This is a genomic window from Pseudorhizobium sp. NPDC055634 (assembly GCF_053618655.1).
Genome location: NZ_JBSHHW010000007.1, coordinates 227,616 through 283,373 on the forward strand (window position 1 = coordinate 227,616; position 55,758 = coordinate 283,373).

The 55,758-nt window shown below is 62.9% G+C and carries 54 protein-coding genes (2 of these 54 running past the window's edge); 17 read left to right on the top strand and 37 right to left on the bottom strand.

Translation table 11 applies throughout. The features are described 5' to 3' along the window. The 14 genes from ACWGPT_RS13700 to ACWGPT_RS13765 form a co-directional block, all read right to left on the bottom strand. Positions 1-37, bottom strand: partial view of an amino acid ABC transporter ATP-binding protein gene (locus tag ACWGPT_RS13700; RefSeq protein ID WP_452606159.1) — the start only. Its footprint begins 740 nt before the window's first position; only the first 37 of its 777 coding nucleotides appear in the window; it begins with the start codon at positions 35-37; the stop codon falls past the left edge of the window. Continuing rightward, entirely contained in the window at positions 37-933 is an 897-nt protein-coding gene (locus tag ACWGPT_RS13705) for a creatininase family protein (RefSeq protein WP_452606160.1), read from the bottom strand. Before ACWGPT_RS13705 ends, ACWGPT_RS13700 begins: the two co-directional genes overlap by 1 nt. Before the next feature lie 64 nt (positions 934-997). Then, a complete protein-coding gene (locus ACWGPT_RS13710; RefSeq protein WP_452606161.1) occupies positions 998-1,378 on the bottom strand; it encodes a hypothetical protein in 381 nt (126 codons plus the stop codon). Between the two features lie 27 nt (positions 1,379-1,405). Continuing rightward, a complete protein-coding gene (locus ACWGPT_RS13715) occupies positions 1,406-2,695 on the bottom strand; it encodes an NAD(P)/FAD-dependent oxidoreductase (protein ID WP_452606162.1) in 1,290 nt (429 codons plus the stop codon). Positions 2,696-2,784: 89 nt separating this feature from the next. Next, positions 2,785-3,492, bottom strand: coding sequence for a GntR family transcriptional regulator (locus ACWGPT_RS13720; protein ID WP_452606163.1), 708 nt, complete (start codon positions 3,490-3,492; stop codon positions 2,785-2,787). Between the two features lie 99 nt (positions 3,493-3,591). Then, complete coding sequence (locus ACWGPT_RS13725) at positions 3,592-5,097, bottom strand: amino acid ABC transporter permease/ATP-binding protein (protein WP_452606164.1); 1,506 nt, start codon at positions 5,095-5,097, stop codon at positions 3,592-3,594. 3 nt (positions 5,098-5,100) lie between these two features. Beyond that, entirely contained in the window at positions 5,101-6,198 is a 1,098-nt protein-coding gene (locus ACWGPT_RS13730; protein WP_452606165.1) for an NAD(P)H-dependent amine dehydrogenase family protein, read from the bottom strand. Positions 6,199-6,222: 24 nt separating this feature from the next. Then, a complete protein-coding gene (locus tag ACWGPT_RS13735; RefSeq protein WP_452606166.1) occupies positions 6,223-6,930 on the bottom strand; it encodes an amino acid ABC transporter permease in 708 nt (235 codons plus the stop codon). A 16-nt stretch (positions 6,931-6,946) separates the two neighbouring features. Further along, a complete protein-coding gene (locus ACWGPT_RS13740; RefSeq protein WP_452606167.1) occupies positions 6,947-7,780 on the bottom strand; it encodes an ABC transporter substrate-binding protein in 834 nt (277 codons plus the stop codon). Between the two features lie 64 nt (positions 7,781-7,844). Next, complete coding sequence (locus ACWGPT_RS13745) at positions 7,845-8,609, bottom strand: SDR family oxidoreductase (RefSeq protein WP_452606168.1); 765 nt, start codon at positions 8,607-8,609, stop codon at positions 7,845-7,847. Beyond that, complete coding sequence (locus tag ACWGPT_RS13750) at positions 8,609-9,535, bottom strand: dihydrodipicolinate synthase family protein (protein ID WP_452606169.1); 927 nt, start codon at positions 9,533-9,535, stop codon at positions 8,609-8,611. The genes ACWGPT_RS13745 and ACWGPT_RS13750 overlap by 1 nt, the downstream gene beginning before the upstream one ends. Before the next feature lie 12 nt (positions 9,536-9,547). Next, positions 9,548-10,924 carry a dihydroorotase gene (locus tag ACWGPT_RS13755; protein WP_452606170.1) on the bottom strand — a complete coding sequence of 459 codons (1,377 nt, stop codon included), beginning with the start codon at positions 10,922-10,924 and terminating at the stop codon, positions 9,548-9,550. Continuing rightward, the gene (locus ACWGPT_RS13760; RefSeq protein WP_452606171.1) at positions 10,911-11,570 is read right to left on the bottom strand and encodes an aspartate/glutamate racemase family protein; all 660 of its coding nucleotides are present in this window, start codon (positions 11,568-11,570) and stop codon (positions 10,911-10,913) included. Before ACWGPT_RS13760 ends, ACWGPT_RS13755 begins: the two co-directional genes overlap by 14 nt. A 292-nt stretch (positions 11,571-11,862) precedes the next feature. Then, entirely contained in the window at positions 11,863-13,101 is a 1,239-nt protein-coding gene (locus ACWGPT_RS13765; RefSeq protein ID WP_452606172.1) for an ROK family transcriptional regulator, read from the bottom strand. A gap of 196 nt (positions 13,102-13,297) precedes the next feature. On the opposite strand from ACWGPT_RS13765, the gene ACWGPT_RS13770 reads away from it, so the two are divergent. The 4 genes from ACWGPT_RS13770 (at position 13,298) to ACWGPT_RS13785 (ending at position 16,963) form a co-directional block, all read left to right on the top strand. Next, entirely contained in the window at positions 13,298-14,323 is a 1,026-nt protein-coding gene (locus tag ACWGPT_RS13770) for a substrate-binding domain-containing protein (protein WP_452606173.1), read from the top strand. Between the two features lie 155 nt (positions 14,324-14,478). Further along, on the top strand, positions 14,479-15,561 hold the full coding sequence (locus tag ACWGPT_RS13775; RefSeq protein ID WP_452606174.1) for an ABC transporter permease: 1,083 nt from the start codon (positions 14,479-14,481) through the stop codon (positions 15,559-15,561). Further along, a complete protein-coding gene (locus ACWGPT_RS13780) occupies positions 15,561-16,343 on the top strand; it encodes an ATP-binding cassette domain-containing protein (protein WP_452606175.1) in 783 nt (260 codons plus the stop codon). The genes ACWGPT_RS13775 and ACWGPT_RS13780 overlap by 1 nt, the downstream gene beginning before the upstream one ends. Continuing rightward, the gene (locus ACWGPT_RS13785) at positions 16,340-16,963 is read left to right on the top strand and encodes a nucleoside triphosphate hydrolase (protein WP_452606176.1); all 624 of its coding nucleotides are present in this window, start codon (positions 16,340-16,342) and stop codon (positions 16,961-16,963) included. Before ACWGPT_RS13780 ends, ACWGPT_RS13785 begins: the two co-directional genes overlap by 4 nt. Positions 16,964-17,022: 59 nt before the next feature. Here the strand turns inward: ACWGPT_RS13785 and hydA are convergent, their stop codons facing one another. Both hydA and ACWGPT_RS13795 read right to left on the bottom strand, forming a co-directional pair. Next, positions 17,023-18,426, bottom strand: a complete 1,404-nt coding sequence (gene hydA, locus ACWGPT_RS13790) for a dihydropyrimidinase (protein WP_452606177.1) — start codon at positions 18,424-18,426, stop codon at positions 17,023-17,025. A gap of 101 nt (positions 18,427-18,527) precedes the next feature. Continuing rightward, positions 18,528-19,220 (bottom strand): FadR/GntR family transcriptional regulator, encoded by a 693-nt coding sequence (locus tag ACWGPT_RS13795; protein ID WP_452606178.1) that lies wholly within the window; start codon positions 19,218-19,220, stop codon positions 18,528-18,530. 160 nt (positions 19,221-19,380) lie between these two features. On the opposite strand from ACWGPT_RS13795, the gene ACWGPT_RS13800 reads away from it, so the two are divergent. From ACWGPT_RS13800 to ACWGPT_RS13820, 5 genes are all read left to right on the top strand, one after another. Then, complete coding sequence (locus tag ACWGPT_RS13800; protein WP_452606179.1) at positions 19,381-20,166, top strand: ABC transporter substrate-binding protein; 786 nt, start codon at positions 19,381-19,383, stop codon at positions 20,164-20,166. Positions 20,167-20,228: 62 nt separating this feature from the next. After that, positions 20,229-20,900 (top strand): amino acid ABC transporter permease, encoded by a 672-nt coding sequence (locus tag ACWGPT_RS13805; protein ID WP_452606180.1) that lies wholly within the window; start codon positions 20,229-20,231, stop codon positions 20,898-20,900. Beyond that, positions 20,900-21,649 (top strand): amino acid ABC transporter ATP-binding protein, encoded by a 750-nt coding sequence (locus ACWGPT_RS13810; RefSeq protein ID WP_452606181.1) that lies wholly within the window; start codon positions 20,900-20,902, stop codon positions 21,647-21,649. Before ACWGPT_RS13805 ends, ACWGPT_RS13810 begins: the two co-directional genes overlap by 1 nt. 32 nt (positions 21,650-21,681) lie before the next feature. Continuing rightward, positions 21,682-22,947: a cysteine desulfurase-like protein gene (locus tag ACWGPT_RS13815; protein WP_452606182.1), complete on the top strand. Its 1,266-nt coding sequence runs from the start codon at positions 21,682-21,684 to the stop codon at positions 22,945-22,947. Between the two features lie 150 nt (positions 22,948-23,097). Then, on the top strand, positions 23,098-23,556 hold the full coding sequence (locus ACWGPT_RS13820) for a GNAT family N-acetyltransferase (RefSeq protein ID WP_452606183.1): 459 nt from the start codon (positions 23,098-23,100) through the stop codon (positions 23,554-23,556). 145 nt (positions 23,557-23,701) lie between these two features. Here ACWGPT_RS13820 and ACWGPT_RS13825 read toward each other — a convergent pair whose 3' ends face one another. The 6 genes from ACWGPT_RS13825 to ACWGPT_RS13850 all read right to left on the bottom strand — a co-directional run bounded on the left by ACWGPT_RS13825 (position 23,702) and on the right by ACWGPT_RS13850 (position 30,546). Next, positions 23,702-24,589 (bottom strand): dihydrodipicolinate synthase family protein, encoded by an 888-nt coding sequence (locus ACWGPT_RS13825; protein ID WP_452606184.1) that lies wholly within the window; start codon positions 24,587-24,589, stop codon positions 23,702-23,704. A 25-nt stretch (positions 24,590-24,614) separates the two neighbouring features. Then, the gene (locus ACWGPT_RS13830) at positions 24,615-26,234 is read right to left on the bottom strand and encodes an ABC transporter ATP-binding protein (RefSeq protein ID WP_452606185.1); all 1,620 of its coding nucleotides are present in this window, start codon (positions 26,232-26,234) and stop codon (positions 24,615-24,617) included. Next, positions 26,227-27,144: an ABC transporter permease gene (locus ACWGPT_RS13835; protein WP_452606186.1), complete on the bottom strand. Its 918-nt coding sequence runs from the start codon at positions 27,142-27,144 to the stop codon at positions 26,227-26,229. The genes ACWGPT_RS13830 and ACWGPT_RS13835 overlap by 8 nt, the downstream gene beginning before the upstream one ends. 10 nt (positions 27,145-27,154) lie before the next feature. Beyond that, positions 27,155-28,069 (bottom strand): ABC transporter permease, encoded by a 915-nt coding sequence (locus ACWGPT_RS13840; RefSeq protein WP_452606187.1) that lies wholly within the window; start codon positions 28,067-28,069, stop codon positions 27,155-27,157. A gap of 79 nt (positions 28,070-28,148) precedes the next feature. Beyond that, positions 28,149-29,648, bottom strand: coding sequence for an ABC transporter substrate-binding protein (locus ACWGPT_RS13845; protein ID WP_452606188.1), 1,500 nt, complete (start codon positions 29,646-29,648; stop codon positions 28,149-28,151). A gap of 22 nt (positions 29,649-29,670) precedes the next feature. Beyond that, positions 29,671-30,546 (bottom strand): DMT family transporter, encoded by an 876-nt coding sequence (locus tag ACWGPT_RS13850; RefSeq protein ID WP_452606189.1) that lies wholly within the window; start codon positions 30,544-30,546, stop codon positions 29,671-29,673. Positions 30,547-30,778: 232 nt separating this feature from the next. Between ACWGPT_RS13850 and ACWGPT_RS13855 the strand changes: the two genes are divergently transcribed. From ACWGPT_RS13855 to ACWGPT_RS13865, 3 genes are read left to right on the top strand one after another with little or no spacing between them, the layout of a single operon-like run. Beyond that, positions 30,779-31,960: a sialidase family protein gene (locus tag ACWGPT_RS13855; protein WP_452606190.1), complete on the top strand. Its 1,182-nt coding sequence runs from the start codon at positions 30,779-30,781 to the stop codon at positions 31,958-31,960. Between the two features lies 1 nt (position 31,961). Beyond that, positions 31,962-32,918, top strand: coding sequence for a 4-hydroxythreonine-4-phosphate dehydrogenase PdxA (gene pdxA / locus ACWGPT_RS13860; protein WP_452606191.1), 957 nt, complete (start codon positions 31,962-31,964; stop codon positions 32,916-32,918). Beyond that, positions 32,915-34,036, top strand: coding sequence for an iron-containing alcohol dehydrogenase (locus ACWGPT_RS13865; protein WP_452606192.1), 1,122 nt, complete (start codon positions 32,915-32,917; stop codon positions 34,034-34,036). The genes pdxA and ACWGPT_RS13865 overlap by 4 nt, the downstream gene beginning before the upstream one ends. A gap of 75 nt (positions 34,037-34,111) precedes the next feature. Here the strand turns inward: ACWGPT_RS13865 and ACWGPT_RS13870 are convergent, their stop codons facing one another. From ACWGPT_RS13870 to ACWGPT_RS13900, 7 genes are all read right to left on the bottom strand, one after another. Beyond that, a complete protein-coding gene (locus ACWGPT_RS13870; RefSeq protein WP_452606193.1) occupies positions 34,112-34,837 on the bottom strand; it encodes a FadR/GntR family transcriptional regulator in 726 nt (241 codons plus the stop codon). A 2-nt stretch (positions 34,838-34,839) separates the two neighbouring features. Next, positions 34,840-35,868 (bottom strand): four-carbon acid sugar kinase family protein, encoded by a 1,029-nt coding sequence (locus ACWGPT_RS13875; protein WP_452606194.1) that lies wholly within the window; start codon positions 35,866-35,868, stop codon positions 34,840-34,842. Between the two features lie 189 nt (positions 35,869-36,057). Beyond that, on the bottom strand, positions 36,058-36,759 hold the full coding sequence (locus ACWGPT_RS13880) for a haloacid dehalogenase type II (protein WP_452606195.1): 702 nt from the start codon (positions 36,757-36,759) through the stop codon (positions 36,058-36,060). 24 nt (positions 36,760-36,783) lie between these two features. Continuing rightward, positions 36,784-37,038 (bottom strand): ester cyclase, encoded by a 255-nt coding sequence (locus ACWGPT_RS13885; protein ID WP_452606196.1) that lies wholly within the window; start codon positions 37,036-37,038, stop codon positions 36,784-36,786. 85 nt (positions 37,039-37,123) lie between these two features. After that, complete coding sequence (locus ACWGPT_RS13890; protein WP_452606197.1) at positions 37,124-37,981, bottom strand: alpha/beta fold hydrolase; 858 nt, start codon at positions 37,979-37,981, stop codon at positions 37,124-37,126. Positions 37,982-38,017: 36 nt separating this feature from the next. Next, positions 38,018-38,926, bottom strand: a complete 909-nt coding sequence (locus tag ACWGPT_RS13895; protein ID WP_452606198.1) for an NAD(P)-dependent oxidoreductase — start codon at positions 38,924-38,926, stop codon at positions 38,018-38,020. A 119-nt stretch (positions 38,927-39,045) separates the two neighbouring features. Next, positions 39,046-39,819 carry an alpha/beta fold hydrolase gene (locus ACWGPT_RS13900; RefSeq protein WP_452606199.1) on the bottom strand — a complete coding sequence of 258 codons (774 nt, stop codon included), beginning with the start codon at positions 39,817-39,819 and terminating at the stop codon, positions 39,046-39,048. A gap of 147 nt (positions 39,820-39,966) precedes the next feature. Here ACWGPT_RS13900 and ACWGPT_RS13905 point away from each other — a divergent pair, with 147 nt between their 5' ends. The 5 genes from ACWGPT_RS13905 (at position 39,967) to ACWGPT_RS13925 (ending at position 46,233) form a co-directional block, all read left to right on the top strand. After that, positions 39,967-40,908 (top strand): LysR substrate-binding domain-containing protein, encoded by a 942-nt coding sequence (locus ACWGPT_RS13905; RefSeq protein ID WP_452606200.1) that lies wholly within the window; start codon positions 39,967-39,969, stop codon positions 40,906-40,908. A gap of 289 nt (positions 40,909-41,197) precedes the next feature. After that, a complete protein-coding gene (locus tag ACWGPT_RS13910) occupies positions 41,198-41,755 on the top strand; it encodes a 2Fe-2S iron-sulfur cluster-binding protein (protein WP_452606227.1) in 558 nt (185 codons plus the stop codon). After that, positions 41,752-42,732, top strand: coding sequence for an FAD binding domain-containing protein (locus ACWGPT_RS13915; RefSeq protein WP_452606201.1), 981 nt, complete (start codon positions 41,752-41,754; stop codon positions 42,730-42,732). The genes ACWGPT_RS13910 and ACWGPT_RS13915 overlap by 4 nt, the downstream gene beginning before the upstream one ends. Continuing rightward, entirely contained in the window at positions 42,729-44,900 is a 2,172-nt protein-coding gene (locus ACWGPT_RS13920) for a molybdopterin cofactor-binding domain-containing protein (protein ID WP_452606202.1), read from the top strand. The genes ACWGPT_RS13915 and ACWGPT_RS13920 overlap by 4 nt, the downstream gene beginning before the upstream one ends. Before the next feature lie 358 nt (positions 44,901-45,258). Continuing rightward, the gene (locus ACWGPT_RS13925; RefSeq protein WP_452606204.1) at positions 45,259-46,233 is read left to right on the top strand and encodes an AraC family transcriptional regulator N-terminal domain-containing protein; all 975 of its coding nucleotides are present in this window, start codon (positions 45,259-45,261) and stop codon (positions 46,231-46,233) included. Positions 46,234-46,338: 105 nt separating this feature from the next. Here the strand turns inward: ACWGPT_RS13925 and ACWGPT_RS13930 are convergent, their stop codons facing one another. The 8 genes from ACWGPT_RS13930 to ACWGPT_RS13965 form a co-directional block, all read right to left on the bottom strand. Further along, a complete protein-coding gene (locus ACWGPT_RS13930; RefSeq protein ID WP_452606205.1) occupies positions 46,339-47,025 on the bottom strand; it encodes a class I SAM-dependent methyltransferase in 687 nt (228 codons plus the stop codon). Between the two features lie 129 nt (positions 47,026-47,154). Then, the gene (locus ACWGPT_RS13935; RefSeq protein WP_452606206.1) at positions 47,155-48,105 is read right to left on the bottom strand and encodes a DUF535 family protein; all 951 of its coding nucleotides are present in this window, start codon (positions 48,103-48,105) and stop codon (positions 47,155-47,157) included. Between the two features lie 463 nt (positions 48,106-48,568). Further along, the gene (locus ACWGPT_RS13940) at positions 48,569-50,503 is read right to left on the bottom strand and encodes a serine hydrolase domain-containing protein (RefSeq protein ID WP_452606207.1); all 1,935 of its coding nucleotides are present in this window, start codon (positions 50,501-50,503) and stop codon (positions 48,569-48,571) included. A gap of 395 nt (positions 50,504-50,898) precedes the next feature. Next, on the bottom strand, positions 50,899-51,669 hold the full coding sequence (locus ACWGPT_RS13945) for an enoyl-CoA hydratase/isomerase family protein (RefSeq protein ID WP_452606208.1): 771 nt from the start codon (positions 51,667-51,669) through the stop codon (positions 50,899-50,901). After that, complete coding sequence (locus ACWGPT_RS13950) at positions 51,670-52,440, bottom strand: enoyl-CoA hydratase-related protein (RefSeq protein ID WP_452606209.1); 771 nt, start codon at positions 52,438-52,440, stop codon at positions 51,670-51,672. Continuing rightward, positions 52,437-53,651, bottom strand: coding sequence for a 3-oxoadipyl-CoA thiolase (gene pcaF, locus ACWGPT_RS13955; protein ID WP_452606228.1), 1,215 nt, complete (start codon positions 53,649-53,651; stop codon positions 52,437-52,439). The genes ACWGPT_RS13950 and pcaF overlap by 4 nt, the downstream gene beginning before the upstream one ends. A 13-nt stretch (positions 53,652-53,664) precedes the next feature. Further along, positions 53,665-54,474, bottom strand: coding sequence for an enoyl-CoA hydratase/isomerase family protein (locus tag ACWGPT_RS13960; RefSeq protein WP_452606210.1), 810 nt, complete (start codon positions 54,472-54,474; stop codon positions 53,665-53,667). Then, a protein-coding gene (locus ACWGPT_RS13965) for a class I adenylate-forming enzyme family protein (protein ID WP_452606211.1) crosses the window boundary here: on the bottom strand, positions 54,471-55,758 show its 3' portion. Its footprint extends 245 nt past the window's final position; 1,288 of the gene's 1,533 nt are visible here — the last part of the coding sequence; the start codon falls outside the window, past its right edge; its stop codon occupies positions 54,471-54,473. Before ACWGPT_RS13965 ends, ACWGPT_RS13960 begins: the two co-directional genes overlap by 4 nt.

Below are 55,758 nucleotides of genomic sequence, written 5' to 3' on the forward strand. Positions count from 1 at the left end.
CCCGGACGGCCAGGGGTTCATGGTTGGCTGCGGTCATCAAGCGTGTCCTTGCAATCGTTTCGCCGGCAATGGCGCGGCATAGTTGGGCCTCGACTTGTCGCGAGCAACGCCGAGACGAAGAGGCGTCATCGCAAAGGCATCGAGATAGGTCGCTAGGCCTTGAACCGTCGCTTCCAGAATGAGCGCCCCGTTTTCCTTCGTCGCCGCCTGCGGCGCACCGAAGTATCCGCAGTCATCAGCCTGGAAGATTGCAGCCCATCCACCGCCGAACTGGGTAACAGGGTCCTCGTTATGGCCGGGTGGCATCCAGGGCTGGATCATCCGCGGCGCGAGGTCCTTGATTTTCTCGGCGATGGCGGCCGCCTGCTCGTCACCGGCAAGTGCCAGCGTCAACGCCACTTCCTGTTCGCAGGCATGGCCGGTTCTCGCCATCCCGCCCTTCAGGAGCGGCAGCCATTGTCGTTCGCCGGGTGTGAAATAGTCGACCATGCTGACCGCATGACCATCGGTCAGCATCTGGCCGCAAAGCGAGCGCAGCGGCGCGGAATTGCCCCCGTGGCCGTTCACGAAGACCACGCGCTGGAACCCGGCGTCGAGGATCGACCGCGCCGTGTCTTCCAGCACCGCGAGATAGGTTTTGAGGCGATAGCTGATCGTGCCCGGAAAGCTCAGGTGATGCGGAGAAAACCCGACGGATACGGCGGGCGCCACCACGACATCCACTTTCTCCATCCGCGCTGCCGCCATCTCCGCGACGGCCGTTGCAAGAAAAGTATCGGTCTCGACCGGAAGGAAATCGCCATGCTGCTCGATCGCCCCCGTCGGAACGACGACCAGCGCCCCGGCGTCGCGTTTGCGGGTCAGTTCGGCCCGCGTCAGCTGCGACCAAACGAGGCTCGGAGGAGCAAAATGTCGGGGTGCGGCCTGCGCCATGTGGACCTACCTTGTGAGTTCAAGGGGAGAGGATCGGCAGGCGCACGCGGCCTGCCGAAGGCGATTACATGTCGCCGGCTTCCTTGGAGGGATTCGCGCAGACTGCAATCACCAGTCCGGCCTCGCCAATGATATGGCGGTAGCGGTAGTTCTTCGGCAGGTACATCGCGTCGCCGGGCTTGAAGATGTGCTCTTCGCCGGTTTCCTCCACGATCTGCTTCGACCAGCCGTGCATGCAGTACAGGATCACTTCGTGTACGCCGTCGCCTTCGACGATCGTGTCGAAATGCGGCATATAGGTCGTGATGTGGAAGGACATGGAAGACCCATGCAGCTTCTTGGTGATCAGGCGGTGGCTGAATTCCAGATCCTGGTGAACCCAGGTGAGGGCCACGTCCTCCTGACGCGACCACTTGATCTTACCGCCTACGGTTTCTTCGCTCATGGTGATCTCCTGCTTGTCGAATGCTGATTATTTGAAGCGCGCTTCGTATGCGTCGCGGATTTCCCAGATCGGGAGGATGAGTTGCGGGGCTGCGCCCGAAATGCCGCTGAAGGGAATGGGGCGAGGCGGCGTGACCTGAAGCGTCATGTCGCCTTCGTCCACCTGCCCGGCGCTCCACTGCGCGACCTCGCGTCCGAGCGCGGTCGTCAGCGCCACGCCCCGGCCATTGCAGCCGATCACGGCATCGATCCCCGGCCTGATGCGCATGAGGCGTGGCAGGAAATCCAGCGTTCCGGCAATGACGCCCGTCCAGGAATATTCGATCCTTACCTCGGGCAGGCCCGGGACGAAGCGTTTCAGGCGGTTGGCGAAAAGCTTGTGGGCAAGCGCCATGCGGCCCGGCACCGGTGGCACCATGCCGCCGGTCACCAGGCGCCCGTCAGGCGACCAGCGCAGCGCGAAAGTGTGACGGCGGGTATCGGCTACAGGCGCCATGTCCGGCAGCAGTCGGTCTTGGATCTCCCGCGGCATGACCTGGGTCGCGATCTGGAATACCTTGGCCGGAATGATCGAGGCGCGAAGCTCGGGAAGCAGGTTTCCGATCAGGGCATTGGTCGTCATGATCACGCGCTTCGTGCGAACCGATCCCCGCACCGTCCGCACGATCCATCCCACACCCCGGTTTTCGAACGCCGTCGCCGGACTGTCACCGAAGATGCGCACGCCCCCGGCAGTCGCGGCTTGCGCCAGTCCCAGTGCATAGGCGAGCGGCGTGATCTGACCGCCGGTTGCGACGCGAATGCCGCCGTGAAGGGCCTCGAGGCCGGTCCGTTCGAACATCACCTTTCGGTCCAGCCACTCGGCGGCGACGCCGGCATCGAGCAGACGCGGCATGCGCGAATGAAGCATCTCTTCGGCTGCATTCGAATGGGCCGGCTGGAGCCAGCCGTTGCGCACAGCACCGCATTCGATCCCGTGCCTGTCGATCAGGTTGAAAACCAGGTCTCCGGAGCCGGCAACCAGCTTCAGCAAACGCTGCGCATGCGTCTCGCCCAACGCCCTGATGACTTCCTGGGGGCCAAGCGAGGACTTCAGGCTTGGAACCACGAAGCCCGTATTACGCCCCGAGGCACCGTACCCCGGCTGTCTGCTTTCCAGAAGGACAACATCCAGACCCAGCTCGGCAGCGTGAAGCGCCGTAGAAAGGCCCAGGAAGCCGGCGCCTACGATGACGAGGTCCGCATCTACTTCGCTCGTGAGAGGATCGTAGGCCGCTTCCGGCGGCACCAGGCTCTCCCACAAGGACCCTACATTCATTGCTATTTCTGGCATTTCGAATTTCAACTATTGGCAGTTCGAAGACAGGGCGACGCACCGACGGGACAGGCCCGCTCCGGCCCTTTCGATCACAGGTTGATGAGGTCGTAGCCGCGTCCTGTCGCAAGCGAGCGGAACAGACCTTGGCGTGTCTGTTCGTTATGCCGCGCCACGATCTCGCGTGCTGCGACCGGGTCGCGGCGCACGAGTGTCTCGACGATCTCCCGGTGCGAAATGCTCGTCTCGCTATTCACGTCGCGCAACTGCGCGCCGAGGATGAAAAACCGCTCCAGCGCGTCGAGCTGGCGGGTCATCAGATCGACAAGGCGGCTGTTGCCCGTCGCTTCGACGATCGCCATGTGGAACTCGCGGTTGCGACGGACGAAGGCGGTCAGGCTTTGCTCTTCGCTGGTGTCGTATTCGCCGTCCGCCATGGATCTGAGCTTTGCGATCTGCTCCTCCGTCAGGCGAATGCAGGCAAGTTCCGCAGCACCCGCTTCCAGGACGATGCGCACGTCGAAGAGTTCGTCCATGTCCGCGAAGGTGATCGGCGTCACCTGATAGCCGCGGCGCGGATACGCAATCACGAGACCTTCCTGTCGCAGCACTGCGAGTGCTTCGCGCACGGGGGTCTTGGAGATTTCGAACTGCTCGGCAATTTCGGCTTCATTGAGGGGCTGACCCGGACGAAGCTTGCATGTCAGGATGTCGGCGCGCAGCGAACCGTAAACTTGCTCCATCAGCGATACAGACTTCTCAGTACCCTGTTTCTTCAAAGCCAACTCCTGCCTGTTCATGTTGCAACTCCTCCAATTCCATTCGCACGGTAGCAGAAGCCGCCGGCTTTTCCTGATGGGGAACTGTTCTTTATTATGAAATTCATCGGACGTCGGTACTCATAGAGGGCGTTCGTCTTGAGAAACAAATGCCTTGAAATAGTCCGGCGCCTCCGGTCCGAAAGCCGTGTCGCCCGGCAAATCCATCAGCAGGCGTCCGCGCTCCATATACACGACACGATCCGCGATACGCTTGGCGAAACCGATCTCGTGCGTGACGATCACCATCGTCAAGCCCTGGGCAGCAAGGTCTGCCATGGTATTGAGCACCCCGCCGATGGATTCGGGATCGAGGGCCGAAGTCGGCTCGTCGAAGAGGATCGCCTCCGGCCGCATTGCCAAGGCTCGCGCAATGGCGACCCGCTGGCGCTGCCCGCCCGACAACTCGACCGGATAGGCATCTGCCTTGTCGCCGAGTCCGACTTTCGCCAGCAACTCGTCGGCCCAGGCAAAGGCGGTCGATGCCGGCACCTTCAGGAGCTTGCGCGGGCCGAAGGCGACGTTCTTTCGGGCCGTCATCGTCGGGAACAGGGCAAAGCTCTGGAACACCATGCCCAGCCGGCGGCGATGCCGGTCAAGCTGGCCCTGCGAGCGCGGCTTGCGCCGTTCGAAGTTCGCCCAGGGCAGACTGACGCCATTGAGAAGGACATCGCCCTCATCAGCCGGCTCGATCCAGTTCATCGCGCGCAACAGCGTACTCTTGCCGGAACCGGACGGGCCGAGGATGACGACCACCTCGCCTTTTCCGATCGTCAGCGAGCAGTTGTCCAGACCCTTGACCGGCCCGAAGGTGCGGGTGAGGTTCTTCGCCTCGATGACCGGCGCCCGGACCGATGGGGCATCGGGACCAGGCGACGCAATCACCGGCGTCCGAGCGACGATCGGCGGAGGCGTCGTGACCACGCTCGATGTCTTGAGCGCGAGGCTCTTTTCGATACGTTTCTGGATGAGCGTCCAGACCGTCAGAATGACGAGATACCACAGAGCGACGGCGAGATAGACCTCGAGCGCGCGTGTCGAGGCTTGCGCCATCTGCTGGGCCACGCGAAGCAGTTCCGCAAACGAGATGGCGGCCAGCAGGGAGGTCGCCTTGATCATGTAGCTGAAGTTGTTGCCGAGCGGCGGCACGATGGCGCGCATCGCCTGCGGCAGGACGATCTTCAGGAATATCTGAGATGGATAAAGCCCGAGTGCGGCACCTGCCTCGCGCTGGTCGCGCGAAACGGACATCAGCCCGCCACGGACGATATCCGCCATCCGCGCCCCTTCGTTTAGCGCCAGGGCTAGGAGTCCGGTCCAGACGAGGCTGAGCGAGACGCCCATCTGCGGCAGGGCGGAATAGAAAAAAAGGATCTGGGCAAGCAGGGGCGTACCCTTGAATATCCAGATGAAGGCAAGCGCCGGCCATCTCAGGACGTTCGGCGCCGCCATCATGCCGGCCAGCACGAAGCCCAGGATCGTGCCACCCGTCTGGGCGACGATTGCGACCCAGATAGTCACCCACGCAGCCTGCAGCAGAAGCGGCGACTGAATGATGTCCAGGAATATGCCGGCGTCGAAACCCACGGTTTAGGCCTTTCGCTTGACCGGGATGAAGCCAGGCTTCACGCCGCGCACCGTATCGATCTCGTATTCGTTGACGCTGCGGACGGTACCGCCGGTCGGAAGGTCGAGCGGGGAGAGGAGCCCCGGAACGGCATCGGCCAGGGGAACGATTGTGTTTGCCATGATGTTGGCCGCGCCGAAGAGCGACTGCATCGCCGGCTGGATCGACATCTTGACCGGCATCGCGCCTTCGATCTCGATGCGGTCTTCCTCGACGAGATCGAATTTCTCCGGCTGATAGTACATGGCGAGCGATGTGCGCATGACTTCCCTGTCGCCGTTCATCGCGCGGGCGTGCTGCGTGATACCGATGACGCGGCCGGGAGGCAGGATGCCGAGGGTCGGGTCGCCGCTGTCGACGTCGAACTCCGCCGTCTCGAGGTCCCAGGACTCCGTGATCGTGTCGATCTCGAGGTTTATTGCATTCGCCAGGCGAACCAGCGATTCCGGAGCACCCATGTGGCCTTCGACGCGGCCGTCGGCGATGCGCTTGTTGAATTCCTCCGGCGTCAGACCGTAGCCGACATGCTCGATATCGCCCGGACCCGTTCCGGTGACGTCGATGCATCGATGGATGCGAACGTTTTCCACCGCGCTCGTGCCGCGCGCCAGGACCAGCGGCAGCACGTCGTACGAAAAGCCGGGGTTGATACCGGTGCCGGTAATCGACACGCCGTTGGCAAGGGCGGCCTCGTTGAGTTCGGCTGCGAACGCCGCATAGCGGAGACCGGGCGAGAACATCGATTCCGCCGCGGAAACGACGTTCAGGCCGGCGTTAAGCGCTGCCAGCAGCTGTTCCTTGATCAGATGCGGCTTGGATTCGGTCATGTGGACCAGCACGTCCGGCCTCTTGGCAAGACCGGCAAGTGCGGTCGGCAGGTCCGCGACGATGACGATATCGCCAAACCGCTTTTGCCCGGTCACATCAGCCAGCGTGCGTCCGGTCTTTGCCGGGTCGTGATCGATCGCGGCGACGATTTCGATCGTCGGATAGTCGGCTTCCAGCACGCGAAGCAAGCGGCCGCCCATGGCGCCGACGCCGAACAGAACTACAGTCTTCATTTCAATTCTCCGGGAAAAAAGGCGTCAGCCCTTGGAAGCGATCGCGTCATCGACGGTCAGGTTGCGTTTGACGCTGCCGGTGGCGGCATAGATTTCGAGTTTTCGCTGAATGATGATCCAGAGCGAGTACATCAGCAGGTACCAGATGGCAGCCACGGTATAGAGCTCGATCACCGCGTAGGTTTCGTTGATGGCGAGGCGGGTCGCCCGCAGGAGCTCGGTGAAGGAGATTACCGACAGAAGCGATGTCGTGCGCATCATCGACGAGAATTCGTTGCCGAATGCCGGCAGGATGAGACGGATCGACTGCGGCAGGATGACGTGCAGCATCGCCCCCAGCCAGCTCATTCCCATGGCGCGGGCGGCCTGCATCTGGTCCGCGGGAACGCTCTGCAGGGCGGTACGAATGATCTCGGCCATGTAGGCGCCGGAATAGCATCCGAGGCCGATGAGACCCGCCTCGAGAACCCCGAGGCGAATACCCAGCTGCGGCAATCCGAAATAGAGCAGGAAGAGCTGGATGAGTGGCGGCGTTCCCCGCCACAACCAGACCCATGTCCCGGAAAAGACCCGAAGAGTTCTGAAGCGTGACAGAGCGCACAGCGCCAGTATCAAGCCGATGATCGTCCCGATCCCTTGCGCCGCGACGGCGACGAGAAGGGTTATACCCGCAACCTTCGCAAAATAGGGCTGCGTCAAATACTCTAGAAAGGTCTCAACCGAGAAATACATGCTGCGCTACGTCAGATTATTGCGGGTTGAGAACGAACTTCTCGACGGCGGAAACACCCCACTTGTCGACAATCTTCTGGTAGGAGCCGTCAGCGCGCATCTCCTCCAGCGCCTTGACGATCAACTCGGCCAACTCCGTGTTGTCCTTCAGCGTCGCGATCGCGAGGCTGTTTGCGGCATTACCGGTAAACGCCAGCTCGAACGGCGCCTTGCTGGTGGAGATGTAGTAGGCGGCGTGTGGGTCGTTGAGGTAGGCCGCGTCGGCCTGTCCGGTGACCGCTGCCTGGATCGCATCGGCGCTCGCGTCGAACGCCAGGATCTCGATTGCATCCTTGCCTTCGGCGACAAGGCGATCGCTGTGTGCCTGCAGGTTCTTGTTCGTCGTCCCGCCGGCGGCGACCGAAACCTTCTTGCCTGCAAGTCCGTCGAAGCATGCGTTGAAGCTTTCCGGGGCGCCAAGCGTGGCTTCGCAGGAAATCTTCTGGGGGTTGCCCGCCGGCACCATCAGGCCTTCGCCCCACTGGACGTAGGAGATCATGTTCATGACCTTGAGGCGCTCGGGATTGACGAAGATTGCGGTGCAGAGAGCGTCGAAGCGCTTAGCCTGGAGACCGGGAACGAGGCCCGGGAACGCAAGGTTCGTCCACTCGATCTCGAGCCCCATGCGCTTGGCGACTTCGCCGCACATGTCGACGTTGAGGCCATCCATCTGGCCGTCCGTGCGGATGAACTGGTTCGGCGCGGCCGCGAAGTCGGCTGCGAAGTTGACCTTGCCGGCGGTGAGTGTCGGTTCGGCGACGGCGGTCGTTGCCATCAGCGCCAGAAATGCACCGGTGAGGAATTTTCTCATTGTTCGTTCCCTTTCATTTTATTGTCGAAAAAAGTCCGCCGCCGAAACGGCGGCGGACAGGATGTCAAAGGTTGCGCAGCATGCCTCCGTCGACGCGGATCATCGATCCGGTCACGAAGCTCGCCTGCCGGGAGGCAAGGAAGGCGATGACCGAGGCGAATTCCTCCGGCTTACCGTACCGGCCCGCCGGAATGGTTGCGCGGCTCTCCGCTTCCACCGTGGCCAGTTCGGCACCCAAACGCTTGGCCTTGCCTTCGTCGAGTTCACGAACACGGTCGGTCGCGATACGGCCGGGCAGGACCATGTTCACGGTCACCCCGGAAGCTGCGGTTTCAGCCGCCAGCGTCTTGGACCAGCCGGCGATGGCAGCCCTGACCCCGTTGGAAAGCGCAAGGCCCGGAATGGGCGAGATCACACCGGACGAGCCGATCGTGATGATGCGGCCGAATCCTCGCTCTAGCATTCCGGGCAGAAGCGCATCGGTGATCGCAAAAAGCGATGTCGCCATCGACGAGAAGGCGCCTTCCCAGGCCGCCGTGCTCTGTCCACGCGCCGGTCCTGCCGCCGGGCCCCCGCTGTTGTTGACGAGAATGTCGATGCCTTCCGCGGCCATTCGTTCGCCCAGCGCCTTAACCGAGGCGGCATCTGCGAGATCGAGGCTCACGGGAATGACGTCTCGACCTTCAGCCCATTCGTCGACGGCCGCCGTATTTCGCGCGGCCGCATAGACGGTCGCGCCTTCTTCCGCGAGCAGCCTCGCGGTTGCCGCACCAAGGCCACGGCTTGCGCCCAGTACCAGCGCTTTGCGCCCTGTGAATCCGAAATCCATTATCCAAGCTCCGCGAGACGTTTTTCCTGACGGGCAAGCAGGCGCTCGACTTCGGCCTGCGCTGCATGATCGAGTTGGGCACCCGGCTGCCGCTGGGCCGCCGATGCGATGACGCTGCGCTTTGCCAGGACATATTTGCGCACTGCGAGGCCGACGCCCGGCTGCTGCTCGTAGCGGACCAGCGGCAGATATGCGTCGAAGAGATCCTGAGCGCGGTCCATCTCGCCGCGGCTTGCCAGATCGGTGACCTGGACCAGCATTTCCGGAAAGCCGAAGCCTGTCATGGCGCCGTCGGCGCCGCGAGCCACCTCTTCCGGCAAAAATACGCCGCCGTTGCCGCAGAGAACCGAGATCCGTCGCCGGCCCTTGGCCTCGGCCGCGCGCAGCCTGGATATCTTCGACAGACCCGGCCAGTCTTCATGCTTGAGCATGACGATCTGCGGCAGTTCGTCGATCAGGCGGCCGAGCAGCTCATCGCTGATCTGCACCGTCGTCGCGAGCGGGAAGTCCTGCAGCACGACGGGCACGTCGGCACCGATGAAGGAGCAGGCCTGGCGGTAGTAGGTGAGGATTTGCGCATCGGTGCGCAGCGTCATCGGCGGGGCAATCATCACGCCGGCCGCGCCGGAATCCATCGCTTCCTTTGCGGTTGCCGCAAGGCCGGCAAGGCCGGGTGCCGACACGCCGACGACAACCGGCTTTCCTTGCGACCGCGCGGTCACGCGCTGTATTACCAGCTTGGATTCATCCGGGGTCAGCTTCGGGGCCTCCCCCATCATGCCGAGGATGGTCAGCCCGGTCGCGCCCGCTTCTAGATAGAAATCCGTCACCCGGTCCAGGCTGTTGAGGTCAAGCGTTCCGTCATCATTGAAGGGGGTGACGGAGATCACGAATACACCGCGATCCTTTTCGGTCAGAAGTGCCATGATTAACTCTCTTTACGCATACCAGCCGCTGGTGGAACGCGGCACGAACTGGCCCGTCCCTTCGCTGCTCAGAACATCGTTGCCATCCCAGACCATCGCGCCCCGAAGCCAGCTTGCGGCCACGCGCACGGTGAAGGCTTCGCCGGTGAAAGGGCTCCAGTTCAGGCCGTCATGGGCGTTCTTTTCATCCCAGACGAACTCTCCGTCCTCGAGCACCATCATGTCCGCATCGCGCCCGACCTCGATGGCGCCCTTGCGGTCATCGATGCCGAAGAAACGCGCCGGGCGCTCGCAGAGGAAGTCGGCGGTGAGGCGAGGCGCATCGAGCCCGCGCTTCTGCGCCGCAGTGAAGAAGGACGGAACCAGGGTTTCGAGACCCGGCACCCCGGCACCGGCGTCGAAGATGGAGTGGACCAGCTTGTTATCGATCGGCCAGCTGGAGTGATCGGACGAAACGAAGGCGACCAGGCCTTCCTCCACCGATTTCCAGAGCCCCTCGATCGCGCCCTGGCGAATAGGCGGGTTCACCTTCATGCGAGCGCCCAGCCGCTCGCCGTCCCGCTCCGCATCGAACCAGAGGTAATGGACGCAAAGTTCGCCGGTCGACCGGGCACCGAGATCCGCGATTGCCTTCGTCAGGCGAAAGCCGTTCTCGGTCGTCAGGTGAACGGGATGAACGTGGGCCTCGCCCGCAAGACCGAGCGCCAGGAACTGTCCAGTTGCTGCAAGCTCGGCCGCTTCCGGACGCGCCTGCGCATGGGCAACGATGCCGTTCTCGCCCCTTGCACGTGCCGCAGCAATGCCGGCCAGCACGATCTCCTGGTCCTCGTTGTGAAGACCGAGGGGAACGGCGGTTGGCGCCAGCACCGTCATCAGGTCGAGCGTCAGATCCTGCCCGATGCGTGGGAAGCGAACCGGATTGCTTTCGAACGACGAGATCTTGAAGGCGACGACGCCTCCGTCGATCAGCGCCCGGACATGGGCGGTCCCCGTTTCACGCGACACGGTGCCGTAGAGCGCCATGTCGGCATGTGAATAAGTCGAGATCGCCGCCTTCTTGGCGTCAAGCCGCTCGAGACGATCCAGCGGTTCCGGATTGTCATAGGGCATATCGACCAGCGTCGTCACGCCGCCCGCGACGGCCGAACACGTCGTGTCAGCAATGCCCGGCAATCCCTTGTAGCTCGTGGCATGGGTCTGGCCATCGACGGCACCCGGCAGGACGAGCGCATCCCCGCGGTCATCGACCACGTCGGCGGCCGGGGCTTCGCCCGTCCCGATTGCGGCGATTTTGCCGCCCCGGACAGCAACCCACCCATTTTCGAGAACTTCGGTCGGGGTGACGACCCGCCCCCTGACGACGAGAGACATGAGATTACTTTTCGACATTGTACTTCAGATCAAGGAAGGTGATTGCCGACGCCACCGCCGCCTGGACCGGATCGATCACCGGAATGCCCAGGACGTCCTGCAGGGCATGACGCGAACCGCCCATGCCCGCGCAGCCGAGGATCACCGATCCGGCGCCATGCGCTTCCTTCAGCGTGGTCGCCGTCCTGGCGATGGAAGCGCTTGCCGAATGCGGATCATTGGCCTCGGCCACGCTCATGTTGACCGCGATGTCGCCGGCCAGTCGCGACGTGAGCCCGAGGCGCTCGATGTGGGCGGCGTGACGGAGGATGGACGCGGGGCCGAGCGACACGACGCCAAATCGTTCCGACAGCTGCAGCGCCGCATAATAGGCCGCCTCGGCGATGCCGATGACCGGCCTGCGGGAAACCGATCTCGCCAGTTGGACGCCGGGGTCGGAAAAGCAGGCAACGACGACGACATCCGCATCGGTCGACCTCACGACGTCGGCGACCATCGGGGCAACGTTGGCGACATCCGCGTCGGTTTCGATCCCCAGCGGCGCCTCTTGCAGATACGAGCACTCGATTTGCCAGGCGGATCGCTCGCGGAGCGGCTCAATGCTGCGTGAGATCGTGTGGGTGACCTCCGCGGAGCCGTTTGGATTGAGTACCAGAATGTTCATGCACGCCCCTTTTCGGAGGCAAGACAAATCATGAAAGCATTGGTATTTCAAGTGACATTTTATGTGATATTTTTAATGATATAACACTAGGCAGCCTGCTCATTTGATGGGCTGCGAAAGTCTCCCGCCCGCCCACCAGGTGCGCATCGATTGTCCCGGAGAGTCCACGATCGGGCAGCATTCCGCCGTCCGGCCAGTAAGAAGGCTTGCTCTGAAAAACGGAATCAAACCGGAAGGATGAAGCGGTCAGCCAGGTGCCGGGACCGCGCCCACGGAGACACCTCAGAACCCCTCATATCTCCGAAATATCCTTGAACAGGACGTTCTGGTCCACAAGGTACCGATCGAAGATCGGCAGGCTCGCTCCACCGATCGCCCGGGCGTGGGCCCCGACCTTGCCTTCGATGATATCGGGGATGATGACACCCTGGAGGTCGAGGCGCGCGACCGCCTCGATGGTCGCCGTCACCAGCCGCCGCCGCACCCAGTGGGGAAAGCCTCCGTCGATGACCGCCGCACCGAAGTCGATGACGGAAGCGGCGGCGACGATGGCCTGCGCAAGCGCGGCCGCGCTGTCCTGTATCCAGACTTCCAGCGGCTCGCCGAAATCGATCCAGTCGTCCGCCGAATACCAGAGAGGCTTCGGGTCGATGCCGTTGGCGCGGAGAAGGTTCTCCAACACGAATATTGATGCAATATCCAGCAATTGCCGGGTCTCTCCATCCTTTCCCCTTACCGGCAGCGGACCAATGGCCCCTGCCGTTCCCGTTCGCCCCGAATAGACGGAGGAGTTCAGGACGACCCCGCCACCGATGAAGGAACCGACGAACAGGTAGATGAAGTCGGCATAGGAGGGGCCCGCGCCGAACACCAGCTCGGCGCCGCAGGCACTGGTCGCGTCGTTCTGCAGGAAGACCGGATAGCCGACCTTCGCGGCCACTTCGGCATGGAGGTCGAAGGCACGCCATGCGTCCATGGCGCGCGGCGGCGCGCCAACCTCCTCGGCCCAGTTCCACAGTTCGAAGGGCGCCGCGATCCCGATCCCGGCAATTCGCGCGCGCTGGTCCGCGGCGAGTTCCGCCTCCAGCTGGGAAATTCCCGAGATGATGATTTCCATGATCTCGCCGGGTTGCGGATAGGCATATGTCTGGTGATGCTGGAGACGGATCCGCCCGACGAAATCGATGAGCACGAGGTCCGCGCTGCGCCGGCCGATCTTCACGCCGAAGGAATAGACCGCGTCCGGGTTGAGCCGCATGGGAACGGAGGGCTGCCCCACCTTGCCGCGAACGGGATCCCCGCGCAGGAGCAATCCCTCGCTTTCGAGTGACCGCATGATCACCGAGACAGTCTGCGCCGAGAGCCCGCTCCGCCTCGTGATATCCGCCTTCGACAACGATCCGTGCAGCCGCAGAAGGGAGAGGACGAGGCGTTCGTTATAGGCCCGGACGCGAACCTGGTTCGCCCCGCCCGTCAGGGAGCCCTGGTAAGGCGGAGCGGAATGATGAGCGGCCCCTACCAAAACAGACATGCATTTTCCCCGTATCGCACTTCGCATCGCGCGAAGTTTGCCACACCCAATAAATAAATCAATCAGACTTATTTATTGACAAGATGCAGGCGCCGGTCCTTAATATTTCCCGGGCTGGAGGGAACAAGGCAGGCCACACGGATGGCCTGGAGGTTTTGCACGTGCCCCAAAGGGGTCGCTCTGGGAGGAGAGACACATGAGAAAATCGCTTATCGCAGCAGCCGCCGCAGCGCTTGCCATGGGGGTGGCCTTGTCCGCCCCGGCCAGGGCACAGGCAGTTTCCGCCTGCCTCATCACCAAGACGGACACCAATCCCTTCTTCGTGAAGATGAAGGAAGGCGCCACCGCCAAGGCCCAGGAGCTTGGCGTCAACCTGAAATCCTACGCCGGCAAGATCGACGGCGACAGCGAAAGCCAGGTAGCGGCCATAGAGACCTGCATCGCCGATGGCGCGAAGGGCATTCTCATCACGGCGTCCGATACCAAGGGCATCGTTCCCGCGGTCCAGAAGGCGCGGGACGCGGGAATGCTGGTCATCGCGCTCGACACGCCGCTTGAGCCGATCGAATCCGCCGACATGACATTTGCGACGGACAACCTTCTTGCGGGCGAACTGATCGGCAAGTGGGCCGCCGCGACGCTCGGCGATGCCGCCAAGGAAGCCAGGATCGCCTTCCTCAACCTTACGCCATCCCAGCCGTCGGTCGATGTCCTGCGCAACCAGGGCTTCATGAAGGGCTTCGGGATCGACGTGGCCGATATCAACAAGATCGGCGACGAAACCGACCCGCGGATCGTCGGCCATGACGTCACGAACGGCAACGAGGAGGGCGGGCGAACCGCCATGGAGAACCTTCTCCAGAAGGATCCGACCATCAACGTCGTCCACACCATCAACGAACCTGCCGCCGCCGGCGCCTACGAAGCGCTGAAATCCGTCGGACGCGAAGCCGACGTCCTCGTCGTGTCCGTCGATGGCGGCTGCCCGGGGGTCAGGAACGTGGCAGAGGGGGTCATCGGCGCCACCTCCCAGCAGTATCCGCTGCTGATGGCGTCCATGGGCATCGAGGCGATCAAGGCGTTTGCCGATACCGGCAAGAAGCCGGAAGCGACCGAAGGCAAGAACTTCTTCGACACCGGTGTCGCGCTCGTCACGGACAAGCCGGTGGACGGTCTGGAATCGATCGACACGGAGGAAGGCATGGAAAAATGCTGGGGCTAGGAACGGCCTGACACGCGAAAGGAAGGGCGCCCAGGTCGCCCTTCATCGCCGGCAGGGTATGCGGGAAGCGGTTCGCGCCCTGCACAAGGCCTGCCGAAGCGGTCGCGAGCCGAAACCCTGCCTGTTCCGCCAACGCCTCAGACGGGAGGTACACGATGAGCGAGCCACAGTCTGCGGCCCATCCGCATCACGACTACGAGAAGGTCCTCCCGGAGGGTTCTGGCCAGGTCGCGTCGTTTGACCTGCATGAGAAAACGCTTCTCCAGAAGTGCCAGCACTACCTGCATTCCAATCCCGCCGCCGTCCCCCTGATCGTGCTTGTGTTCTCGGTCGCGGTCTTCGGCGTCCTCCTGGGCAGCAAGTTCTTCTCGGCCTTCACGTTGACGCTGATCCTGCAGCAGGTCGCGATCGTCGGCATCGTCGGCGCAGCCCAGACGCTCGTCATCCTCACCGCCGGGATCGACCTTTCGGTCGGCGCAATCATGGTGCTCTCCTCGGTGGTGATGGGGCAGTTCACCTTCCGCTACGGTCTCCCGCCGACGCTTTCGATCCTCTGCGGACTGGCGGTCGGCGCCTTCTGCGGCTGGATCAACGGACAGCTCGTCGCGCGGATGAAGCTTCCCCCCTTCATCGTGACGCTCGGCATGTGGCAGATCGTTCTGGCCACCAACTTCCTTTATTCCGCCAACGAGACCATCCGCTCGCAGGATATCGCGCAGCAGGCCCCCATCCTGCAGTTCTTTGGCCACAGCCTTCGGATCGGCGGCGCGGTCTTCACCTATGGCGTCATCGGCATGGTGCTGCTCGTGGCGCTTCTCTGGTACATGCTGAACCGGACGGCCTGGGGACGCCATGTCTATGCGGTAGGCGACGACCCGGATGCGGCGGAACTCGCGGGCGTCAACGTCCGTCGCATGCTGGTAGCCGTCTACACCCTGTCCGGCCTCATTTGCGGCTTCGCCGGCTGGGTCCTCATCGGTCGGATCGGATCGGTGTCGCCGACCGCCGGACAGTTCGCGAACATCGAATCGATCACCGCGGTCGTCATCGGCGGCATCTCTCTCTTCGGCGGTCGCGGCTCCATCCTCGGCATGCTCTTCGGGGCGCTGATCGTCGGCGTCTTCTCGCTCGGCCTGCGCCTGATCGGCACCGATCCCCAATGGACCTATCTGTTGATCGGCGTGCTGATCATCACGGCCGTGGCGATCGACCAGTGGATTAGAAGGGTAGCAGGCTGATGAACGTCGAACCCACTCTCAGCGCCCGCGGCCTCGTCAAGCGTTTCGGTCGCGTCACCGCGCTCGACAATGCCGATTTCGATCTCTACCCGGGCGAAATCCTGGCGGTGATCGGCGATAACGGCGCCGGGAAATCGTCGATGATCAAGGCGATTTCCGGCGCCCTCACCCCGGATGAGGGCGAGATCCGGGTCGAGGGCAGGCCGGTGCAGTTCCGCTCGCCCATCGAGGCACGCAAGGCCGGCATCGAGACGGTCTATCAGAACCTCGCCCTCTCCCCCGCACTTTCCATTGCAGACAACATGTTTCTCGGCCGCGAATTGCGAAAGCCCGGGATCGTCGGAAAATGGTTCCGCAAGCTTGATCGCACCGCCATGGAGCGCTTTGCCCGCGACAAGCTCTCCGAACTCGGCCTGATGACGATACAGAACATCAACCAGGCCGTCGAAACACTCTCCGGCGGCCAGCGCCAGGGCGTGGCGGTCGCGCGGGCGGCGGCCTTCGGTTCGAAGGTCATCATCCTGGACGAGCCGACGGCCGCACTCGGCGTCAAGGAAAGCCGCCGGGTCCTCGAACTCATTCTGGACGTGCGCCGCCGCGGCATTCCGATTGCGCTCATCTCCCACAATATGCCCCACGTCTTCGAGGTCGCGGATCGCATCCACGTCCATCGCCTCGGACGACGACTGTGCGTGATCGATCCGAAGGAATACACCATGTCCGATGCGGTGGCCTTTATGACGGGCGCAAAGACGCCGCCGACCGAAACCATTGCCCCATGAGTTCGCGCGTCGAAACCGTCGCGGCCGGCATCCTTGCCGCGGCTGAAGGCAAGACGCGCTTCATCGTCGCCATTGCCGGCCCTCCCGGCGCCGGCAAGTCCACCTTCGTCGAGGACCTGTCCGCCACCTTGGGAGGCCTCGGTTCGTCGGCGAAGATCGTGCCGATGGACGGCTTCCACCTGGATGATGCCGTGCTGCGCGAACGGGGGCTCCTGGCGCGGAAGGGCGCACCCGAAACCTTCGATGCCCGGGGCCTTGTGGATATCGTTCGCGCCATCCGGGCCGCCCGCGAGGACGTCTTCGTTCCTCTCTTCGACCGTTCGCGGGAGCTTGCGATCGCCGCCGCACGGGCCGTGACGCCAAAGGACCGGATCATCCTGCTCGAGGGCAATTACCTGTTGCTCGACCAGAACCCCTGGCGGCAACTCCCCGCGCTCGTGGACCACACGATCATGCTCATGCCCCCCGAGGACATCCTGCGGGAGAGGCTGATGCGACGGTGGCTGGACCTCGGAATGCCGGAAGAAGAGGCCCGCGCCAAGGTGATGGAAAACGACCTGCCCAATGGCTCTGTCGTCAGGGCCCGAAGCCGCACCGCCGACGTCACGCTGTATCGATAGTTACGACCGCACGCTGTCGGGACCGGAGCCGCATCCGGCACTCTCCTTGTCGAGCAGCATCACGAGACATAGTCACTCTCGTGGCGCGACAGGATCTGGCCGTGCCACTTCCCCCCGACGATCTTGCCGTCGTCCATCACTACCATGCCGCGGGCAATCGTCATCACCGGCCAGCCCGTCACCTCGAAGCCTTCCCAGGGCGTATAGTCGGAACCGTGATGGAGGATCTCCTGCCGGATCGTCTCCCGACGGTTCGGGTCCCAGAGAGCGATGTCGGCGTCGAAGCCTATGCCGATCGAGCCCTTGCGTGGATAGAGCCCGTACATTTTGGCGTGGTTGGTTGCGGACAGCTCCACGAATTTCTGCGGCGTGATGCGTCCCTTGGATACCCCTTCCGAAAACAGGATCGGCAACCTCGTCTCGACCCCCGGAATACCGTTCGGCACCCAGCGGAAAGACGTACGCCCCTTTTCGTTCAGCTTCCCGTCGGCGGCATCATAGCGGAACGGGCAATGGTCGGAGGAAAACGTGTGGAATACGCCCTGGGTGATGCCCTCCCAGATGGCGTCCTGGCTTGCCCTGTCGCGCGGCGGCGGCGAACAGACATACTTCGCGCCCTCCATGTTCAGGCCCTTGAGGTCCTCGGCAGTCAGCGTGATGTATTGGGGGCACGTTTCGCCGTAGACCTTCAGGCCGCGTTGCTGCGCCCAGCGGATCTGCTCCATCGCCTCGCGGCCGGAGACATGCACGACCATCATCGGCACGTCGATCAGTTCGGCATGGCTTATCGCCCGGTGGGTGGCTTCCCGCTCGATGACCTCAGGCCGTGACACGGCGTGGTAATACGGTTGCGTCTTGCCCGCGCGCTCCAGCCGCTCGGTCATGAACTTAATCGTGTCGTATCCCTCGCAGTGGACCATCACGAGCGCTCGCTCGTCGCGAGCCACCTCGAAGACCTCCAGCAACTGGCGGTCGCTGAGAACAAGGTCATCATAGGTCATGAACACCTTGAAGGACGTGTACCCGTCCTTCACCAGCGCGGGCAGTTCCTGTCCCAGCACGGCGGGAGTTGGATCGGAAATGATCAGGTGAAAGGAGGTGTCGATATGGCACTCGCCTTCAGCCAGGCGCCGATATTCCTCCACGGACTGGCGCAACGAGGTTCCCCGTTGCTGCAGGGCGAAGGGCATGATGCAGGTATTTCCTCCCGCCGCAGCCGAGGCAGTGGCGGATGCAAAATCGTCGGCCAGCGTGATGCCCGGTCCCTGCGGCTGGGCGACATGGACATGGCTGTCTATCCCGCCGGGCATGACATAGAGGCCCGTCGCATCGATCTCGCGCGCGGCCGCACCGACCGCGCCTGCGATCACTGCAATGCGCTCCCCGGCGATCCCGATGTCCGCCTTGTACATATCGGTTGCAGTCACGATCGTGCCGCCGCGTATGGCGAGATCCAAAGTCATCAGGCAAGCTCCTATAGGTATCGGGGATGTAAGGGGTCAGCCATGTTGCCGGCGAAGGTTTCCCGCCAATCCGGTGGCGATGGCATGCAGGCGCAGCAACACTAGGGCGCAAGCCCTGCACATCGTGCCGTGTTGCCGATGTGGTTTTCCATTTCGTGACGAGCAGCCGATCCGTCATTGGCCCTGAGTGCCGCAATGATCCGCCGGTGTTCCGCGATGGATTGGCTCATTCGCTGGGGATCGGTAATCGGTATCGGTTGGCGCTGTGTCTCCGTCAGTTGATCCCTGACGGTCTGGTACAGCGCCTTGAGCATGGAATTGGAGCAGGCGGAGACGATCGTCCCGTGGAAAAGGAGGTCGGCTTCGACATTGCTGACCAGATCCTGCCTCGACCAGGCCTCTTCCATCGTTCGCGTCGCGTTCTCCATGGCATCCAGTTGCAGGTGGGTCAGCCTGCCGGCGGACAGTCGCGCGATCTCTCCTTCCAGGAGAATGCGGGTCTGGAAGACGTCGAAGGCCGGATAGCTGTCGGAGTAGCGCCACGGCGCCATGTGTCCCGGTTCCCGCTGGGCCCCCGTTGCAGACACGAACGTGCCTCTGCCTGCCTCCGTCGTCAGAAGGCCGAGTGTTTCAAGCGTCAGCAGCGCTTCGCGAAGCGATGCCCGGCTGATCCCGAACCTCTTCGCGAACTCCCGCTGCGACGGAATCTTGTCTCCCGCCTTGAGCGCGCCGCTCTGGATCATCGTCTGGATCTCCCGAGCCACCGATTGTGGAACGAGCGTCTTATTAAACATGTCATCCGCCTCGTTTGCTATTTCCCCCGGCAGCGTATTTTTCCACCTGCCATCTTGCAAAGAGGAAACCAACGTGGTTCCTTTGGCCTTACTGGTCTGACCAGTCGGACCAATGTAGATTGAGTTACGTTCAAAAAACAAGGGGAACCTCATGATACGTATGAACAGCCTGAAAACCACAGTGATTGCTGGAGTGCTGGGTTTGCTCGGCGCCACCGCCCATGCAGCAGACCTGACGGTCGGCGCCAACATCGGGAACGTCCCCTGGGAGTTCCAGGACGCCAGCGGCAAGATCACCGGCTTTGAGATCGATCTGGTGAACGAGATCGCGGGCCGCCTCGGCAAGACCGTCGAATTCGTCAACACCCCGTTCAACGGTCTGTTCTCGGCAGTCCAGTCGGGTCGCATAAACATGGCGATCTCCTCGATCACCATCACCGAGAAACGCCTGGAGTCCGTGACCTTTGCGCAGCCCTACTACGACAGCGATCAGTCGCTAACAGTGACTGCAAGCTCGGGAATCACCGGCCTGGACGGCATGAAGGGGAAGATCGTCGGCGTTGATACCGGCTCCACCGGCGACATGTGGGCCGAAGCGCATACGGCTGAGCACGGTTTCGGTGAGATCCGCCGCTACGAAGGCCTTCAGCCGGCTATGCTCGATCTCGTCGCAGGCCGCGTCGATGGCTACATTTCCGATATCCCGGCATTGCTTTACTACGTCAAGGACAAGCCGGAACTGAAGGTCGTAGAACGTATCCCGACCGGGGAACGGTACTCGATCATGTTCAACAAGGGCGATCCTCTCGCCGAAGAGGTCAACGCCGTGATCACGAAGCTCAAGGAAGAAGGTTTCATCGCGCAGCTGCATGAGACCTGGTTCGGCGCCAAGGCGGAAGAGATGACCTCCACCGTCACCGTTATGGACATGCCCAAGGGCAAGTAAGGCGGAACTGCAGCCGACGGGACCGTCCGTTCCGTCGGCTCGCCAAGGGAGCCTTGGGCTACATGAACCTCATCAATACCTTCCTCAACATCCAGGTGCTGATAGACAGCCTCCCGCAGTTGCTCTGGGGGCTGGCGGTGACGCTGCAGATCGGCATCACGAGCATTCTCCTCGGCCTCGCTGGCGGCCTGTCCCTCGCCGTAGCCCGGCTTTATGCCCCAAGGGTCGTCAAGCTTCTGATCCGCGTCTATGTCGATATCTTCCGCTCGATCCCGCTGCTTGTCCTGCTGATCGTCGTCTACTACGCCCTGCCCTTCGTGGGCATCAGACTGTCTCCCTTCCTCTCGGCCGTGACCGCGCTCTCGCTGGTGTCCGCCGCCTACACGGCGGAGATCTTTCGCGCCGGTATCGAGGCTATCCCGAATGGCCAGTTCGAAGCCTCCGCTGCCCTCGGCCTTTCGAACAGGCACACGATGATAGACGTGATCCTTCCGCAGGCGATCCGCGTCGTCATTCCGCCGCTCACTAACAACTGCATCAACGTCATGAAGGATACGGCCCTGGCATCCGTCGTCGCGATGCCGGACCTTCTGAAGCAGGCTACGCAAGCGCAGGCACTTTCCGCCAATCCGACGCCTCTGATCGGCGCCGCGTTGATCTACATCGCCCTCCTCTGGCCGATGGTGGCGATCGTCGGCCGCCTCGAGAAGCACTTCAGCCGGGGGACACGCTGATGGATAACCCAAATCCTCCTCTGATTTCCGTTCGCGGACTGACGAAGGCCTACGGCACCTTCACGGTGTTGCACGGGATCGATCTCGACATCGCCGAAGGGGAAGTCGTCTGCGTTATCGGTCCCTCGGGTTCCGGCAAGTCGACGCTTATCCGGTGCATCAATCATCTGGAGGCCTTCGCTGAGGAAAGTCGTGTCAGCGTTGACGGAATTCCCGTACAGCCGGGGCCCGGCCTGGCGAAGGTGCGCGCCGAAGTCGGCATGGTCTTCCAGTCCTTCAACCTCTTCCCGCACATGACGGTCCTGAAGAACGTAATGCTCGCGCCGATGCGGGTGCGAAAGACTTCCGTCGAGGAAGCCGAGCGCAGGGCCCGCGACCTGCTCGCCAGGGTTGGCATTTCCGAACAGGCGGAAAAATATCCCGGCCAGCTTTCTGGCGGGCAGCAGCAGCGCGTTGCGATCGCCCGTGCGCTGGCCATGGAGCCAAAAGTGCTGCTCTTCGACGAGCCCACATCGGCGCTCGATCCCGAAATGGTCGGCGAGGTGTTGGACGTGATGCGCAAGCTCGCCGGCACCGGCGTTACCATGGTGGTCGTCACCCACGAGATGGGCTTTGCCCGCCAGGTCGCCGACCGGGTGATCTTCATGGATGGCGGTCGGCTCGTCGAGATGGGTGCTCCGACCGAGATCTTTGACGCGCCAAGGGAAGAGCGCACGCGCAGCTTCCTGCGCGCAGTCCTCAATCACTGACAACAACAAAATCACTTAGGAGGAGCACAAGGATGGCCACCAATTCGCCGCTGGATATTGATTTCGTACGCAGCCAGTTTCCGGGCCTGCACCGCGGATGGACGTTCTTCGACAACGCCGGCGGCTCGCAGATCCTCAAGGGCGCCTTGGAGCGGATCAACACCTTCCTCATCGAGAAGAACGTTCAGATCGGCGGCTCATACGAGGTCTCCCAAGCGGCGGCGAATGCCCTCCATGAGGCTCGGACAGCCGCGATGCATCTGGTGAACGCCGGCCGCCCGGAAGAGATCGTCTTCGGCAACTCCACGACCGCACTGCTCCAGAATCTGGCCCGCGCCATGCATGGCCAGCTTTCGCCCGGCGATGAGATCATCGTTACCGTGGCCGACCATGAATCCAATATCGGGCCCTGGGACCGGCTTCAGGAACGAGGCGTCATTCTCAAGATATGGCCCCTGAACAAAGACAGTCTGACCTTGGACCTCTCGGATCTGGCGTCGCTGATGAGCGAGCGTACAAAGCTCGTCTGCGTGACCCATTGCTCCAACCTGCTGGGGTCGATCAACCCGATCCGCGAGATCGCCGACTTCGTTCATCAACGCGGCGCCAGGATCTGCGTGGATGCGGTGGCCTACGCCCCGCACAGGGCGGTCGACGTACAGGCTTTCGACGTCGATTACTACGTCTTCAGCCTCTACAAGACCTACGGACCGCACTATGCCCTGATGTACGGGAAGTACGACCTGCTGCTCGAACTCGATCCGCTATACCACTACTTCTACGGGAAGGAAAAAGTGCCCGGGAAGCTGGAGCCCGGCAATCCCAACTACGAGTTGGCCTACTCCACCTGTGGCATCGTGGATTATCTCGTGGCGCTGGGAGAGCAGGCGGGCGAGACGGGAACTGTCCGCCGGAAGATCGAAGCGGCCTACGCCGCGATCACCGCCCAGGAGAACGCGCTCGCCGACCGGCTCCTGGACTACCTGCGCTCCCGCAACGACTGCCGGATCGTCGGTCAACCGCAGAACAGCGACGGCCGCCGTGTTCCCACCATTGCCTTCCGCTTCGATGGCCGGGACGCCGGTGACATCTGCCGGGCCATGGACGAGGAGAAGATCGCCATCCGTTTCGGCGACTTCCATTCACGCCGCCTCGCCGAATATTTGGACCTCACCGACCATGGCGGCGTGCTGCGGGTTTCCATGGTCCACTACAATACGATCGAAGAGGTCGATCGCATGACCGCTGCACTCGACAGGATTCTCGCCACGGAGGCAGGACTGGCGAAATCAGGGTGATCTTGGGCCTCGGTCTGCGCCCACTCTTGTCGCAAAGCTGCCCGTGACGGGCATCCAGCCTTCCGCCCGTTTGCGGCGGGGGAATGCTGCGTTGCCGGGTAATCGTTGTCCGCCTGCACGAGGGCGGTTCCCGTTTGAAAGAGCCCGCCAATGTTCTATGACGTTCTCATGGGAAACTACGCTCTCGTGCTAGCGGAAAACGTGGACGACCGCGCTGCCTATCATCGGATTCGACGGGAAGTCCTGTTCGAGGCGAGGGGGCGCATTGACTATATCGTCGACGGGCCCGATGAGCTTAAGCCCGAAAACCTGCCCCTCCTGCTGAAATACGACGGCGATCCCGTCGGCACCGTTCGCCTGGATCAACGGCCGGACGGCACGGCGATTGTCAGGCTTGTGGCGATCGTCGCCCGCTTGCAGAGGCACGGACACGGCAAGGTCCTCATGGACCTGGTTGAGGGCCTGGCCGCCGCCCGCGGGACAGCCAGGCTTTATGTCCACGCCGCCCCCGATGCCGTCGGGTTCTACCAGCGGCTCGGGTTCACGCCTCACAGGTTCGAAGACGGCGCGTTCGACAGCGTCCAGTTGCACAAGCGGATCGGCTCGTGACCTACGGTGCCTCTCAGCCATGCCCGGAAGAAGGCTGCCCTAGATGAGCGATTTCGCGGGTTCAGGGGCGTCTTCCGTCTGACTTCGACGGGAGGGAAAGAAGGGCCGAGGACCCTCGGCGTTCTTCTTGCCTCCCGACTGATGGTCAGTGCTCGGTCAGACCGTACCGGCGGAGGATTTCGGCGATCTTCGCATCCTGCTCCGGATCGGGCAGCAGTGCCGGCTGCCGGCTGGCTCCGACCGAGGCGTCCTGGAGGTAGAGTGCGCGCTTGACCATGGCAGGGGCGAAGCCCAGCGCATAGAGATCGGTGCGGAAGGCCGTGAAGATCGCCTGGTGTCGCTCCGCTTCGGCCAGATCACCGGTGTTGTAGCCGTCCAGGATGCCGGCCAGATCCTCCGGGAGAGCGTTGCCGAGACCGGAGATGCAGCCTGCCGCCCCGTTCTGCAGCGCCCAGAGCACCAGATGGTCCGGCCCGGAATAGACGTCGAAGCCCGGTACCTCGCGCCCGACGGCAAGATAGGCCTCCAGCGTCTCCTTGGCGCCGCCGGAATCCTTGATCCCGGCGATGTTTCCATGGGAGGCGAGCTTGCGCGCGGTTTCCGGTTCGATGTGGTTCTGCGTGCGCGCGGGGATGTCGTAAAGATATATGGGCGTCCTTACCGCATCCGCAACCGTCGAGAAATGCCGGATCAGGCCGTCCTGCGTGCAGGCGATGAAGAATGGGGTGATGACGGCGATGGCCGTTACCCCGATCCGGTCGAATTCGGTCGCGAGCTTGATCGTCTCGAACGTCGCGGGCATGCCGGCATTGACGATAACCTCCGCCCGTCCCCCCACTTCGTCGACCACGACCTCGGCAAGCTTCACCTTCTCCTCGAAGGTCAGCGCCGTGAAATCGCCGTTGGTGCCGGCGCACATGATGTTGTTGCCGGCCGCCACCTGGCGCCGCACCTGCGCGCGTGTCGCGTCGTAGTTTATCGTCTCGTCCTCGTTGAAGCAGGTGACGAGCGCGACGAAGGCCTTTTTCGACATTATCTTTCTCCGGTAATCTGGGGGCTCAGGAGGCGCGGCTGGCACGCGCCGCCCGGTTCTCGGCCTGCACGTCGGGATCGGGATCGAGCCCGGAGGCGAGCAGGGCCTGGGTATAAGGCTTCCGGGGCGTCTCGAAGATTTCCCTGACCGTCCCGAGTTCCACCACTTCGCCCTTCTGCATGACCATCACATGGTCGGCGAAGTCGCGAACCACGGGCAGGTCGTGGGCGATGAAGATGAAGGCGATGCCCATTTCTTTGCGCAGTCTGTCGAGAAGCGCGATGACCTGCGCCTGGACGGAAACGTCAAGCGCCGAGACGGCCTCGTCGCAGATGATCAGCTGCGGTTCGAGCGCAAGCGCCCGGGCAATCGCGATGCGCTGGCGCTGCCCCCCGGAGAACTGATGCGGATAGCGCCCCACATGCTCCGGCCCGAGCCCGACCTGGGTCAGGAGTTCGGCCACCCTCTCCCGCCACTTCGCCTTCGGCAGGATGTCCGGATGGATGACCCAGGCCTCCGAGATCAGCTGGTAGACGGTCATGCGCGGATTGAGTGATTGCGTGGGATCCTGGAAGACCATCTGCAGATCACGGCGCAGCTTGTAGAGTTCGGCCGGCGACAGGGTGAAGAGATCCCTGCCCTTCCACAGGGCAGACCCGGAATCCGGCTCGTCGAGCCGCAGCAGAATGCGGGCAAGCGTCGATTTGCCTGAACCGCTTTCCCCGACGACGGCCAGCGTTTCCCCGGCCAGAAGGTCGAAGGAAAGGCCCTTCAGCGCGGTAAACTCCCCGTACTTCTTGCGGACGTTGCGAACGCTGAGGACCGGCTCGGCACCCTTTACCGGTTCGTGCATCTCGCCTTTTCCGGGGGCAGCCGCGATCAGCTTCTTCGTATAGGGATGCTGCGGGTTCTTGTAGACCTCGCGCACCGTCCCCGCCTCGACCAGGACGCCCTTCTCCATCACCACGACGCGGTCTGCGATTTCGGCGACGACGCCGAGATCGTGGGTGATGATGAGCACCGCCATGCCGGTCTCGCGCTGCAACTCCTTGAGAAGCGACAGCACTTCCGCCTGGACGGTCACGTCAAGCGCGGTCGTCGGTTCGTCGGCAATCAGGATGTCCGGCCGCAGGGCGAGCGCCATGGCGATCATGACGCGCTGGCGCTGGCCGCCGGAGAATTCGTGCGGGTACTTGTCGAGCGCCCCGGCGGGATCGGGAATGCCGACCCTCCCGACAAGCCGCAGCGCCTCGGCCTGCGCCCGGGCGGCATCGGTGCCATGGGTGGTCAGCGCCTCGCGGATCTGCCAGCCAACGGTATAGACCGGGTTGAGATGGCTCAGCGGATCCTGGAAGATCATCGCCACGCGGCGGCCGTTGATCTGTCGCCGTTCCGCTGCCGGCATTTTCAAAAGATCGACGCCGTCCAGCAGGATCTCCCCCGACGTGATGCGGCCGGGCGGCATGTCGATCAGGTTCATGATCGCCGAAGACGAGACCGACTTGCCCGAGCCGCTCTCGCCGAGGATCGCGAGCGTTTCGCCGCGATCCAGATGATAGGACATGTCGCGGACGGCCTTCACGACGCCGACGGCGGTATGGAATTCGACGCAGAGGTTTCTGATCTCGAGCAGATGGTCAGCCATTCTTGGCCCCCTTCATTTCCAGGCGCCAGCGCTGCACCGGATCGAGCGCGATCCGCATCCAGTTGGACAGGAGGTTCAGTGACATCGTCGTAAGGATGATCGCCAGCCCCGGCCAGAACGAGAGCCACCAGGCATTGGTCAGATACTGCCGCCCCTGGCTGATCATCAGGCCCCAGGTGATTTCCGGCGGCTGTATGCCGATCCCGAGGAAGGACAGGGCGCTTTCCGCCAGCATCACATAGGCGAAATCGAGCGTGGCGAGGGTCGTCAGCGTTGGCAGGACGACGGGCAGGATATGCCGGAACAGGATGCGCTTGCTGGATGCACCCATGACGCGCGCCGCCTGCACGAACATGCGCTCGCGGATCTCCAGCACCTCGGCGCGCGTCGTGCGCAGGTAGACCGGGATGCGGGTGATGGCGAGCACCATCATCAGGTTGAGGATCGACGAGCCGAGTATGTAGAGCACGATGACGGCGATCAGCAGCGACGGGAACGACATGATCACGTCGGCCAGCCGCATGATGACCTGGTTCACCCGCGGCGACGAAAAACCGGCGATCAGACCGAGGACGGTTCCGATCACGGCCGAAATCAGGACCGCGCCGGCGGCGACCATGACGGTGTTCTGTGTCGCGACGATGATGCGCGCGAGCAGCGGACGGCCGAGGGCATCGGCCCCCATCCACCAGACCCAGGCCTTCTCGAAATCGAAGGGCGCGGCATTGCGGCCGCGCAGGTTCTGCTTGGTGGCAAGGTCTCCGAGCCAGCTTGGCCCGAGCACGGCCATGACGAAGATCACGAGGAGAAAGATCACCGCACAGAGCGCGAACTTGTCCGCCAGCAGCATGCGGAACATGCGCTTGTAGAAGGGCGGTTCATCGAGGATGACGGTGGCTTCGATGGACATCGTCGTCTCCTCAATGCCGGATGCGGGGATCGAGGAGCGCATAGGCAAGATCGATCAGCAGGTTCATCAGGAAGATGGCGAGCGCGGTCACGAGAATTGCCGCCAGAACCACGTTGAAATCGCGCTGCAGAATCGAATCGATCATCAGCTTGCCGACCCCCGGGAACCCGAAAATGGTCTCGATGATGACCGCGCCGTTGAGAAGGCTTGCGGCCTGGTCGCCGATGACGGTGATGACCGGCAGCATCGCGTTGCGCAGCGCATGCAGGAAGATGATCGGCGTCGACTTCACGCCCTTGGCGCGGGCCGTCTTCACATAGGCCGAAGAGAGCGCCGTGATCATCGAGCCGCGCACCACCTGCACGATGATGCCGAAGGGACGGACGAAGAGCACGCCGATCGGCAGGATCCAGTGCCAGATCGACCCGGTGCCCGATGTCGGCAGCCAGGCGAGGTTCACGGCAAACACAACGATCGCGACGATGGCGAGCCAGAAGTCGGGAACGGAAGCGCCGACGAGCGAGACGATCGAGGAAAGGCGGTCGAAGAACCCGCCGACCCGGAAGGCGGCGAGCGCACCGACGACGATGGCCGCGACCGTCACGAGGCTCATGGTGATGACCGCGAGCCAGAGCGTCCAGACGAAGGCTTCCAGCACCACGTCGAGCGCCGGCCGCGCCTTGCGCAGCGATTGCCCGAGGTCACCCGTCACGATGTCGCCGACATAGCGGCCGAACTGAACCAGCAGGGGGTCGTTCAGGCCATGCAACTCCCGGAACTGGTTCTTCATCTCCTCCGGGGCTTCGACCGGCAGGAAGAGCGCCGCCGGGTCACCGGTAAGGCGGGAGAGGAAGAAGACCATGACGACAAGCCCGATCAGCGAGATCAGGCTGGCCACGGCGCGTTTTCGGATGAAGCTCAGCATGGCGTCCTTGGAGAAAACGGTGCGGCGGGATGATCCCGCCGCATGATTTGCCTTGAGACGGACGGACGACGCCCGACGATTACTTGATCTTGATCTCCGAGAGCTGAAGCATGGAATTCGTCGCCATCGTCGGCTTGAAGTCCAGGCGCTCGGAAACCCGCGAGAAGCCGACCATGTGGAAGAGAAGCACGTCGGCGACCACTTCGTCATGCAGATAGGCGATCACTTCCGACCAGAGCGCCTCGCGCTCCTCGCCGACGGCAGCGGAAGCCCGCTTGATCAGGTCGTCGACCTTCGGATCCGAGAAGCCCGACTGCGTACCCTCGGTCGCATACTTGAAGAACATCGAGAAGGACGGATCCCCCTTCGAATTGTCGTGCATGGCGGCGACCAGCTGCGGACCGCGGCCTTCGGCGAAGGGCTTGGAGTAGTACTGCTCGTGCTCGGCCACTTCGACGAACTTCAGCTCGACCGAGAGACCGACCTCCTGCAGCTGCTGCTGGATCGCCTCCATGATCTCGGTGACGTTCGGGAAGTTGGCCGAACGCGCGATGATGGTGATCGGCGTATCGACCTTCACGCCGTCGGCCTTCGCCTCCTCGACCAGCTTCCTGGCCGCTTCGGGATCATAGGCCGGCACCTTGACGTCCGGGTTCCAGCCGAGCGTCGGCGGGGGCACGATCGCGGTTGCGAGCAGGGCGCTTTCCGGCAGCAGCGTGCCGAGGAAGGCCTCGCGGTCGATGGCGAGGTTCAGGGCCCGGCGGATGCGCACGTCGTTCAGCGGCTCGATATTGTGGTCGACGCGCAGGTAGACGGTCTCGCTGTCGAGATAGGAGAAGTCGGTCGCCGGGTTGGTCGCGTCGAGCTGCGAGATCGAGGGCGAAAGGTCGGCCTCGCCCGCCTGCACCATGGCAGCGCGAACGGCCGGGTCGGCGCGGAACAGGTAGGTCGCTTCGGTCACCTCGGGCTTGGCGCCCCAATAGTCGTCACGGCTCGACAGGACGATCTGCTGGCCGGGCGTCCAGTTGGTGAGCTTGTAGGGTCCGGTACCCACCGGCTCGCGGACGAATTCGAGCGGCGTCTCTTCCGGCACGATGGTGACGAGCGTGAGGAGCAGCGGCAGGATCGGCTGGATCGGATCGGCATTGAAGTCGATCGTATAGTCGTCGACGACGGTCGGAGTGACGGTCATGCCGCCGAAGTAGCGCCGCGACTCGCAGGTGTTCTTCTCGCTCATGATGCGGTCGAAGCTGTGCTTGACGTCCTTCGCATCGAAGCCGGTGCCGTCGGAGAAGGTGACGCCCTGGCGCAGATGGAAACGCCAGCTGCCGTCGGCATTCTGCTCCCATTTTTCAGCGAGGCGCGGCTGGACGCCGGTGCCGCCGCGAACGTCGAGCTCGGTCAGCGTCTCGCTGACGTTCGCCATGATGATGCGGCCGATGTTCGAGCGCGTCGCCATGCAGGGCTCGAGCAGGTCGGCCTCCTCGGCAAGCACGACCTTGATCGGGCCGGAACCGGCATAGGCCGGCGTCATGGACGTTCCTATGACCAGGGCACAAAGCAATGCAGTCTTTTTCATTTTCGTTCTCCTCCCAGATGAATCAGTTCGAAGGCTTCACGCCTCGCGAGCGCGCAGCCATGAGCGCGGCGAGACAGATCAGGATCGCGCCGACCACGGTGGTCAGCGCGACGGTTTCGTTGAACAGGGCAACACCGCCGACCGCCACGAGCGGCAGCCGCAGGAAGTCGACCGGCGCCACGATGCTGGCCGGGGCAAGCGACATGGCATGCGTCATGAGGCCCATGCAACTGGTGCCGACGACGCCCTGTAGCGCGAGAAGCGCCAACTCGCGATTGCCTGGCATCGCGAAGAAGGGCACGGCCAGCAGAAGCGCGATCGGCACCGTGAGCAGCAGGTTCCATACGACCAGGGTCGAGGTCGCATCACCCCGCGACATCGACTTCAGGATCAGCTGGATTGCCGCCTGCAGCATGGCGCCGACCAGGGCAAGCCCCACCGCGAGCGTGAAACCGGAAGGCGACGGGCCGACGATGACCATGGCGCCGCAAAACCCGACGAGCACGGCCACGAGCATGGAGAGGCCGGGACGTTCTCCCAGCAGCACCGCGGCGCCCAGAACGACGAAGATCGGAGACATGAAGGCGATCGCGGTGACATCGGCGAGCGGCCCCATGCTGAAGGCGGCGAAGAAGGCGACCATGGCGAAAAGCTTGAAGAGCGCGCGTACGGCATGCTGCCCGAGCGAATGCGTCGATCGCAGCACCTGCGGTCGCAAGGCGATGAAGGGCAGGATCACGACGACACCGAACAGCGCCCGGAAGAAGGCGATCACGAAGGGATGCACCGCGCCGTCCAGGGCACGCACGATGACGGCATCGGAGGCAGCCAGCGTCGCCGCCCCGATTGCGAAGAGCACAGCCGCGGTTACCCGCTCGCGCCTCTCTTCTGCCTGCATCTCACCCCTCCCGCACCGACCTCCATGTCGGCATCACCAGACCATCCAACTTCCACCCATTTTTGTCAAATCATTTTCCATTGTAAATTCAAAGCGGAGATCTGCGTGAGATAAAAATACGTCAAATCATTATCTTAACAATCATGAATGCTGACATCACCAGAGAAGTCGACATAAACAAACTTGACAACTTTGCAGAAAAGGAAGACTGCAGAGCTGAGAGGAGTGCCCCATGAAACCTGAAGACATCGCCCGACATATGACCGGCGCGCTCGCCACGTCGCCAACCGGCCGCGTCGAGGCCTACCTTCCGTCCCCCATGGTGCAGAACCACGCCGCATTCCTGCACATGCAGGCGGACGGCAGCCTGGTCTGCGCGTGGTTCGGGGGATCGCTCGAAGGCAAGTCCGACATTTCCATCTACGCCTCCGTACTCTTGGAGGGCGCAACCGCCTGGGGCCCGGCGCAACGCCTGAGCTTCGATCCCGATCACTCCGAGCAGAACCCCGTGCTGTTCAGGGCACCGGATGGACGTCTTCTTCTTTTCCACACCTCGCAGCCGTCGGGAAACCAGGACGAGTGCCGGCTTCGCATGACGGAGATCACCGTAGACGGCGTCGAACTGGCCGCAGCCGAAGGCCGTTATCTCGACCTGCCGCGCGGCAGCTTCGTGCGTGCTCCGGTGGTGATCCGTCCGGACGGCGCCTGGGTCCTGCCGATCTTCCGCTGCATCCCCCGCCCCGGCCAGAAATGGAACGGCAGCCATGACACCGCCGCCATCGGCATCAGCGACGACGCCGGTGTCACCTGGCGGCTGGAGGAGCTGGACCAGTCGATCGGCTGCGTGCACATGTCGCCCGTCTCCCTCGGAAAATCGACGATGGCCGCCTTCTTCCGTCGTCGGCAGGCCGATTTTGTCTACCGGACGGAAAGCCGCGACGACGGCCTGACCTGGGCCAAACCGGCTGCGACCGATCTGCCCAACAACAATTCCTCCATCGCGGCCATCTCCTTGGACGACGGACGGGTTGCGATCATCTGCAATCCCGTCAATGCTGCGGCCTCGCCGGATCGCCGCGCCTCGCTCTACGACGAACTCGGGGATGACGACGGCAGGCCCGATGCGGATCCGACCGGCGGCTGCACGTCCATCTGGGGTGTGCCGCGCGCGCCCTTGGTCGTTGGCATTTCGAGCGACGGCGGGGCGACCTTCCCCCAGCGCATCCTGATCGAGGATGGGCCGGGCACCTGCCTCTCGAACGATTCCACCGACGGGCGCAACAAGGAAATGTCCTATCCCTGGCTCCTGGCCGACCCGGATGGAGCCCTGCATATCGCCTATACCTATCACCGACGCGCGATCAAATATGTCCGGCTCGCCCCCGGCTGGGATCGTCCCGACAACGGAGAATGACATGAGCGGCATTATCGGCATCACCATGGGCGATCCCTGCGGCGTCGGTCCCGAGATCTCGGTCCGGGCCCTGGCCGAAATGTCGCCCGAGGATCGCGCCGCAACACGCATATACGGGAACCTGCCGACGCTCGAAGCGGCGCGCGAGGCGCTCGGGCTCGACCTGGACCTCGCTCCTCACGTCGTGGACATCGAGGTCGAAGGCGCCCCCCTGCCCTGGGGCACGCTGAGCCCGGTCGCCGGCGACGCGGCCTTTCGCTTCATCGAAAGGGCGGTACGCGATGCCGAGGCCGGAACGATCGGCTGCATCGTCACGGCTCCGATCAACAAGGAAGCGCTGAACCTCGCGGGCCATCACTACGACGGCCATACCGGCATGCTGCGCAGCCTGACGGGTTCCAAGGCAGCCTACATGCTGCTTGCATCGGAGCGCCTGAAGGTCATTCACGTCTCCACCCACGTCTCGCTGCAGGACGCAATCCGCCGGGCAACCACCGAGCGTGTTCTGGCGACCATCAAGGCCGGCAACGACCATTTGAAGCGGATCGGCTACGAAAGGCCGCGCATTGCCGTCGCCGGCATCAACCCGCATTGCGGCGAGAACGGCCTCTTCGGCACCGAGGATGACGACCAGATCGCCCCGGCCGTCGCGGCCGCCCGCGTCGAGGGTATGGACGTCCATGGCCCGATCTCCGCCGACACCGTCTTCCACCGCGCCTATTCCGGTGCCTTCGATCTCGTCGTCGCGCAGTATCACGACCAGGGCCATATCCCGATCAAGCTCGTCGCCTTCGACACGGCGGTCAACGTGTCCGTAGAACTGCCGATCGACCGCACCTCGGTCGACCACGGCACCGCCTTCGACATCGCCGGCAAGGGGATTGCCAATCACGGCAACATGAATTCCGCCATCGCATATGCCCGCAAGCTGGTCGCCGGCCGGACGAGGCAAGGATGACATCGATGACAGCGTCCATCACCCTTCACCAGCCGCGCCGCCTGATCGTCGGGGCCGGCACAATCGGCGAAGTCGGCGGCCTCGTGGCCGACGCCACCTCCGTCCTCGTCATCGCCACGCCGATCACCGCCGGCTTCGTGGATCGCCTCCGACTGCCGGGCAGGATCACGGTTTTCGATGCCATTCCCGGTGAACCCGATGTTGCCACGCTGGACGCGGCCCTCGCCGTCGCCCGAAGTGTCAAGCCCCAGGTCGTCATCGGTCTCGGCGGCGGCTCCGTCCTCGACGTGGCCAAGCTCGTCGCGGTACTCTGGGATAGCGAACAGACGCTTGCCGACGTCGCCGGCCCCAACAAGGTCAACGGCCGCAACACACGCCTCGTCCAAGTCGCAACGACCGCCGGCACCGGCTCAGAGGCAGGCATCCGCTCGCTGATCACCGACCCGGTGAAGGGCGCGAAGATCGCCGTCGAGAGCGCGCATATGATTGCCGACGTGGCCGTGCTCGATCCGCAACTGACATTCACCGTGCCGCCGGCAGTAACCGCCGCGACCGGCGTCGACGCGATGGCCCATTGCGTCGAGGCTTTCACCAACAAGCGCGCCCATCCGATGATCGACGGCTTTGCCCGCATGGGCTTCCGTCTCGTGGGCAAGTACCTGGCGCGCGCCGTCAGGGACGGTTCCGACACCGAGGCGCGCGAGGGCATGATGCTCGCCTCCTACTATGGCGGGATCTGCCTCGGACCGGTCAACACTGCGGCGGGCCACGCGATCGCCTACCCGCTCGGGACCCGCCTCGGGCTTCCCCATGGCCTTGCCAACGCAATCGTTTTCCCGCATGTTCTGGCCTTCAACCAGCCTTCGGTACGGGAAAAGACCGCGGAAGTGGCCGAAGCCCTCGGCTTCGGTGCAGGCTCGCCTGCGGCCATCCTGGAAGACGCCTCCCGCTTCTGCACGGATCTCGGGATCGAGATGCGCCTCTCGCGCCACGGTGCCGGGGAGGATGCTCTTGCCGGCTATGCGGCCGAGGCCCATGCCAACCGCCGCCTGATGGACAACAATCCGGTGGACATGGCGGCCGAGGAAGTGCTGGCGATCTACAGGGCAGCCTTCTGACGCCTGACACGACGACCGAACGAAGAGGGGGCCGACACAGCCCCCTTTTTTTTGTGACCGGCCTTCTCAGGAACCTCAGGCCTTCGACGCTGCTGACGGCGATGAGCTCGCCTGGAAAAGACGATCGCGCGATCCGCTCAGATGGGAATGCATCAGTTCCCTGGCGCGAGCCCCATCACCTGCCGCTATCGCGTCGGCGATCGCCTCGTGCTCCGCAAAGACGCGTGAAAGCCCGGCGACGTCGCGTTTGACGGAGACGCCATGGAAGCGCATGCCGACCGCGATGTGGTCCTTCAGGGCTTCCATTGCGGTGGAGAAATAAGCGTTGTTGGCGGCACGGGCGATCGCAAGGTGGAACTGGAAGTCGGCGTCCTCGCGGTGGACCTGCCGATTGGTTGCGTCTCTCAGAAGTTCGAGCGCGGTGCGGATCGACTCGAGATCGTCCGGCGTGTGCCGCGCGGCGGCGGCCTCCGCCGCGGCCGGTTCCAACGTCAGGCGAAACTCGTAGCAGTTCAGGAGATCCGCCACGTTCTCCAGCTGCCCGAAGCCGAGCGGCTGCTTCATGCCCACCGAGCGAACGAAGCTGCCCGCCCCGCGGCGCGAATAGATAAGCCCCTGCTCCCGCAACCGGCGCAGGGCTTCCCGGATGATGGGTCGCGACACCTCGAATTCGATCGCAAGATCATGCTCGATCGGCAACCGCTCGTCCGGCTGGTAGGCGCCCGACTTGATCGCCCGGTGCATCCGTTCGAATACCAGGTCCGCCAGGCTCTTGCGTGCTGTTCCGCTTTGCAGTCCCATTGTCAGCCTCTGGCCCCGGACAGTTTCTCGGCAAGCATTGCCAATGTCTCCGGTACTCCGAATCCCCCGGACTTGGCGATGATACATTGGTTGCCTGCATAGGCCAGACCCAGGCCGGGCAGGCATTCGCCTTCCAGCCGGAAAGATTGAATTCCCATCCGCGCCAGCACGGTTTCGGCCGTCGCACCGCCGCACAGGAGCAGCGTTTCAGCACGCTCCGTCAGGCCTGGATGTACGGACGCCGCAAGGTTCCGGGCGACTTCTTCCGATGGTAGCTCCTCCCCTCCGGGAACGGCCTGCACCAGGACAATCGGCGACGGGGCTTGATCGAGCGCCCCGAGGACACCGTTCGGCGCCGGGTGATATGCCAAGGGGTCCAGGAGGCGCAGGCGTTCCACCTGCTCGAGCGTGATCCGGTCGTTCGACCCGATGACGAAGAGCCCCGTCCCGACAGGCGGCGCCGCCAGTTCAGGCGCCGCTCGCCCCGACATCCTTGCTGCAAGCACGTCGGCAAGCCCGCGCGAACCGACCATCAGGTCGAAGCCTTCAGCCTCGGCCCTGTCGAGCGCATCCTCCAGGTCACCGTCCGTGACGGCGTCGATGATGACGGAGCGGGCCGCATGTGCTCCGAGCGCGCCCGCAACGGAGATGGGTGTCGTAACGCCGAAGCCCTCGACATGCCCGTCCCGCACGATGCGCCCGAACGCCGGTATGGCCGGAGCGACAATCGCCCGTTGATACGAAATGGCATCGAGTTCCGCCGACACGTGTCCCTTGAGGCGCGAGTCGACCTTCTTGAACAGCCGGACATCCGCCGGCATCATCTCCGTCACCTGGCCCATCAGGCGATGGGCATATTCGGGCGATTTTTCCCGCGATGCGAGGTTGACGGACAGCACGTCCGGCCCGGCCGCAAGCGTCTGTGCGACGGCATCGACCGTCAGGGCCACCTCGGCATGAAGACCCCGCGCGGCAAAAGGAGCCGCCGTATCCAGCGCACCGGTCATATCGTCAGCAACAATGACCAGCACATCCGCCTCCATGTTGTCATCTTATCGGCGCAAAATATGCTCTGAATTACAAGAAGATGCAACATATCAATAACAACCGTCTCGCTGGCCTTGCGACAAGCGGCAAGGCAAAGGGACGATGGAGGCGAAGAGACTCTAAAATCATTCACAAGCGCACTGTCCGCGCCGTTTATCCGACCATGTCGCCGCTCATTCCCATCGGGTCGAGGCGAGAAACGCCGGCACTTCGGCGAGCGTCGGGAAAACGGCATTCGGCTTATAATCGGGCGGTGGCGTCCGGCCGGTGCCCCTGTCGATCCAGATGCAGCGAAAGCCGAGGTCGCGGGCGGCGACAAGATCGAGATGGGGGCTGGCGCAGATATGCACGATGTCTGGCCGTTCCACCCCAAGCGCACGATGGGCATGGTTGAAGATCGTCTCGCTCGGCTTGTAGGCACCGGCCTGCTGGGCGGTGATCACGCGATCGATATGCCCGCCAAGCTGGGCGACATTGCCCGCGATGATATCGTCATCAGTGTTCGAGATGATGCAGAGTTTGAAGCCTTGTTTCTTCAGTTCGCCCAGGGCCTCGACGACCTCCGGGAAAGGCGGCATGCGAGAAATGCTCGAAGTCAGGATATCGACGTCGTCCGGTGAAACGGAGATCTGCAATTCCTCCATCGCCATCCGAAGGGACTGGGCGGTAATATCGCGAAAGGACCGATGCGGCCTGCTTTCTTCCAGCGCATGCTCGTGTTTGTCGTACACCCTGATGAAGCTGCGGGCGTCGATATCGGCTCCGGCCCTTGCGGCCAAAATCGAACTGACGGCGTCAAGCAGCCCTTCGTCCCACTGGATAAGGGTTCCGTAGCAGTCGAACGTCAGCCATTCCGGTCGTTTTCCCGATAGCATGCCTTCTCCTCTCCTCGATGAGCCCTAATCCTGGGCGGTCAACTGCGTCAGGAACGCGGAAGGATCGTATTCGACCCATTCCTCGATCAATTGCCCGTTGGGCGCAAAGCGAAAGATGTTGATGAGAGAATACTCGACGTGATGGCCGTTCGGCCGGATGGGCTCTCCCCCGAAGCCGGCAAAGGCACGGACGAACCTGCCGGAAAACCTTGTCCGGGCCGCAAGATGCTCGTGAAGGGAAAGTCTGACATGACGGTTCCTTTGTCGGCGGGAGCGCATTCCCGTCGTCCCATGACGCTCCGACGGTCTGATGGGTTGCGCCCGGCCCTCTCGGGGGCTGCGTGGTCGTCCCGTCCGTCCCCACTCAGACGTACCGCCCGAGAAAGCTCCGGATGAACGTCGCGATCTCCGCCGAATGGGTTTCGAGCGCGAAATGGCCGGTATCGAGGAAATGCACCTGCCCGTCGGAAAGATCGCGCTTGTAGGCCTCCGCACCAGCCGGAGTGAAGGCTGGATCATGCCGGCCCCACACGGCGAGAAACGGCGGCTGGTGCTTGCGGATATACGCCTGGAACTCCGGGTAGCGGGCGACATTGCTGGCGTAATCCCGGATCAGGTCAAGCTGGATCTCTTCCGCTCCGGGCCGCGCCATCAAGGCAATGTCGAGCATGTATCCGTCCGGGCCAAGCAGTCGCGGATCGGCTCCCGTCCGGTATTGCCAGTTTTCGATGGCTTCAGCCGAGAGCGATGCCCTGCAGGCTTCCCGGTTTTCCGGAGTGTTCTCCCGCCAATAGGCCTGCCAGGGCCCCCATTCGTCGCTGAAGCCATCGAGATAGGCATTCCCGTTCTGGCTGATCAGCGCTGTGATGCGCTCGGGGTGAGCCACGGCGAGCCTCAATCCCACCGGCGCGCCGTAGTCGAAGATGTAGAGTGCGTATCTCGTCAGTCCGAGCGCATCGACGAAACCGCCGATGACGGCCGCCAGATTGTCGAAGCTGTATTCGAAGGCACCGCGGGGTGGCGCCGACGTATAGCCGAATCCGGGAAGATCCGGCGCAATGACGCGGTACCGGTCGGCCAGTCGGGGAATGAGATCACGGAACATGTGGCTCGATGTCGGGAAGCCGTGGAGAAGGAGCAGGATCGGCGCATCCCTTGGCCCCGCTTCCCGGTAGAATACATCGACGTCTCCCACCCGCTGGTTCTTGTAGGTCACGGTCATGATAGTCTCCTGTCAGAAAGTCGCGGCAAGGGGAGGTTATTGGTCGCGATCAGGCGATGGATCGCTCATGCGCTCCAGGGCCAGGATCACGGCAGTCACGTCATCGCCCTCGTATCCGAGCGATCTCGCCGCTTCGTAAAGCGATCCGGACAACGCCAGCAGGGGAACAGCGACCCCTTTTGCGCTGGCGGAACTGGTGATGAGTTCCGTGGTCGCGAGGACGGTCGCGATCGAAGCCTGGACCGAGAAATCCTGCTCGATCAGTTTCGGCAGCTTCATGCGGATCAGCGGGCTGGCCATCGGACCGGTCGTCATCAGTTCAAGAAACGTCTGGAGATCGACATCGAGATGCCGCGCGTAGTTCACCGATTCGGCGAGCGCCGCCATCATGGTCCCGACGAACACATTCGAGGCAAGCTTGGTGGCGACCGCCTTCGGCACGGCGCCGCACATGATGACCTCGCGGCACATGTAGTGGAGGAGCGGCTTCACCGCTTCCACGTCCTGCCCCTCGCCGGCGAGCATCGCCACGAGCTGACCTGACTGGGCAGGGCCTCTCTGACCGGAAACCGGCGCCTCGACATATCTGGCCCCGGCGAACCGCAGGTCGCGAGCAAGGTCCTCGGAGTAGCCGGGCGAAGGCGTGCCCATGTTGACGATCAGGTGGTCGGCGACCATCGGCGCGAAATCTGACGTGCCGCGTTCCAGCACTTCGTCGATGGCACTCTCGCTGGCAAGCATGAGGAAGACCGTCTTCGCCCCGCCGAAAAGTTCGGAAGGGTTCCTCGCGGTTTGGGCACCCGCCTGCGCGAGGATCGCCATTTTCTCCGCAGACCTGTTCCAAACGACCAGCGGATGCTCGGACCGCAACAGGTTGAGCGCCATCGGCTCGCCCATCGTGCCGAGGCCGATAAAGCCGAGGAGTGCCTTGTCCTCATCCGTCATCTGTCGGTGCTCCATCATCAGTCCATGCGTAGGACAAAATCATAGGCGTGAGACGCGAGGCTCGTGCTTGCGCGCAGCTCTCGAGGCCGACGGCCGGAGCCGTCGGCGCTGGCGTCCCGCTACTTGGCGGCGTCCTCGATGATCTTGGCCACTTCGTCGGGATGCGACACCATCACGACATGGGATGCACCATCGACCACGACCGTCTCCTTGGCGCCCGCGCGCTCTGCCATCCAGGCGAGGGCCTGGGGCGGAATATTCTTGTCGGCATCGCCATAGATGGCCCAGGAGGGAATATCCTTCCAGCCGGCATTGGACGTGGCTTGTCCGAGCGCGAAATCGGTGACCGGCCTCTGGCCCGCGGCCATGAGTATTGCCTCATCCGCGGAGACATCCGCGGCAAACTGGTCGTGGAACTTGTCCTGCTGGATATAGAGGTCCTTGACCCCGTCCTCCAGTTCGACCGGCTCCGCAAGCGTCGGCGGAAGCGTGCTGCCGGGAAACTTGCCGGTCAGCGCCAACGCCGTTTCGCCGACGTCGGGAACGAATGCTGCGACATAGACAAGGGCCTTGACGTTCTCGCCACCCTTGGCGGCTTCCGTGATGACCGAACCGCCATAGGAGTGGCCGACAAGAACAACGTCGGTCTTCAGGCCCGCAAGGATGCGACGGACGTAGTCACCGTCGCCTTTGACGCTGCGCAGCGGATTTGCGACGGCGACGACGGGATAGCCTTCCTTCGTAAGCCTCGCGATCACCCCGTTCCAGCTCGTCGCGTCGGCGAACGCGCCGTGGACGAGGACGATGGTCGGCTTGCCGCCCTCCGCCGCATAAGCCGAGCCGGCCCCGACGGAGGCGGCGAGCAAGGCAAGGCCAAAAGCTGATTTCAACATGAGGTACATCCTTTCCGTGGTGTCGAGAGGGTTGCTCTCGGGCTTTGTACGCTCCGCGTGTTGCGATGGCTTGGAATATGGCGCCTTTTGCTGTTCGGGATAATCCGGTAAGAATGGACATCATTTTTCCAGAAAACGGGAAAGCGAATGGACAGACTGGAGGCCATGGCGATCCTGGCCGCGGTGGTCGATTGCGGTAGCTTCTCTGCGGCCGCTCGGAAGCTGCGGATTCCCGTCACGACGGTTGCCCGCAAGGTCTCCAACCTCGAGGCCCTCCTGGGCGCGGAGCTTCTTGTTCGCACGACCCGGAAGCTTGCCCTGACGGATGTCGGAGCGACCTATCTGGCGGCGGCGCGGCGAATCCTCGACCAGGTCGAGGAGATAGAGCGCGAGGCCGCCGGAGAGTTCATCACCCCCAAGGGCGAGCTCGTCATTACCGCGCCCGTGCAGTTCGGCCAGCTTCACGTCCTGCCCGTCGTCGTTGAATTTCTTGCCGCTTTTCCGCAGATCACGATCAAGCTGCAGCTCCTCGATCGGGTCGTGCCTCTGGCGGAAGATCAGGTCGACATGGCCGTTCGCATCGGAAGCCTTCCCGACAGCGCGATGATCTCGACCCGCATCGGCACGACACGCATCGTGCTCTGCGCGAGCCCGAAGCTGCTGGATCGGCATGGCACGCCGCAGACGCCTGACGACCTGAAGAATATGCCCTGTGTCACCTTCGACGGACCCGGCCACCTGACGGAATGGCAATTCGTCCACCCGAAGACCAGGAAGCCGCTACCGGTTCCGGTAGAGCCGCGTCTCTCGGTGACGACGACCGAAGCGGCTCTCCGCGCGTCGCTCCAGCATGTGGGCGTCACCCGGCTGCTGCACTATCAGGCGGCGGACGCGCTGAGGGAGGGCGATCTCAAGATTGTCCTTGATCGGTTCGAACCGGACCCGGTGCCGGTGAGCCTCGTCCATGCCGGCCGCAGCCAGATGCCGGTCAAGATGCGGTGCTTCCTCGATTTCGCGGCACCTCGATTGCGACAGCGATTGCTGGAGATCGCCACCCACGGAGAAATGTCGATCTCCACCGCCTCGTAATCTCGTTTCGAACGGCCTGCCACGTTGCCACCCGATGAACGCCGGCCGCAGAGCCGGTAGCGACCTGTTTACCGGACGATTCAGTCGATCTTCTGGACGAATCGTCCATCCCGGCCGGACCTCCCGAAGCTAGTATGCGAAGTCGCGCCCTCTTGGGCCGCGGACTTGTTCTTGCGAGCGATGGCGATGAGGGATGGAGGACAACGTGATCGGGAGTGACGACGATTTTTTCCCCGTGACGCGACGGCAGTTCCATCAGGGAGTGGGCGCGGGCGTCGCGGCAAACTGGATGATGTTTGAGAGTTTGCCGGCAAGTGCCCAGGAGACCTCCGGCAAGGAGGTGTCCGTGAGCTTCACAGTCAATGGCCAGTCCCGAAGCCTGGTGCTTGATCCTCGCACGACCCTCCTCGACGCGCTCCGGGAGCACCTTGCGCTGACAGGCACGAAGAAAGGCTGTGATCACGGCCAATGCGGAGCCTGTACTGTGATCCTAGACGGTCGGCGCATGAACAGCTGCCTGAGTCTCGCCGCGATGCACGAGGGAAGCGACATCCTGACGATCGAGGGGCTGGCAACCGATGATGATCTCCATCCGATGCAGCAGGCCTTCATCGAGCACGACGGCTTTCAGTGCGGATACTGCACGCCCGGCCAGATTCTCTCCGCGGTCGCAACTCTGGAGGAGATCTCCGATGGCATTCCGAGCGCCGTCTCGGCGGCGCTGACCGTCCCCGCCTCGACAAGTGCCGCGGAAATCCGGGAACGGATGAGCGGCAATATCTGTCGTTGCGCGGCCTATCCGAACATCGTCGCTGCAATTCAAGACGTGGAAGGGGATGGGAAATGAGGGCGTTCACCTACCATCGCGCCACGTCCGTTGACGGGGCAATCTCTCTTCTTTCGGCGAGGCCCCAGGCAAAGGTCATTGCCGGAGGCACGAACCTCCTGGATCTCATGAAGCTCCAGATCGAACTTCCGGAGCACCTGATCGACATCAACGGAATTGGCCTCGACCGCATCGACAGGCTGGAGACGGGCGGGCTTTCCATAGGGGCCACCGTCCGGAATACGGATCTTGCAGCCCACGAGATCGTGCGGAGCGACTATGGGATCCTGACGCGTGCGCTGCTTTCGGGCGCCTCCGGCCAGCTTCGAAATCGGGCGACAACCGCGGGAAACCTGCTGCAACGGACCCGCTGTCCCTATTTCTATGCGCCGGCTATGGCCTGCAACAAGCGCGTGCCCGGGTCCGGCTGCGACGCCATCGCAGGACTGTCCACGAATCTGGCTATCCTCGGGGGCAGCCCGTCCTGCATCGCAACTCACCCCTCCGACATGTCGGTCGCCATGCGCGCGCTGGATGCAGTGGTAATTGCCGTCGGTCCGGACGGCGAGCGCGGCATAGACATTGCCGACTTCCACAGGTTGCCCGGCGACACGCCCGAAGTGGAAACCGACCTACGCGCCGACGAGATCATCGCGCGCGTTGAACTTCCGCCCCCGATTGACGGGGTCCATGTCTATCGAAAGGTCAGGGAACGAGCGAGCTACGCCTTCGCAACGGTGTCCGTGGCACTCGTTGCGCGGCGCGATGGCGAACGAGTTTCGGTCGAGCGCCTCGCTTTCGGCGGCCTTGCTCCCAGGCCCTGGCGGGTGGAAGGCGCCGAAGGACTTGGCTTCGGTGCACCTGAAGAAATCGCCCGGGACGTCGCGGCAATCGTGCTTGCGGGAGCACGGCCGACCGAGCACAACGCCTACAAGGTTGACCTCGCACAGCGTGCCCTGCACGCCGCACTTGTCGATGCACGGGAGCAGGCAGCATGACCCGGCTTGATAACAACGAGACCGCGACCCGGATCGTCGGCCAGCCGATCGACCGTCTTGACGGCGTCAAGAAGGTCACCGGCGCTGCGAACTACGCTTACGAGAACACCAGACTCGGCGAAGCGCTTGTGGGCGTCTTTGCTGCCGCGACGATCGGGCAGGGCGAGATCGCCTCGATCGACACCTCGATCGCTCACGACATGGATGGGGTCGCGTTGATCGTCACCCATGAAAACGCGCCTCGCCAGGGCGCGCTGGACGCCTCCGGAGCGAGTTTCGCGGCGCGCGCTCGCCCGATCCTGTCCGGGCGGACGATCAATCACTTCGGGCAGCCAGTCGCCCTGGTTGTCGCAGCGACATTCGAACAGGCCCGGGACGCGGCACGTTCCATCAAGGTAACCTACCGCCGCAAGACCGGCAATTTTGCGTTTTCCGACGGTCATCCGGTGAGGGACGAGGAAACGGCGAATGCCGGTTTTTCGGGCGCAACCGACGTCGGCGATTTCGAAGGCGGGTTCGCGGCGTCCGAAGTGAAGATTGACGGCGAGTACGAGAGCGCGATCCAGCTCTCTCAACCGATGGAGCCGCATGCCACCCTTGCGTGGTGGCAAGGAGAGACACTCAACCTCGTCACCAGTCACCAGACACTGGCAAACATACCGTCGTCGCTGGAAGCCGCTCTCGGATTGTCCCGGGATCAGGTCGTCGTCTCCGCACCTTTCGTCGGAGGAGGGTTCGGCTCGAAGCTCTCGGTTCACGCTGACCTGATGGGCGCTGCGATCGCGTCCAGGATGCTCGGGCAGCCGGTCAAGGTGGCCCTGACACGCCAGCAGATGTTCGGTCTCACAGGCATGCGGCCCTGGCAAAGGCAGAGGGTCCGTCTGGGAGCCGGTCCAGACGGACGCCTGTCGGCGATCGGCCATGAGACGCTGATCTACTCCAACAAGGGCGATCCTTTCGTGGAGCAGACGGCGACGGTAACCCGTTCCCTTTACGCGGCTCCCCATCGCATGACGCGTCATCGCACGACACATCTGGATCTTCCAAGCGGCGAAGCCGTTCGGGCCCCGGGCGAAATGGCCGGTCTTCTTGCCGTCGAGATCGCCATGGATGAACTTGCCGAGAAGCTGGCTATGGACCCCGTCGACCTGCGGATCCTGAATGACACTTCGACCGACCCCGAAACAGGGGCGCATCTTACCGGCCGCCGCCTCTCGGAGTGCCTGCGCACGGGAGCGGCACATTTCGGATGGGAGAAGCGCAGTGCCCGGCCGCGCATGTCGCGCGACGGACCGTGGATGGTCGGTATGGGCATGGCGTCGGCGATACGCCAGCACTTTCAGGGAGCGGCTGAGGTCGAGGTCGCCGTCAACCCGGCCGGACGCGTCGAGGTTCGCTCCGACCTCACCGACATCGGCACGGGGAGCTACACGATCCTCGCCCAGGTCGCAGCCGAGGTGCTCGGGTTGGAGATCGCCGATATCGACGTCGCCCTCGCCCACTCCAGCCTGCCCCCCGGTGGCGGTTCCGGAGGTTCATGGGGCGCCCCGAATACCGCGGCGGCCTTGCATCAGGCCTGCCTGAAACTGATGGCCGAGGCACAGGTGGATCCCGGCCCGGATCTGGTGGCGCGCGTGCTGGCGGTCCACCCCTCCGGTCTCCTCGCGAGGGGCCGCTCGATCCCCTCGGCGCAGATAGAGGATTGGGCGGCCAAATCTCGCCACACCTATGGAGCCCATTTCGTCGAGGTCGGGGTCCATGCCTTGACCGGTGAGACCCGGATCCGGCGAATGCTCGGCGTCTTTTCCGCAGGGCGTATCCTCAATCCGAAAACGGCCCGATCCCAACTTCTCGGCGGGATGATCTGGGGGCTTTCGGCAGCCTGCCGTGAAGCTGCCGAAGTGGATCCACGCTACGGCAACATCGTCAATGGCGATCTGGCGGAATACCTGGTTCCCGTTCACGCGGACATTCCGGATATCGACGTCATCCTGGTCGACGCGCCGGATCTCGAGGCCAACCCCGTCGGGGTCAAGGGGGTCGGCGAGCTCGGTGGCTGCGGGTCGTCCGCGGCTTTCGCCAACGCGCTTTACAATGCCTGCGGCGTGAGGGCCCGCAAGTTCCCCGTCCATCTCTCCAATCTCGTCCCCGATCTCCTGCGAGCCTAGCATCCGGTGGGCCGGATCAACCAGTCGATCGCGCCGCGCCTGATTGCCTGCAGGCCCGGCGCAGCCGTCCCGGTAGCGCGAGTATCCGGCAACCGCGCGCCCTGATTTCCAGATTAGATTCGGAAACAAGGTTTATTCCGATCCGCGGAGAGCAGTTTTGCTTCGGCTCGTCGGCACTGTCGACCGAATTCTCCACGTGTGGCACGCCCGATTGGCAGGAAATACTAACCATTATGTCAAGGATCGGCGTCTCGATACGGATCAATGTCCAAGGTATACTTCTCATTGCCTGCAGGAAGAAAACTTGAGTATTGCCGCGCTCCCAGGCCCAGGGAAGCACGAGAGCGGGAAGTACTGAATGGAGGAGGAACCCGGGATGCCGAACCGAGAGTGGATAAAGACGCTCATCAGCCGTCATGCCCCCGTTGACGGCATCTTCCAGACGAAGCTTCCGGGATTGGCGCTTATCCGGTGCTCCTACCCGACCTTTCCCATGCCTGCGATCTACGGCCCGACCCTCTGTCTCGTGGCCCAGGGCCAGAAAACCGCGATGCTCGGGCGAACGCACTTCGTCTTCGATGAAGCAAGTTACCTGATCGCGTCCGTCGACATGCCGGTCGTCGGCGCGGTCACGAAGGCGTCCACTGCCGAGCCTTACCTCTCCATGCAGTTGAACCTCGATCGCCTCGAACTGGCCGAACTGGCGGACCGATACCCACTGCCCGCACAGCCGGGGAAGGCCGCAACCGCGCTTCTCCTCGGCGATATCGACCCTGAAGTGCTCGACACCGCATCGCGTCTGCTTGCGCTTCTGGATCGTCCCCAGGACATTGCCGAACTGGCTCCGCTTGCGAAGCGGGAGATCATGTACAGGCTGTTGACGAGCCCCAACAGCCGGACGATCCGGCAGATGGCCAATCCCCGAACCCACCTCAGCCGGATCGCCCGCGCCACCCAATGGATGAGGAGCCATTATCACGAGGCCTCCCTGGTCGAACGCGCTGCCGAGGTCGCGGGCATGGGTCGTTCCACCTTCTTCAGCCATTTCCGATCGATAACCACGATGAGCCCCGTCGAATTCAGGAAACAGCTTCGCCTGCAGGAAGCGAGACGCCTGATGCTCTACGACGGCGTGGACGTGGCGACGGCAGCCTTCCATGTAGGATACGCCAACCCCTCCCACTTTTCGGCGGACTTCGCGAAGGCATTCGGCGCGCCTCCTTCGAGACATGTCGACCTCGTACGCAAACTTGGCCACGGAAAGGCCTTTCCTTCGAAAACCGAGCCGATGCCGCACGCCCCGCAGGAGGGCTACCCGACGTCGGATCGATAACGAACCCGTTTTCCCCCGAAAGATTGCAGCAGGAACTGCGGCGGGCATGGTTCATTCAGGTCGAAACAGAAAAGGCAGCCTGGCGACTGCCCAAGCATCGGGCCGTCAGGATCCCGGCCTTGTCATGACCCAGCCCCGAAACGAAAAGGCAGCGTAAAAGAGCGCTGGATGCAGGAAGCCGGCGTCACGAAAGAGGTCTTCCTCGCCCTCCGGAGAGAGCAGCGGAAGCTGACCTGCCATTACCCTGGCCGAAGCAGCGGCTTTCTCCGGATCCCCGCTTGCCCCGCCGGCGAAGGCCGCGGATAGGCGTAGCCACGCTTCCGCCTCGCCGCCCACGGCGGTGTGATGGGCAGCGACGAGGGTACCGCCCGGTCTCAGACGCCTGCCTATTTCCTGAAGCGTTTCGAGCCTTTCATCGCGGTCGAGGAAGTGCAGCGTGAGAAGACAAACGGCCGCATCGAAGGGACCCGGCGGTGCGTCGATCGCCCGACCGAGAATGAACTGCGTCCGCTCGGCGCAAGCCGATGTCGTCTGGCGCGCGACGTCCAGCATTGCGGATGACGGGTCAACGCCGGTAAACCGCCAGTCCGGCCGCGCCTCCGCCATCGCCCTGATCTCCAGGCCACCACCCGCGCCGACGACCAGTACATGCGCATCCGCGGGCGCCCGCTCGGCAACGAGCAGGGTCACCATCCTGTGGAGGTCTGCAAGGCCAGGCACCTTGCGCGGCGTTTCAAGGATGTAAGAGCCGGCGGATGCGGTATCCGCGAAAAGGCCGAAGTTACTGCTCATCAGGCACCAGTTCATGAAGGAGATGGGGCTTCATAGCATGGCGTCGACTTCCGTGCCGCGACAAACCGCACGAAAGCTCCCCCCTCTCCCCGCAGTCTAGATATGACAGCCGCACTTGGTCTGCCCGAGCTAATAAAACAGTTCGCCGATCGTGTGGAAGCAGGCCTTGCTGCGGCTACGGCCGTCCGCTCCGACAACCGCGGATTTCGGCACCATGAACCCATAGGTATTTTCGGGCGTGGCGGAACGCTCCGCCCAGAACCCGTTGATATCCGACCGCAGCATCGAGCGTCGCTTGCTGCGACGATACTGGATAGGCTGCCGGTTTTCCGAGACGGCAAGGAAATGAGCCGTGCCGCCTTCGAGGGTGAGGCCCTGCAACACCATGAGGATTGCCTCCTTGGGACGCACGCCGAAGAGGTCCCGGGTGGCGTCGACGATCAGCCGCTTTCCTTTGCGGGGCCCCTGCATGCTGCCGACAACAAAGGTATAGCGACCATGCAAGCCTTGGTGGACGAGGATGAACCTGCCGACGCAAAGCAATGCCATGTCGCGCGTCCGAACGAGGCGAACGGCAAAGGCGCCTTCGTGACGCCCGCCAAGACGGTCGGCGAGTGCGATGTGGCAGCTATAGGACTCGTTACGCCCTTCAATGACGCCCATATGCAGCCGTTCCCCTTGCCAGAGCCGCATCAGGCTGTCTCTGGAGAAGATGCCTTCAGCGATCTGGAAATGGTTGGCAAGCAATTCGAGCCGCAGAGACCTGGGCATTCCGTGAACCAGGAATTTCGACAGAGGCTTCTGCAGCAGATCATCATGCGGAGCCGGATATTCGCCCGCCGCGGTGAAATTCGAAAGAAAACGCCACCAGCGCATTGTCACGATCGGGTTGGCAGCGAAGCGCAACCAGAAGAGACAACCGCGCTTCCAAGGGGCCCGCAGCGCAAAGGACAGTATTCTACCCAACACGAGATTTTTAGATTGCGGGAATTCAAAGGGGGATTTTGGTCGTGCGCCGTGGCGGAAAGTATTGAAGGTTTGAGCTTTGGCCCCGAAAGTGATCAGTTCGCTCTGAGACATGTTAAAACCTGTGAACCGTGGCTTGATCCATTCGCGCGCGGCTGTACTTTCGGGAATTGCACGAGCGCTGCGGCCAGGCTTCGTGCTCCACGATTTCCAGAACTGGTTTTTGGTCGCGATTAAAGTGACTTACGATCATGGGTGGCTCCTCGTTGAGGACCACGTTCTCCCGCCCGATCGTCAAGGTTTGACGAAGAGCATGTCACAAAGGAATAAGTTTCATTACACACATCGGGCTGGGTGGCGTCCGTATTCCTCGACAATCTCGCTGAGGCGGCGGCCTGACCATGATGCGCACGTAGAGCCACCTGTCGGGACCTGGCACTGGCCTGCCATCTGCGCATCGAGCACTGGGACGGTGAGAGCCAAGGCCAAGACATTCGAGGAACAAGCTATCGCGTTGCACTGCCTCCCGCTCGCGCATCAATAGCGACCGGGAGGCAGTTCCCAGTGCGTGAACTCCCTAATAGGTCACGCCGAATTTCAGCAGGTTGTAAACGAAGGCCGTCCAGATCACCACGATCGATGCGAGCACAAGAGCGATGGCGACGATTATCGACCAGGCGCCTCTCCGGTCACGTATCGCGTAGATCGCATTTGCTGCGGCGCTGGCGACGAGGGCAACCGTTCCAATCACGGTCAGCGTCTGCAGGGTCATCAGCAGCGTGTCGGTTCTGTTGCTCAGCAGGGTCAGGTCGTTGAACATCGCCGTGAGCATCGCGATCCAGCCGATGAATGCCGCGACGATGACCAGGGCTGATGCCCGTACGCCATGATAGGCAAGACGGGCACTGTTGGGCAGCGTAAGCGGCGCGCCGTAACGACGGCGGACCAGGGCCGCGGCGGGCCATTGGACGGCGGCGATCGCCAGGACGCCCAGGCTTGCGACAAGAGCAGGCATGAGCCAGCTTACCGAACGCTGCCATGGCACCGGGTCGTACACCATGATGGGCGCCATGCTGTCGAGGCTGAAGCGGGCCTTGCCGTACTCATCGATCGTCGCCGCGATGCGTTCGGCGCTGTTGCTCGACTGCCAGACGCGCGGCTCGACCTCGATCCACTCGTGCACCTCGGCACCGATGATGGGCAGGTTCGTCCCCTGCAGCTTGCCACCTTCGGTAGTGCTGATGACCGTTGATTCTAACAATTCTGCCAGGGCTACGAAGCTTGTTTCGGAGCGACGCGAGGCTGTCCACTGGCCGGCCAGCAGAGCCGCGTTTCCCTCCCCGATATCCGTGAGGGTCGGTGCCTCTTTGCGGGGAAAATATCGATTGGCGAACTCCGAGAACAGAAGTGTCCGCAGGTCATAAGCAGCGTCGTTCTCCCCCGTGCTGTTGATGGAAACAAAGATCCCGACACCCTCGTCGATGAACAGGTTCACGTCGGAGTGAAATGTCTGGGTGTCGCCGCCATGACTGATGACCCGATGCGCATTGACCGAGTTCTCGTAAAAGCCGAGGGTCATGCCGTTCAGTGCAGGGATGCTTGCGAAGGCCCGCGCGTGCATGAGCCGCGCCGTTTCGGGCTGCAGGATTTGCGCGTCGCCAAGCCGCCCTTCGTTCAGATGCGCCAGCATGAACCGAGCCATGTCGGGTGCGGTGACCGCGAGCGCACCCGCCGGCGAAGCCGCGGCCATTTCGAACGGCGTCCGTTCGCTGCTGGCAGTATGATAGCCATTGGAAAGATCGTGAAGCTGCGCTTCCGTCAAGTCCTGCGAGAAGGTCGCGCTTTCCATGCCGAGCGGCGTGAAGATGTTTTCGTCGACATAATCGCCGAACGGCTGCCTCGACACGCGCTGGACGACGTAGCCCGCAAGTGCAGTGGCATAGTTGGAATAGGCAGGCGTTGTGCCCGGGGCGAAGATGCGGGCCGGGATATAATCCCGCACGAGTTCTTCGAATGGTACCGCTTCCTTCGGATCAAAGGCGATGACGTGCTTGAGCTGTTCCTCAAAGCCCGCAGTATGCGTCATGACGTGCCGCAAGGTGACGGGCTGTCCCTCAAAGGGCGGAATGATGAAATCGAGATAGCTGTTGAGGTCGGCATCTAGGTCGAGGGCTCCGCGTTCCACCAGTTGCATCACGGCGGTCCAGGTCATGAGCTTGGAGACCGAGCCGGCGCGAAACAGCGTCCGGTTCGGGTCGACCGGCCTGCCGGTGCCGACATCGGCCACGCCATAGCCCTTGGTCGTGAGGACGTCGCCGTCGGCAACGACCGAGACGACCGCACCGGCAATATTACCAGCCTTCAGAGCATAAGGCACGATGCCGTCAAGCCAGGCATCGATGTCTTCCTGCTGGAGTCTGTGTGCCGCGGGCTCAGGCGTCGGGGAGAGCTCCGCCTGTTGCGCCAGCGCTGGACCGGTCAGTGTCATCGCCAGCGTGGCGAGCATGGTCATTATCCGCATTCTGAAACCTTTTACGTTTTATCGGCTTCACTATCGATAGCAGCTCTGCTCGCTGAAATCGGGCCCCCTCCTGAAGGTCCGGCGGTAACTTCAGTGTCTCCCGTTATCTGCCCAGTTGATGCCTGTGACTCTCAGGCGCGGAAGACGCTTGGCACCTAACAATGTGAGCAACGTCGAGATTGCCATCAGGCGAGCCAACGCCGGGCGTCGGCGAACGCTCCCAGCATTGATTAGCGGAAACGTCGAGGCAATGCTGCAAAAGTTCTCCCGGACGGACCAAACCCGTGGCCGAGCGAAGCTTGCTCCCTCCTGAGGGAGGTTGCTACACCGTGGCATTCTCTGTCTCACCATCGGCGATAAGGTCGCCATCCGCCACAGCGCCGGAATTATCCGCGACGCAGGAACGCAGCCAAGCTGTCTTTGTAGGCTGCGCTTCGACCAGCTTCCGCCTGCTTCAGGGACTCCAGCGCAAGTTGATCCGCAAGTGAATTCGTCGGTGCCGCGATCAGCAGCTTCTTGATTGATTGCGTCGATACGGCGGAGAGACTGGCGATCTTCTCCGCGTCACGCATCGTGACTTCCAAGAGCTGATCCGCCGGTACGACCTTTCCGACGACGCCCCACTCTTCCCCGATCCGCGCCGTGATGGCTTCCCCAAAGAGCAGGACGCGTGAGGCCCGAGCCGGACCAATCTTCTTCGGCAGCAGCCACGTCGCGCCGCTGTCGCCCGAAAGACCAATCTTGGCGAAGCTGAAATGGAAGCTGGCGTCCTCTGCGGCTATCACGATATCGCAGGCAAGAGCGAGGCTAGCTCCCGCCCCCACCGCGGCGCCCTGGACCGCCGCGATGACCGGTTGGGGCAGGTTGACAAGGGCCAGAATTACGCGGTTGAGGCCCTCTTCCAGTGCTTTGCCGAGATCCATGTCTTGGCCATCCAGTATCGGCGCTCTTTCATCCAGGTCTTGACCCGTGCAAAAGGCGCGCCCGCGGCCGGATAATATGACACACCGCGTCTGATCGTCGGCGGCGACCGTAGCAAGCGCATCGAGAAGCTCGTTGCGGAGCGGCACTGTCAGTGCATTGAGCTTCTGCGGCCGCTCGATCGTCAACCGAGCGATACCGTTTTCCCGTTGCAGGCTGACCAGTGAATGGGACAATTACTTGCCCTCATAGACAGGACGGCGTTTTTCCAGGAAGGCGGACATGCCTTCAGCCTTGTCCCGGCTGGCGAACAGCACTTGCACAGCCTTGCGTTCCATGGCCAGTGCTGCGCTCAGCGGAGCGTCGGCGCCCAGCAGGATGACCTCCTTGATCTGCGCGATGGCGATCGGCGGCATCAGGGCAACTCGTTCGGCCAAATTCAGCGCCTCGGACAGCACCTTGTCATCGTCAACCACCTTGCTGACCAGCCCCATCGCGAAAGCTTCCTCGCCGGACACGATCTCGCCGGTGAGGCACATGAGCATCGCCTTGAACTTTCCCACCGCTCGCGTCAGGCGCTGGGTGCCTCCGGCGCCCGGCATGATGCCCACATTTACCTCCGGCTGGCCGAGCTTGGCGTGGCGGCCAGCGACGATAATGTCGGCATGCATTGCAAGCTCAAGCCCCCCTCCGAGCGCGAAGCCGTTGACGGCTGCGATCACCGGCACGGGGCAATCGCCGACCGCAGCCCATAGGCGTTCAGTATGCCGGTGATACATCTCGATGGCGTCGATGCGCGACATATCGGCAATATCGGCGCCGGCCGCGAACGACCGCTCGTCACCCGTCAGAACGACGCAGCGCAATTCCGTATCGTCGACGAAGTCGCGGAAGGCCGTGGCGAGTTCTTGTCGGATGCTGAGGTTAAGTGCATTGCGCACTTCCGGACGGTTGAGCCGCACGAGCGCAATGGCGGGGCTGATCCGCTCGATCAGGATCGTGCTCATCGAACGGCCTCCAGTGTCAGTGCGATCCCTTGCCCGACCCCGACGCACATGGTGCACAGGGCGTTCTTGCCGCGCCCGTCTGCAAGTTCGATCGCAGCCGTCAGAGCGAGCCGTGCCCCGGACATGCCCAGCGGGTGCCCATAGGCGATCGCGCCGCCATTGGGGTTCACATGGTCTGCATCGTCCGGCAAGCCGAGCTGGCGTAATACCGCGAGCCCCTGAGCAGAGAAGGCTTCGTTCAATTCGATCAGATCGATGTCGCCAATCGTCAGGCCCAGACGATCGAGCAGCTTCTTCGTGGCCGGAACGGGTCCGATACCCATGATGCGAGGAGCAACGCCGGCGGTCGCCAGACCGGTTATCCGGACAAGCGGAGTGAGGCCATGGTGTTCGATGGCCCGGTCTGATGCGATGAGAAGGGCGGCGGCTCCGTCGTTGACGCCGGAGGCATTGCCGGCGGTCACCGTACCGCGTTCGCGGAAGGGCGTTCCGAGCTTTGCCAATTGTTCTATCGTGGTTTCCCGGGGATGCTCGTCCTTGTCGATTACGATGGGATCGCCGCGGCGCTGCTGCTTCGTCAAGGGTGTTATCTCCCGAGCGATCCGGCCGCTGGCGATCGCACGGGCGGCTCTTTGTTGCGAACGCAATGCGAACCTGTCCTGATCCTCCCGCGAAATGGAAAAGTCCTCGGCGACATTCTCCGCCGTCTCCGGCATGGAGTCGATTCCGAACTGCTTCTGCAGCGCCGGATTGACAAAGCGCCAGCCTATCGTGGTGTCGAATATTTCCGCGGAACGCGAAAATGCGGTTTCGGCCTTGCCTAAGACGAATGGAGCGCGAGACATGCTCTCCGTCCCCCCGGCAATGATGAGGTCGGCTTCGCCTGCCTTGATCGCTCTCGCGGCCTGACCGACTGCATCAAGCCCAGAACCGCAAAGTCGGTTCAAAGTCACGCCCGGCACACTCACCGGAAGTCCGGCAAGCAGACCCGACATGCGCGCGACGTTACGGTTGTCCTCGCCCGCCTGATTGGCGCACCCGAAGTAGATGTCGTCGATCCCTTCCGAGACCGACTGTGGAAGCTGCGTCATCAGGCTGCCGATGACATGGGCGCCGAGGTCATCGGGCCGGAAAGTGGCAAGCGCACCGCCGTAGCGCCCGATCGGCGTGCGCAGCCCGGCGCAGATATAGGCCTGTCTTCCGTGTGACATTGTATGGCCTTTCTTACAAAGGGCAGTCTTGATTGAAGTTCGGACGGCGCTTCTCGCGAAGCGAGGCAAGCCCCTCGCGCGCATCCGGCCCCATGAACCCCATGAACTCCAGCGCCAGGGACGTATCGAATGTTGGGCCGGCCATGCGATACCAGTTGTTGAGGGCATATTTTGTCCAGCGGAGCGCCGTCGGTGAGCCTCGCGCCAGCTTGCGGGCGACCTCGAGTGCCTTGTCCTGAACCTCGGCATCATCGACGCAGAGCGATACGAGACCGATACGCTCGGCTTCCTCGCCGCTTACCGCCTCGCACAGCATGAGGTAGTACTTCGCCTTCGCCATGCCGCAGAGCAGTGGCCATACGATTGCCGCATGATCTCCTGCCGCGACGCCTAGGCGAGTATGCCCATCGATGATGCGGGCGGTCCTGCCTGCAATCGAGATGTCTGCCAGCACTCCCGCAACGAGGCCAGCGCCGACTGCGGGGCCCTGCATCGCGGAGACCAAGGGCTTGGAACAATTGATAATGTTGTAGACGAGGTCCCGAGCTTCCTTCCAGACGCGTGTCAGGGTTCCGAAGTCTTCCGTCATCTCCTTGACGAGATCGAGATCGCCTCCGGAGGAAAACGCCTCGCCGGCACCCCGGATGATCACAGCGGAGACCTTGCTTTCAGCATCGATGTCACGCCACACCCGCACGAGTTCGCCGTGCATGACGGCGTCGGCCGAGTTCAGCCGTCCCGGGTTCTCCATCGTGATGCGCAGGATGCGCTCGTCCGGCCAGTCGAACTTGAGCCGTTTGTAGTCAGCGAAATACTCACTCATATCTTCTTCTCCCGGTCCTTCCAGTAGGGCTCGCGAAGGATGTTTTTCTGGATTTTACCAATGGGCGTCTTCGGGAAGCTGGCCACGAACTTGACCAGTCGTGGCCGCTTGAAGCGCGCGAGTTGCTCGGCACAGTGGTCGATAACCTCCTGCTCGCAAAGCTGCGCGCCCGGGTGAAGGAGAAGATAGGCTGCCGGCACTTCGCCCCATTTATCATCCGGAACGCCGAAGACGGCGCACTCCGCTACGGCAGGGAGCTCATAGAGGACATTCTCGATCTCCTTGGGGTAGACGTTCTCGCCCCCCGAGATGATCATATCCTTGGAGCGATCGACCAGAGTGATGAAGCCCTCTTCGTCAATCGTCGCGAGATCGCCGGTCCAGCCCCAGCCGTGTCGGAAAAAGGAGGCCGTCTGCTCGGGCTCGTTGTAATATTCGAGCATGACGTTTTCGCCGCGCGACACGATCTCGCCGATTTCGCCAGGCTTGACTGGCACGCCGGCGGCATCAACGACCGCCACGTCCACATTGTAGGCCTGACGTCCGATCGAGGAGAGCTTCTCCGGCAAGTACCAATGGCGAAGCGAGGTCAGGACGCCGACCTCCGACTGGCCGTAGATCTGAGTGAGCTTCAGGGAAGGCAGCTTTTTCAGGAGGTCCCGCTGCACCCAGTCCGGCATCGGGGCGCCGGCAAAGGACAGTTTCGTCCAGGTCTGGAAATTCGAGGGATCGAACCCGGCGTCGGAAATGACCATGGCGGCCTGGGTAGGAACCATGAATGCTGCAGTCATGCCGGTTTCGCGCGCCATGGACGCGAAGTCGGTCACGCTCCACTTGGACAGAAGCGTTACCGTCGCCCCCGCTAGGATGGCCGGTTGAAACATGATGTTCAACGCGGCGACATGGAACATTGGCGTGACAATACCCACGACGTCGCGTTCATCGATCGCCTCTTCGACCATGACAGTGTGAGCGGTGATGGCCCGGTTCCTGTGGCTTGTCAGGACGCCCTTTGGTCGCCCGGTGGTTCCGCCGGTATAGGTCATGCAGAACGGATCATCCTCGGCGACCTCAACGGACGGCGGCTGCCGCGCGCCTGACGCCACCAGGCCATCGAAGCTTTCCGCCTTGTCACTCGCTCCACCGATAACAAAGACAGTTTTCAGCTTCGGCAACTGATCGCGAATCTCGTCAAGCTTCTCGCAAAAGCGGTCTTCGATCAGCAGAACCTCGATATCCGCCTTGTTCAGCACGAACTGCAGTTCTTCAGGCGCGTAGAGGACG

Excerpts from the sequence above, each read along its gene's own strand:
- ACWGPT_RS13705 (WP_452606160.1), bottom strand. The coding sequence starts at position 933 with ATGGCGCAGGCCGCACCCCGACATTTTGCTCCTCCGAGCCTCGTTTGG.
- ACWGPT_RS13710 (WP_452606161.1), bottom strand. The coding sequence starts at position 1,378 with ATGAGCGAAGAAACCGTAGGCGGTAAGATCAAGTGGTCGCGTCAGGAG.
- ACWGPT_RS13715 (WP_452606162.1), bottom strand. The coding sequence starts at position 2,695 with ATGAATGTAGGGTCCTTGTGGGAGAGCCTGGTGCCGCCGGAAGCGGCC.
- ACWGPT_RS13720 (WP_452606163.1), bottom strand. The coding sequence starts at position 3,492 with ATGAACAGGCAGGAGTTGGCTTTGAAGAAACAGGGTACTGAGAAGTCT.
- ACWGPT_RS13730 (WP_452606165.1), bottom strand. The coding sequence starts at position 6,198 with ATGAAGACTGTAGTTCTGTTCGGCGTCGGCGCCATGGGCGGCCGCTTG.
- ACWGPT_RS13735 (WP_452606166.1), bottom strand. The coding sequence starts at position 6,930 with ATGTATTTCTCGGTTGAGACCTTTCTAGAGTATTTGACGCAGCCCTAT.
- ACWGPT_RS13740 (WP_452606167.1), bottom strand. The coding sequence starts at position 7,780 with ATGAGAAAATTCCTCACCGGTGCATTTCTGGCGCTGATGGCAACGACC.
- ACWGPT_RS13745 (WP_452606168.1), bottom strand. The coding sequence starts at position 8,609 with ATGGATTTCGGATTCACAGGGCGCAAAGCGCTGGTACTGGGCGCAAGC.
- ACWGPT_RS13750 (WP_452606169.1), bottom strand. The coding sequence starts at position 9,535 with ATGGCACTTCTGACCGAAAAGGATCGCGGTGTATTCGTGATCTCCGTC.
- ACWGPT_RS13755 (WP_452606170.1), bottom strand. The coding sequence starts at position 10,924 with ATGTCGAAAAGTAATCTCATGTCTCTCGTCGTCAGGGGGCGGGTCGTC.
- ACWGPT_RS13760 (WP_452606171.1), bottom strand. The coding sequence starts at position 11,570 with ATGAACATTCTGGTACTCAATCCAAACGGCTCCGCGGAGGTCACCCAC.
- ACWGPT_RS13765 (WP_452606172.1), bottom strand. The coding sequence starts at position 13,101 with ATGTCTGTTTTGGTAGGGGCCGCTCATCATTCCGCTCCGCCTTACCAG.
- ACWGPT_RS13770 (WP_452606173.1), top strand. The coding sequence starts at position 13,298 with ATGAGAAAATCGCTTATCGCAGCAGCCGCCGCAGCGCTTGCCATGGGG.
- ACWGPT_RS13775 (WP_452606174.1), top strand. The coding sequence starts at position 14,479 with ATGAGCGAGCCACAGTCTGCGGCCCATCCGCATCACGACTACGAGAAG.
- ACWGPT_RS13780 (WP_452606175.1), top strand. The coding sequence starts at position 15,561 with ATGAACGTCGAACCCACTCTCAGCGCCCGCGGCCTCGTCAAGCGTTTC.
- ACWGPT_RS13785 (WP_452606176.1), top strand. The coding sequence starts at position 16,340 with ATGAGTTCGCGCGTCGAAACCGTCGCGGCCGGCATCCTTGCCGCGGCT.
- hydA (WP_452606177.1), bottom strand. The coding sequence starts at position 18,426 with ATGACTTTGGATCTCGCCATACGCGGCGGCACGATCGTGACTGCAACC.
- ACWGPT_RS13795 (WP_452606178.1), bottom strand. The coding sequence starts at position 19,220 with ATGTTTAATAAGACGCTCGTTCCACAATCGGTGGCTCGGGAGATCCAG.
- ACWGPT_RS13800 (WP_452606179.1), top strand. The coding sequence starts at position 19,381 with ATGAACAGCCTGAAAACCACAGTGATTGCTGGAGTGCTGGGTTTGCTC.
- ACWGPT_RS13805 (WP_452606180.1), top strand. The coding sequence starts at position 20,229 with ATGAACCTCATCAATACCTTCCTCAACATCCAGGTGCTGATAGACAGC.
- ACWGPT_RS13810 (WP_452606181.1), top strand. The coding sequence starts at position 20,900 with ATGGATAACCCAAATCCTCCTCTGATTTCCGTTCGCGGACTGACGAAG.
- ACWGPT_RS13815 (WP_452606182.1), top strand. The coding sequence starts at position 21,682 with ATGGCCACCAATTCGCCGCTGGATATTGATTTCGTACGCAGCCAGTTT.
- ACWGPT_RS13820 (WP_452606183.1), top strand. The coding sequence starts at position 23,098 with ATGTTCTATGACGTTCTCATGGGAAACTACGCTCTCGTGCTAGCGGAA.
- ACWGPT_RS13825 (WP_452606184.1), bottom strand. The coding sequence starts at position 24,589 with ATGTCGAAAAAGGCCTTCGTCGCGCTCGTCACCTGCTTCAACGAGGAC.
- ACWGPT_RS13830 (WP_452606185.1), bottom strand. The coding sequence starts at position 26,234 with ATGGCTGACCATCTGCTCGAGATCAGAAACCTCTGCGTCGAATTCCAT.
- ACWGPT_RS13835 (WP_452606186.1), bottom strand. The coding sequence starts at position 27,144 with ATGTCCATCGAAGCCACCGTCATCCTCGATGAACCGCCCTTCTACAAG.
- ACWGPT_RS13840 (WP_452606187.1), bottom strand. The coding sequence starts at position 28,069 with ATGCTGAGCTTCATCCGAAAACGCGCCGTGGCCAGCCTGATCTCGCTG.
- ACWGPT_RS13845 (WP_452606188.1), bottom strand. The coding sequence starts at position 29,648 with ATGAAAAAGACTGCATTGCTTTGTGCCCTGGTCATAGGAACGTCCATG.
- ACWGPT_RS13850 (WP_452606189.1), bottom strand. The coding sequence starts at position 30,546 with ATGCAGGCAGAAGAGAGGCGCGAGCGGGTAACCGCGGCTGTGCTCTTC.
- ACWGPT_RS13855 (WP_452606190.1), top strand. The coding sequence starts at position 30,779 with ATGAAACCTGAAGACATCGCCCGACATATGACCGGCGCGCTCGCCACG.
- pdxA (WP_452606191.1), top strand. The coding sequence starts at position 31,962 with ATGAGCGGCATTATCGGCATCACCATGGGCGATCCCTGCGGCGTCGGT.
- ACWGPT_RS13865 (WP_452606192.1), top strand. The coding sequence starts at position 32,915 with ATGACATCGATGACAGCGTCCATCACCCTTCACCAGCCGCGCCGCCTG.
- ACWGPT_RS13870 (WP_452606193.1), bottom strand. The coding sequence starts at position 34,837 with ATGGGACTGCAAAGCGGAACAGCACGCAAGAGCCTGGCGGACCTGGTA.
- ACWGPT_RS13880 (WP_452606195.1), bottom strand. The coding sequence starts at position 36,759 with ATGCTATCGGGAAAACGACCGGAATGGCTGACGTTCGACTGCTACGGA.
- ACWGPT_RS13885 (WP_452606196.1), bottom strand. The coding sequence starts at position 37,038 with ATGCGCTCCCGCCGACAAAGGAACCGTCATGTCAGACTTTCCCTTCAC.
- ACWGPT_RS13890 (WP_452606197.1), bottom strand. The coding sequence starts at position 37,981 with ATGACCGTGACCTACAAGAACCAGCGGGTGGGAGACGTCGATGTATTC.
- ACWGPT_RS13895 (WP_452606198.1), bottom strand. The coding sequence starts at position 38,926 with ATGACGGATGAGGACAAGGCACTCCTCGGCTTTATCGGCCTCGGCACG.
- ACWGPT_RS13900 (WP_452606199.1), bottom strand. The coding sequence starts at position 39,819 with ATGTTGAAATCAGCTTTTGGCCTTGCCTTGCTCGCCGCCTCCGTCGGG.
- ACWGPT_RS13905 (WP_452606200.1), top strand. The coding sequence starts at position 39,967 with ATGGACAGACTGGAGGCCATGGCGATCCTGGCCGCGGTGGTCGATTGC.
- ACWGPT_RS13910 (WP_452606227.1), top strand. The coding sequence starts at position 41,198 with ATGATGTTTGAGAGTTTGCCGGCAAGTGCCCAGGAGACCTCCGGCAAG.
- ACWGPT_RS13915 (WP_452606201.1), top strand. The coding sequence starts at position 41,752 with ATGAGGGCGTTCACCTACCATCGCGCCACGTCCGTTGACGGGGCAATC.
- ACWGPT_RS13920 (WP_452606202.1), top strand. The coding sequence starts at position 42,729 with ATGACCCGGCTTGATAACAACGAGACCGCGACCCGGATCGTCGGCCAG.
- ACWGPT_RS13925 (WP_452606204.1), top strand. The coding sequence starts at position 45,259 with ATGGAGGAGGAACCCGGGATGCCGAACCGAGAGTGGATAAAGACGCTC.
- ACWGPT_RS13930 (WP_452606205.1), bottom strand. The coding sequence starts at position 47,025 with ATGAGCAGTAACTTCGGCCTTTTCGCGGATACCGCATCCGCCGGCTCT.
- ACWGPT_RS13935 (WP_452606206.1), bottom strand. The coding sequence starts at position 48,105 with ATGTCTCAGAGCGAACTGATCACTTTCGGGGCCAAAGCTCAAACCTTC.
- ACWGPT_RS13940 (WP_452606207.1), bottom strand. The coding sequence starts at position 50,503 with ATGACCATGCTCGCCACGCTGGCGATGACACTGACCGGTCCAGCGCTG.
- ACWGPT_RS13950 (WP_452606209.1), bottom strand. The coding sequence starts at position 52,440 with ATGAGCACGATCCTGATCGAGCGGATCAGCCCCGCCATTGCGCTCGTG.
- pcaF (WP_452606228.1), bottom strand. The coding sequence starts at position 53,651 with ATGTCACACGGAAGACAGGCCTATATCTGCGCCGGGCTGCGCACGCCG.
- ACWGPT_RS13960 (WP_452606210.1), bottom strand. The coding sequence starts at position 54,474 with ATGAGTGAGTATTTCGCTGACTACAAACGGCTCAAGTTCGACTGGCCG.